26 protein-coding genes and 3 tRNA genes are annotated in these 41,151 nt (G+C 33.4%); 8 read left to right on the top strand and 21 right to left on the bottom strand.

Going from position 1 to position 41,151, the window contains the following annotated elements:
* On the top strand, positions 1 to 1,796 hold a 1,796-nt coding region (locus VGE71_RS14490; protein ID WP_331138972.1), incomplete at its 5' end, for a response regulator.
* Positions 1,797 to 1,963: 167 nt separating this feature from the next.
* On the top strand, positions 1,964 to 2,818 hold the full coding sequence (gene ypfJ, locus VGE71_RS14485) for a KPN_02809 family neutral zinc metallopeptidase (RefSeq protein WP_331138971.1): 855 nt from the start codon (positions 1,964 to 1,966) through the stop codon (positions 2,816 to 2,818).
* A gap of 218 nt (positions 2,819 to 3,036) precedes the next feature.
* Here the strand turns inward: ypfJ and VGE71_RS14480 are convergent.
* The 4 genes from VGE71_RS14480 to VGE71_RS14465 form a co-directional block, all read right to left on the bottom strand.
* A tRNA-His gene (locus VGE71_RS14480) sits at positions 3,037 to 3,110 on the bottom strand.
* 79 nt (positions 3,111 to 3,189) lie between these two features.
* Positions 3,190 to 3,906, bottom strand: a complete 717-nt coding sequence (gene bshB1, locus VGE71_RS14475; RefSeq protein WP_331138970.1) for a bacillithiol biosynthesis deacetylase BshB1 — start codon at positions 3,904 to 3,906, stop codon at positions 3,190 to 3,192.
* A 97-nt stretch (positions 3,907 to 4,003) separates the two neighbouring features.
* The gene (locus VGE71_RS14470) at positions 4,004 to 5,071 is read right to left on the bottom strand and encodes a chorismate-binding protein (protein ID WP_331138969.1); all 1,068 of its coding nucleotides are present in this window, start codon (positions 5,069 to 5,071) and stop codon (positions 4,004 to 4,006) included.
* Between the two features lie 3 nt (positions 5,072 to 5,074).
* Complete coding sequence (locus VGE71_RS14465; RefSeq protein WP_331138968.1) at positions 5,075 to 5,506, bottom strand: PaaI family thioesterase; 432 nt, start codon at positions 5,504 to 5,506, stop codon at positions 5,075 to 5,077.
* A gap of 291 nt (positions 5,507 to 5,797) precedes the next feature.
* Here VGE71_RS14465 and VGE71_RS14460 point away from each other — a divergent pair, with 291 nt between their 5' ends.
* From VGE71_RS14460 to purL, 3 genes are all read left to right on the top strand, one after another.
* Entirely contained in the window at positions 5,798 to 7,309 is a 1,512-nt protein-coding gene (locus VGE71_RS14460; protein ID WP_331138967.1) for a hypothetical protein, read from the top strand.
* A gap of 180 nt (positions 7,310 to 7,489) precedes the next feature.
* Positions 7,490 to 9,337, top strand: a complete 1,848-nt coding sequence (locus tag VGE71_RS14455) for an endonuclease (RefSeq protein ID WP_331138966.1) — start codon at positions 7,490 to 7,492, stop codon at positions 9,335 to 9,337.
* Between the two features lie 384 nt (positions 9,338 to 9,721).
* A complete protein-coding gene (gene purL / locus VGE71_RS14450) occupies positions 9,722 to 13,375 on the top strand; it encodes a phosphoribosylformylglycinamidine synthase (RefSeq protein ID WP_331138965.1) in 3,654 nt (1,217 codons plus the stop codon).
* 137 nt (positions 13,376 to 13,512) lie between these two features.
* On the opposite strand, the gene VGE71_RS14445 is transcribed toward purL, so the two are convergent.
* Positions 13,513 to 13,794, bottom strand: coding sequence for a hypothetical protein (locus VGE71_RS14445; protein ID WP_331138964.1), 282 nt, complete (start codon positions 13,792 to 13,794; stop codon positions 13,513 to 13,515).
* Positions 13,795 to 14,039: 245 nt separating this feature from the next.
* On the opposite strand from VGE71_RS14445, the gene VGE71_RS14440 reads away from it, so the two are divergent.
* From VGE71_RS14440 to VGE71_RS14430, 3 genes are all read left to right on the top strand, one after another.
* Positions 14,040 to 16,451: a TonB-dependent receptor domain-containing protein gene (locus VGE71_RS14440; RefSeq protein ID WP_331138963.1), complete on the top strand. Its 2,412-nt coding sequence runs from the start codon at positions 14,040 to 14,042 to the stop codon at positions 16,449 to 16,451.
* Between the two features lie 146 nt (positions 16,452 to 16,597).
* On the top strand, positions 16,598 to 17,032 hold the full coding sequence (locus VGE71_RS14435; RefSeq protein ID WP_331138962.1) for a hypothetical protein: 435 nt from the start codon (positions 16,598 to 16,600) through the stop codon (positions 17,030 to 17,032).
* Between the two features lie 178 nt (positions 17,033 to 17,210).
* Positions 17,211 to 18,989, top strand: coding sequence for a long-chain fatty acid--CoA ligase (locus tag VGE71_RS14430; RefSeq protein ID WP_331138961.1), 1,779 nt, complete (start codon positions 17,211 to 17,213; stop codon positions 18,987 to 18,989).
* A 57-nt stretch (positions 18,990 to 19,046) separates the two neighbouring features.
* On the opposite strand, the gene VGE71_RS14425 is transcribed toward VGE71_RS14430, so the two are convergent.
* From VGE71_RS14425 to VGE71_RS14350, 16 genes are all read right to left on the bottom strand, one after another.
* Entirely contained in the window at positions 19,047 to 19,592 is a 546-nt protein-coding gene (locus VGE71_RS14425; protein WP_331138960.1) for a 3'-5' exonuclease, read from the bottom strand.
* A gap of 125 nt (positions 19,593 to 19,717) precedes the next feature.
* Positions 19,718 to 20,221: a hypothetical protein gene (locus VGE71_RS14420; RefSeq protein WP_331138959.1), complete on the bottom strand. Its 504-nt coding sequence runs from the start codon at positions 20,219 to 20,221 to the stop codon at positions 19,718 to 19,720.
* 320 nt (positions 20,222 to 20,541) lie between these two features.
* On the bottom strand, positions 20,542 to 21,639 hold the full coding sequence (locus VGE71_RS14415) for a slipin family protein (protein ID WP_331138958.1): 1,098 nt from the start codon (positions 21,637 to 21,639) through the stop codon (positions 20,542 to 20,544).
* Positions 21,640 to 22,401: 762 nt separating this feature from the next.
* Positions 22,402 to 22,971 (bottom strand): DUF5565 family protein, encoded by a 570-nt coding sequence (locus tag VGE71_RS14410; RefSeq protein ID WP_331138957.1) that lies wholly within the window; start codon positions 22,969 to 22,971, stop codon positions 22,402 to 22,404.
* Between the two features lie 148 nt (positions 22,972 to 23,119).
* Positions 23,120 to 23,191 (bottom strand) — tRNA-Ile (locus VGE71_RS14405).
* 8 nt (positions 23,192 to 23,199) lie between these two features.
* A tRNA-Pro gene (locus tag VGE71_RS14400) sits at positions 23,200 to 23,271 on the bottom strand.
* A gap of 958 nt (positions 23,272 to 24,229) precedes the next feature.
* Positions 24,230 to 25,558 carry an SWIM zinc finger family protein gene (locus VGE71_RS14395; RefSeq protein ID WP_331138956.1) on the bottom strand — a complete coding sequence of 443 codons (1,329 nt, stop codon included), beginning with the start codon at positions 25,556 to 25,558 and terminating at the stop codon, positions 24,230 to 24,232.
* A gap of 5 nt (positions 25,559 to 25,563) precedes the next feature.
* Complete coding sequence (locus VGE71_RS14390) at positions 25,564 to 28,668, bottom strand: DUF6493 family protein (protein ID WP_331138955.1); 3,105 nt, start codon at positions 28,666 to 28,668, stop codon at positions 25,564 to 25,566.
* A 454-nt stretch (positions 28,669 to 29,122) separates the two neighbouring features.
* Positions 29,123 to 34,195 carry a DUF4132 domain-containing protein gene (locus VGE71_RS14385; RefSeq protein WP_331138954.1) on the bottom strand — a complete coding sequence of 1,691 codons (5,073 nt, stop codon included), beginning with the start codon at positions 34,193 to 34,195 and terminating at the stop codon, positions 29,123 to 29,125.
* A gap of 123 nt (positions 34,196 to 34,318) precedes the next feature.
* Complete coding sequence (locus tag VGE71_RS14380) at positions 34,319 to 34,753, bottom strand: hypothetical protein (protein WP_331138953.1); 435 nt, start codon at positions 34,751 to 34,753, stop codon at positions 34,319 to 34,321.
* Positions 34,754 to 34,909: 156 nt separating this feature from the next.
* A complete protein-coding gene (locus VGE71_RS14375) occupies positions 34,910 to 35,968 on the bottom strand; it encodes a nucleotidyltransferase domain-containing protein (protein ID WP_331138952.1) in 1,059 nt (352 codons plus the stop codon).
* A gap of 13 nt (positions 35,969 to 35,981) precedes the next feature.
* Positions 35,982 to 38,318 (bottom strand): hypothetical protein, encoded by a 2,337-nt coding sequence (locus tag VGE71_RS14370; RefSeq protein ID WP_331138951.1) that lies wholly within the window; start codon positions 38,316 to 38,318, stop codon positions 35,982 to 35,984.
* Between the two features lies 1 nt (position 38,319).
* Positions 38,320 to 39,072: a nucleotidyltransferase domain-containing protein gene (locus tag VGE71_RS14365; RefSeq protein WP_331138950.1), complete on the bottom strand. Its 753-nt coding sequence runs from the start codon at positions 39,070 to 39,072 to the stop codon at positions 38,320 to 38,322.
* 149 nt (positions 39,073 to 39,221) lie between these two features.
* Positions 39,222 to 39,908, bottom strand: a complete 687-nt coding sequence (locus VGE71_RS14360) for a hypothetical protein (protein WP_331138949.1) — start codon at positions 39,906 to 39,908, stop codon at positions 39,222 to 39,224.
* A gap of 129 nt (positions 39,909 to 40,037) precedes the next feature.
* Entirely contained in the window at positions 40,038 to 40,751 is a 714-nt protein-coding gene (locus tag VGE71_RS14355; protein WP_331138948.1) for a DUF434 domain-containing protein, read from the bottom strand.
* A gap of 84 nt (positions 40,752 to 40,835) precedes the next feature.
* The coding region (locus VGE71_RS14350) for a TatD family hydrolase (RefSeq protein ID WP_331138947.1) at positions 40,836 to 41,151 on the bottom strand (316 nt) is incomplete at its 5' end.

Here is a 41,151-nt window from a genome sequence, read left to right as displayed (position 1 = left end):
TAACCCGCAACTTAGACGAAGGTTTTTTCAAGACACTTTTAATCAATAATGAAATCAAATCTATTTTGATTTTACCACTTTATATCAATGATATTTTTACTGGTTTTATTGGTTTTGATGATTGTACCAAAGAAAAAAATTGGTCTGAAGAAGAAATTTATATTTTTCAGGTATTGGCCAATAACATTTCATCTGCCTTAGAAAGAAATCGAAATGAAACTAAAATTGTTGAAAGTGAAGAAAAATTCAAACTAATTGCCAACAATATTCCAGGAACAGTTTATTTATCAAAATTTGACGCTTTCTCTACCAAAATCTTCCTAAATGATGAAGTCTTAAATTTAACTGGATATTCAAAATCAGAATTTATAGAAAATAATTTATCGTTTCTTTCTCTTATTCACCATGATGATAAAGAAGAAGTGATAAACAACCAAATTGACAATCTACAAAAAGGAATCCCTTTACATAATGTGTACCGTATAAAACGCAAATCGGGCGAATACATTTGGGTGGAAGAATTTGGAGATGTAATAAAAAGAGACGATGAAATTGAATTTGTTGGAGGAATCTACTTTGACATTACCAACAAAAAAGAAATTGAAGACGCCATAAAAGCAAAACAATTAGCAGAAGCAGCAAACAAATCTAAATCTGATTTCTTAGCCAATATGTCTCATGAAATCAGAACTCCTCTTAACGGAATTATCGGATTTACACATTTGTTGATGAAAACAGAGCTGGAGGAAATTCAGGAGAAATACATGACAACCATTAATCAATCGGCGCATTCGCTTCTTGAAATCATTAACGACATACTGGATTTTTCTAAAATTGAAGCTGGAAAACTAGAGCTTTTTATTGATCTTTATGACATTAAAAAGGTCTTAGGACAAGTCTTTGATCTAATTGTTTACGAATCCAATCAAAAGAATCTTGAACTTGAACTCAACATTGATCCTGATGTTCCTAAATACATCTGGACTGATATTGTCAGAATCAAACAAATCCTGATTAATCTTCTTTCAAATGCTGTAAAATTTACAACTGAAGGTTCTATAAAACTAAATGTCTCTGTTTTAGAAAAAAAGAAAAACAACAATTACATCATTCGTTTTTCTGTAGTGGATACAGGAATTGGTATTCTTGAAAAGAATCAAAAGAAAATTTTTAAAGCATTTTCGCAGGAAGATAGCTCTACAACGAGAAAATTTGGAGGAACCGGTTTAGGTCTTACCATTTCAAACCAGCTGCTGGCTTTAATGGAAAGCCGTTTACAACTTGAAAGCAAAATTAACGAAGGAAGCAATTTCTTCTTCGATTTAAATTTGAAAACAAGCAACCAAAGCATCACTGATAAATACAATGCAGAACTCAAAAGCTTAAACATTGAAGTAGATTCTGAAAATACTGAACCTAATGAAAACAATATTACTTTTTTAATTGTGGAAGACAATAAAGTAAACATGTTGCTTCTCAAAACAATTATAAAAAATCTTTACAATAATGCTTACATCCATGAATGCGAAAATGGATATGAAGCCATCCAACAGTTTGAAAAAATAAACCCAACTATTGTTTTTATGGATATTCAGATGCCGATTATGAATGGCTATGAAACCACAAGAGCCATACGAAATACTAAAAAAGGACGCGATATTCCTATTATTGCAGTTACTGCAGGAGCTGAAAAAGACGAAAAAAACAAATGTATTTCTGCTGGAATGGACGACTACATTTCCAAACCAATCATGAAAGGAAGTGTTGAAGAAACCTTAATTAAGTGGCTTGGCTAATTTTTTTTAGTTTACAGTCGAAGTCTCAGTTTTCAACAAAAACCATTAACCGTGACTGAGACTGCAGCTACGGCTGAAAACTAAAATCTATCTAAAGCTAAATTTTATCATAAAAAATCTATAAATTCGTACAACCCTTTTGATAATAAATTAAAATACAATTCAATATGAAATGGCAAGGCAGAAGACAAAGTGATAACGTAGAAGATCGAAGATCAATTTCTGGCGGCGGCAAAGCATTAGTCGGTGGTGGAGTTATTGGGATTATTATTTTACTACTTAATGTTTTTGGTGGCGAAACTGGACAGCAAATAGCTCCAATTTTGGAACAAATGCAAGGCGGGCAATCACAACAAACAGAAGCTGCTGCTCCATTAAGCGAGGAAGATAAAAAAATGGGGGATTTTGTTAGAGTTGTTTTAGCAGATAACGAAGACATTTGGAGCAAGATTTTCGCAGAACATGGTATGACCTACGAAAAACCAAAATTAGTACTTTTTAAAGGAGGAGTTCAAACCGCATGTGGAGGTGCCTCATCAGCATCAGGACCATTTTATTGTCCAGGTGACCGAAAAGTCTATATGGATCTTGGTTTTTTTGAAGAATTGAAAACAAAATTTGGCGCAAAAGGAGGTGATTTTGCGATTGCTTATGTAATTGCACATGAAATTGGTCACCATATACAAACTTTACTTGGAACGTCTGCAAAAATGCGTCAAGAGCAACAAGGAAAAAGCGAAGCTCAGGCCAACAAATTATCTGTAGCCTTAGAATTACAAGCCGATTTTTATGCTGGAGTTTGGGCACATTACAATCAGGAAAATTTAGACACTGGCGATATTGAAGAAGCGTTAAGTGCTGCAAATGCTGTCGGTGACGACGCGATTCAGAGTAAAATGCAGGGACATGTTGTTCCAGATTCTTTTACACACGGAACTTCAGAACAAAGAATGTATTGGTTTAAGAAAGGATACAAAACCGGAGACATTAAACAAGGAACTACATTTGAAGAAATCAGATAATCCAATAAAAACCAAATATTTTAACCACCAGAAAAGCATGACTTAATCGTCGTGCTTTTTTTATTTAAACCATATAAGTAATATAAGTTCATTTTAGATATGATTTAAATTAGGCTTATTACAAAGAAGTAAAACTTAAATTACTTATATGAAATTATATGGTTCAAAAAAATATAAATACAAAAAAAGCCTTGAATTTCTTCAAGGCTTTCTATCTGGGTGGCTGACCGGGTTCGAACCGGCGACCCGCGGCACCACAAACCGCTACTCTAACCAGCTGAGCTACAACCACCATTTTTCTGCTTAGCGAGTGCAAATATAGAACAAAGGTTTAGTTCTACAAAGAAAAAAATGAAAAATTTTCATAAAAATTAAATCAAATTTTCTAAGCTATTGACTGCCAAACATCTTTCAACTGTAAATCCTTCTGCAAAATCCTTCCCAACCAGTCTTCCTAAGTCCTGCGCACGATAATTTAAGCTTTCGAAAAAGTTTTTACTCGTAATTGGTGTTGCAGGTTCATTTGAATTCGGATCGTAAAATTGCGTTTTATAGGCCATAATCGCTTCTACTTTCTTTTCTTCAAATCCTGTAATGTCCACAACGAAATCTGGAGTAATATTTTTCCATTGAATATAATGATACACTACTTTAGGTCTCCATGCTTCTTGTTTTTCTCCATCAACTGTAGTCTCAATTTTCATTAAACCCGAAAGAAAACAAGCATCAGAAACTAATTTACTTCCTTTTCCGTGATCAATATGGCGATCGTCGATTGCATTACACAATACAATCTCAGGTTTGTATTTACGAATCATTTTAATGACTTCTAATTGATGTTTTTCGTCGTTAACGAAAAATCCATCACGCATCGCTAAATTTTCACGTACTAAAACCCCTAAAATCTTTGCAGCATCTTTTGCTTCCTGATCTCTGGTTTCTGCCGTACCGCGCGTTCCTAATTCGCCACGTGTTAAATCTACAATCCCTACTTTTTTCCCAAGGGAAACTTCTTTTAAAATTGTTCCAGCACAACCTAATTCTACATCGTCGGGATGTGCACCAAATGCTAATATATCTAGTTTCATTGTTTATATTTTAGTCACCGTTTTCAGTCGCAGTCAAAGTATCTTATTTAGTCAGCGTAAAAACTGAATACCGTGACTGCGACCGAGAACTTTATTTTCATTTTGTTTTTAATACTCTTTTCATTGTCATCGACTTGTTGACGCTTTCTTCCCATTCTTTCTCAGGAATACTTTCTTTTGTGATACCGCAGCCCATGTACAAAATAGCTTTATCTTCCTGAATCTGCATGCATCGTAAATTTACGAATAAATCAGAACTCGTATTAGTTTCTGTAAAAGTGCTGTTTAATTCACCCAGAAAACCCGTATAGAAAGTCCTGTCGTAATTTTCATTTTCTAAAATAAATACTTTTGATTTCTTTTTTGGAAGTCCGCAAACGGCTGGTGTTGGGTGTAAAGTATCGATAACTTCTTCTAAAGTTGAATTCTCCTTTAAAACTCCAGAAATATCCGTTTTAATATGCCAGATCGATCCCGCTTTTAAACTATAAGGTTCAGAAACTACAACCGAAGCTGTAAATTCTCGAAGTCTTTTTACGATAAAATCAGTTACAAACTGCTGTTCATCTTTTTCTTTCTGTTGCCACACAATTTCAGTTTCCTGATTATCTTTTTGTGTTCCCGCTAAAGCCATGGTTTCAAAAGCATTTCCATTTGCTTTCAACAACTTTTCAGGAGTTGCTCCCATCCAAAGTCCGATTTTTGGATGAAAAAAACAATAACAAAAAGTAGCAGGATACAATTGAACCAAATGCTGAAAAGTTTCAACAAAATCAAATTCAGACAAAGACACTTCTTCGCTTCGCGATAAAACCACTTTTTTGAATTCTTCATTTTTTATGGCTTGAATTCCTTGGGCAACTAAATATTCGTATTGAAATTTAGCTTCAGGATCAAAACTTAAATCATCAATTTCGATTGGTTCGAATGAAGTTGTTTCTTTTTCGGCAGTAATAATTTCCGATTCATTTTCTGGAATCAGAACTAGTTGTTTTTCATCAAAAGAGGCAAAAACAAAACCTTTTTCGCTGTAATCAGAAACAGTATGTAACGTGTTATTTTGTTGTAAAATGCCAACATAGTTTTCTGTGTTGGGCTTTGAATAAAGTACAAAAGGTAAATTTTGCTCTTTATGATTTTTAATTTTCAAGAAAAATGGATTCATAATTTACTCACTTTTCTTTCTATCCAAAACCATATTCGTCAGTTTGCAAAGCGAAACCAGGTTCCCCTCTTCATCGGTAATTTTAATTTCCCAAAGATGAAGACTTCTACCTTTATGAATAATTCTGGCTGTTCCGAAAACATAACCTTCACGAATACTTTTTAGATGATTTGCCGAAATTTCGATACCTCTTACCTCGTGCTCTTTTGGATTTATAAAAAAGAAAGAAGCGGCACTTCCAACGCTTTCTGCCAAAGCAACAGAAGCGCCTCCATGAAGCAATCCCATTGGTTGGTGAACACTTGGATTTACAGGCATTTTTGCAGTTAAAAAATCTTCTCCGGCGTCGATATATTCAATTTTTAGCGTTTCCATTAAGGTGTTTTTAGAAAACTCATTACAGCGCGCCAAAATCTGCTCTTTTGTATGATTCATTAAAATAAACTTTAAAATCGTAAAATTAAAGAAAGATAAGACATAAATCTAAAATCCGATTCTAAAATTTAAAATTCAACTTCAAAGCTGTAGGTTTTTTGTTATTTTTACAAAAACAATCAGAATCAGTCTTTGGCTTTTTTTAGTCACAGATTACACAGATTAGCACAGATTAATTTTTGTTTGTCACAATTTTCACGAATTTACCCTAATTTAATTCGGGGAATTATTGAAATTCGCGGCGAAAAAATCATTTTAATCCTTACAATCAGTGGCAAAAAAAACATATAAATGCGTCAATATTTTACTCTTTTCATTCTTGCAATACTTATAACTTTCAGTTCTTGCCGAACTGACTTTGATACTGTTGCCAGTAATGGAAATTTGAAGTTCTCTAGAGATACTGTTTATTTAGATACCGTTTTTAAAAATATTGGCTCCAGCACTTATCAATTAAAAGTGTATAATCGAAGTAAAAACGACATTTCGATTCCTGTTGTGCAATTCAAAAAAGGCTTAAGTTCAAAATACCGCATGACTGTTGACGGAATGGGCGGAACAGATGGGAAAATCTTTAAAGATGTTACGCTTTTAGCAAAAGACAGTTTATACATCTTTATAGAAACCACGGCAGATATTACAGACGCCAATCCAACTGATTTTTTATATATTGATGAAATCCAATTTGACAGTGGTGCTAATCTTCAAGAAGTTGCTTTAGTTACTTTAATTCAGGATGCCGTTTTCTTATATCCGAATCAAAATCCAGATGGAACAAAGGAAAAAATCAAAATTGACGGCAAAGATGTCGATGGATTTTATTTAAGTGAAAATGATCCAACAAACGGAAATGAACTTCTTTTCACGAAACAAAAACCATACGTTATTTATGGATATGCTGGAGTTCCAGAAAACAAAACGATAACTTTTGAAGCTGGTGCGCGAGTACATTTTCATGCTAATTCTGGTTTATACGTTGGAAAAAATGCTTCACTTCAAATTAACGGAACTGCTTCAACAAGTGAAAAATTAGAAAACGAAGTAATTTTCGAAGGTGACCGTTTAGAATCCCTTTATTCTGATATTCCTGGACAATGGAAATCGGTGATTTTTGAAAAAGGAAGTACCAATCATTCCATTAATCATCTGACTTTAAAAAATGCTGTAACCGGTTTAGATTTCAGAAGTCCTTTGAATACTGTTACAATTAAAAACTCGCAAATTTATAATTGTGTAGAAAACGGAATTCTGGCACAAAACACTCAACTTATCGGAGAAAATCTTGTCATTAATTATGCAGGTCTTTCGAGTTTAGCTGTCATTTATGGTGGAAATTACAAATTTACCCATTGTACTTTTAACAATAATTGGTCTGGTCCATCTCAATTTGCTGTAAGCTTAAGTAATTCGCTGGCAGGAGCAACTCCAGAAACAAATGCCTTAACTCAGGCAACTTTTAACAATTGTATCATTTACGGGTCGGCTACTAATGAATTTAACTTGAGTAAAAATACAGCTGCTCCCTTTGTTTATCAATTAAACAATTGTCTTGTAAAATTCAGCAGTTCTACCACAAATCCTGATTATCAATTTAAAACTGACACGGAACATTACACAAACATTATTTTGAATGAAAATCCGAAATATTATAATGCTTCTCAAAATAAATTCAATATTGATAAAACTTCTTCCGCTTTCGCGAAAGGAAATCAGGCATATATCATTACGACAGATATTTTAGGAATTGCCAGGACTTCTCCTCCTGATTTAGGAGCTTATCAGAGTCAGGACTTTCCGAAATAGATCATTTAAAAGTTGAGATAGACGTTTTTCATAATAGGATTCTTTTGGCGCTGAAAGTCAAAAAATAATCATGGCTTAACATGTTTTTTTCATTAAAACTGTAATCTTGTCTGGAATTAAATTTCTACATAAAAAACATTATTACATTTTAAAGATTCCCCAATCTCAACTTATTTATTTATGAAAAAAAACTACTTTTTTTTACTTTTTTTCGCCCTTACTTCTGCTTTTGCACAAATTCCAACGGGATATTATGATACTGCAACTGGCACTGGCTATACTTTAAAAACACAATTATACAATATCATAAAAGGACATACTGATAATGGGTACGCAGGTTTATACACTACCTATGCGACTTCGGATATTGATAATTTTTACGAAAATGACGGATCTGTTTTAGATATGTATTCTGAAAATCCATCTGGAACCGATCCTTATACTTATAGTATTGCTACTACGCAGAGATGTGGTAATTATGCTGTCGAAGGTGATTGTTACAATAGAGAACATATTATTCCTCAATCTGTTTTTGATGAAAAATCTCCAATGGTTGCCGATGCACATTTCATTACTCCAACTGATGGAAAAGTAAACGGAATGCGCTCTAATTATCCTCACGGAAATGTTGGAACAGCAACTTACACCTCTCTAAACGGGAGCAAATTAGGATCAAGTTCAATTTCTGGATATTCGGGAACTGTTTTTGAACCAATCGATGAATTCAAAGGTGATATTGCCCGAATGTATTTTTACTTTGCAACGCGTTATGAAAACACCATTGCTGGATATTCTTACCCAATGTTTAACGGAACAGCAAACAAAGTTTTTACCCCTGCATTTTTAAGTATGCTAATTGCTTGGCACAAACAAGATCCCGTAAATGCTAGGGAAATTGCCCGAAACAATGCCATTTATGCCCGTCAAAATAATAGAAATCCGTTTATTGATCATCCGGAATATGTAGAGGCAATCTGGACAACAGAAGCAGACGACACTACTCCTCCAACCACTCCTTTAAATTTAACTGTTACAGCAAGCACTTCAAATACGATTAGTTTGAGCTGGTCGGCTGCTACAGATAATGTTGGAATTTCTGGTTATGCTGTTTATGTAAACGGAATTTTCAAACAAAATGAAACTGGAACAACCGCTACTGTCACTGGCTTAACTGCATCAACAACTTATTCTTTTTATGTAGTAGCCAAAGACACTTCAAACAATTTATCGACTGCAAGTACTTCTGTTAATGGAAGTACTTCTGAATCTACTGGAGGCGGAACAATTGCAAATGAAATTTTCTTTTCAGAATATATTGAAGGTTCTGGCAACAACAAATATTTAGAAGTTTCAAACTTTACAGGAAACACTGTTGACCTAACACAATATACAATCAAAAAACAAGTAAATGGAGCTGGTCCGTGGACATCGACAGCAGGATTAGCACTTACTGGAACTTTAGCTCAAGGAGCATCATATGTTATTGCTTACAGTCAGGGAACTGCAACTTGTTTTCCTCCAGCAAATGCAAATTTATCAAGCGGTGCAGCTGAACTTCAATTTAATGGAAACGATCCGATCGGATTATTCAAAAACGATGTTTTAATTGATATTATTGGAACATTAGGAAATACAGCCAATTTTTCTATCGATGAAACTTTAAGAAGAAAACCTACCGTTTCTTCACCAAACACTACTTTCGACAAAGCCGGAGAATGGGATGTGTATGCAAAAGACAAATGCGATGGATTAGGAAGTCACACGTTAGCCAATTTAGGAACAGGAGATTTTGATTCTACTACATTTTCTATTTATCCAAATCCTTCAAATGGGAATTTTACAATTCAATTAAACGATTCAGAAGAAACATCAAATATTGAAATTTTATCCATTTTAGGACAAAAAATATTTACAAAAGAAAACAACGATTCTTCTTCGATCACAGTAAACAATATTCCTAAAGGAATATATATCGTTCGTATCATTCAAGGTTCAAAATCGAGCAATAAAAAAATCATAGTTAACTAAAAACTAGATTATCATTTATACAAAAGCGGCAAAATTGCCGCTTTTTTTGTCTCAATATGGTCATTTTTCAGAAATGTTCTTTTTTAATTTATTCTCAAGTTTCGTAAATTTTGCAAATTAATTTTCAAACAAACATTCGAAAATGAAGTTTAAATTTTAATTTTTTCCTTTCTAAAAGTTTAATATAACAGTGCTTATCAAAAAAGAAATTTTATTAAATCTTTAAATTTTCAAAAAGTCCGAAACTTCTTGATTTTGCGTCTTTTTGGTAGAAAAAATGCAAGAAAAAAGCAATTTCATTTTTTTTGAAAAGAGATGGTTTCCAAATTTGCGCTTACTATTTATTTACATTAAATTTGCAGCTCAATACAACAAACTACACAAATGATCCATTTCTTTGAAAACCAAAGCAAAACTGTTTTTGCGGTACAAACGCAAAACGAAATTTCAGCTCAAGACATTTCAAAATTAAACTGGCTTTTTGCTGACGCGAGTAAAATCGAAAAATCAGCTTTGACTGGTTTCTTCGTTGGTCCACGCGCTACAATGATTACACCTTGGAGTACAAATGCTGTAGAAATTACTCAAAATATGGGTATTTCAGGTATTATCAGAATCGAAGAATTTCATCCTGCAACGGAAGATTTCAATGATTTTGATCCGATGCTTTCTCAAAAATTCAACGAATTAGATCAAGAAATCTTCACTATCAACATTCAGCCAGAACCAATTTTGGAGATTGATGATATTGCAGCTTACAACAAAGTTGAAGGTTTAGCTTTAAGCGAAGAAGAAGTTGAATACTTAAACAATCTTTCGACTAAACTTGGAAGAAAATTAACTGACTCTGAGATTTTTGCTTTTTCTCAAGCGAATTCAGAGCACTGCCGTCACAAAATTTTCAACGGAACTTTTGTTATCGATGGCGAAGAAAAAGAAACTTCTCTTTTCAAATTAATCAAAAAAACATCTCAGGAAAATCCTAACGATATTGTTTCTGCTTACAAAGACAACGTTGCTTTTGTAAAAGGACCAAAAGTGCAGCAATTTGCACCAAAATCGGCTGATAAACCTGATTTTTACGAAATAAAAGAATTTGATTCGGTTTTATCTTTAAAAGCCGAAACACACAATTTTCCAACAACTGTTGAACCTTTCAACGGTGCTGCTACAGGATCGGGAGGAGAAATCCGCGACCGTTTAGCAGGAGGACAAGGTTCACTTCCTTTAGCTGGAACTGCTGTTTACATGACTTCATATTCTCGTTTGAACAACGACAGAAAATGGGAAAATGCAGTTGAAGAAAGAAAATGGTTGTACCAAACACCAATGGATATTTTGATCAAAGCTTCAAACGGAGCTTCAGATTTCGGAAATAAATTTGGACAGCCACTTATTACAGGTTCTGTTTTAACTTTCGAACACGAAGAAGAAAACAGAAAAATTGGTTACGATAAAGTAATCATGCAAGCGGGTGGAATTGGATACGGAAAATTAAATCAAGCGATCAAAAACAAACCACAAGAAGGCGATAAAATTGTTATTCTTGGTGGAGAAAATTATAGAATCGGAATGGGTGGTGCTGCGGTTTCTTCTGCAGATACAGGAGCTTTTGGTTCAGGAATTGAGTTGAATGCGATTCAGCGTTCAAACCCAGAAATGCAAAAACGTGCTGCAAATGCCATCCGTGGTTTAGTAGAAAGCGACAATAATCCAATTGTTTCTATTCACGATCACGGTGCGGGCGGTCACTTAAATTGTCTTTCTGAATTAGTGGAAGAAACTGGAGGTTTAATCGATTTAGACAAATTACCTGTTGGCGACCCAACTCTTTCTGCAAAAGAAATTATTGGTAATGAATCTCAAGAAAGAATGGGATTAGTTATCGGTCAAAAAGATATCGATACTTTACAAAGAATCGCTGACAGAGAGCGTTCTCCAATGTACGAGGTTGGAGATGTAACGGGAGATCACCGTTTTACATTCGAATCAAAATCTAACGGTTCTAAACCAATGGATTATGCTTTGGAAGATTTCTTTGGAAGTTCTCCAAAAACCATCTTGACAGATAAAAAAGTAGATAGAAAATATGCTGACGTTGCTTACAACGCAGGAGATTTTGAAAGCTATTTAAAAGATGTTTTACGTTTAGAGGCTGTTGCTTCAAAAGACTGGTTGACAAACAAAGTTGACCGTTGTGTTGGAGGAAGAGTGGCTAAACAGCAAAATGCAGGTCCGTTACAATTGCCATTGAACAATGTGGGTGTAATGGCTTTGGATTATTTAGGAAAAGAAGGAATCGCAACTTCTATCGGGCACGCTCCTATCGCTGCTTTGATTGATCCTGTTGCGGGTTCTAGAAATGCGATTGCAGAATCGTTATCAAACATTATCTGGGCCCCAATTAAAGATCAGTTAAAAGGGGTTTCATTATCTGCAAACTGGATGTGGGCTTGTAAAAACGAAGGTGAAGACGCTCGTTTGTACGCTGCAGTTGAAGGATGTTCTGAATTTGCAATTGAATTGGGAATCAACATTCCGACTGGAAAAGATTCACTTTCAATGAAACAAAAATATCCAAACGACGAAGTAATTGCGCCAGGAACGGTTATTATTTCTGCAGCTGGAAACTGTACAGATATCAGAAAAGTAGTTGAGCCTGTTTTACAAAAAGACGGAGATTCAATTTATTATATCAATTTGTCTCAAGATGATTTCAAATTAGGAGGTTCATCTTTTGCACAAATCAGAAATACAATCGGAAACGAAACTTCAACTATTAAAGATTCAGCTTTCTTTAAAAATGCTTTTAATACAGTTCAGGAATTAATCGGCGAAAGCCAAATCTTAGCGGGACACGATATCGGAAGCGGTGGTTTGATCACTACTTTATTAGAAATGTGTTTTGCTGATGTAAATCTTGGAGCTAAAATTGATTTCAGCGCTTTCGCGGAAAAAGACTTATTGAAAATCCTTTTCGCAGAAAACATCGGAATTGTATTCCAAGCAAAATCTGATGCAACAGTTGAAGCTAAATTAAACTCTAACAACATCGAATTCTTCAAATTAGGTTCAGTTCAAGAATCTGCAAGTTTGGAATTTGGAACTTATAAATTGGATATTCCAACTTACAGAGATGTTTGGTTTGAAACTTCTTATTTGCTAGATCAAAAACAATCTAAAAACGGAACTGCGAAAGCACGTTTCGAAAACTATAAAAATCAAGTTTTAAACTATACTTTCCCTGCACATTTTACAGGAAAGAAACCAGAAATCGACAATTCTAAACCAAGACCAAAAGCGGCGATTATTCGTGAAAAAGGAAGTAATTCTGAGCGTGAAATGGCAAACGCAATGTACTTGGCTGGATTTGACGTAAAAGACGTTCACATGACAGATTTAATTTCTGGACGTGAAACTTTAGAAGATATTCAGTTCATTGGAGCTGTAGGCGGATTCTCTAACTCTGACGTTTTAGGTTCTGCTAAAGGTTGGGCTGGAGCTTTCTTATACAACGAAAAAGCAAAAACAGCTTTAGATAATTTCTTCAAAAGAGAAGATACTTTATCTGTTGGAATCTGTAATGGATGTCAGTTGTTTATGGAATTAGAAGTTATTAATCCAGAACACGAAGTTCACGGAAAAATGCACCATAATGAAAGTCAAAAACACGAAAGTATTTTTACTTCTGTAACAGTTCAAGAAAATAATTCTGTAATGTTATCGACTTTAGCAGGAAGTACTTTAGGCGTTTGGGTTTCTCACGGAGAAGGTAAATTCAAATTGCCTTACGCAGAAGACCAATACAACATTGTTTCGAAATATGCTTACGAAGGATATCCGGCAAACCCTAACGGTTCTGATTACAACACTGCAATGATGTGTGACAAAACCGGAAGACACTTGGTTATGATGCCTCATATTGAGCGTTCGACTTTCCAATGGAACTGGGCGCATTATGCAAAAGATAGAAACGACGAGGTTACTCCTTGGCACGAAGCTTTTGTCAATGCAAGAAAATGGATTGAGAAAAACTAAATTATATTTTTAATAAGGAAGCGCTCGAATTTATCGAGCGCTTTTTTTTTGCCACGAATCACACAAACTAACTTACGCTCATTCGTGGCAGGGAAATACCTCAACACTATCCCCAAATGGTCGAGATATTTTTATCCTTAATCTTTAAAAGCTGAAGCAATTCCGGTAACTATATTAGCCGTTCCAAAAGCAAATAATCCGGAGGCAATTGCGGCCTGTCCAGAAAAGAACTGACTTTCCCGAATTACCACACTAAAAATAGTTCCACCAGCCAGTCCGGCAATTAAACCTAAACCAATTGTTGAAATAACCCACCATGGTTCTGGTTCAGGAAATGGTGGTTTCTTTAAAAATTTACGCCACCAGCCCGGATATTTTGTCCCACACCAACCCATCGCTAAGAAGAAAGCAGTTTCCATATTATTTTATTCTAGGTAACGCCTACTCTTTTGCTTTTCGGCCTCCGCATTTTGACGAGGATAAAAGTAAGATTCGAATTTTTGAAAACTACCATGAAAATTCCCGTTTTTAAAAGGGGAAAAATCCCTTTTTTTATCATCTTAATTTTATTTAAAGTAAATCATTAAAAAGCCCTAAGTCTAATTTAATAATATCTTAAGGCGCTTTATTCTCTTGTATTTCATTCGATAAATAACTTTGTCATATGAAAAAATGGAATCAATATTTAGTCGTTGCAATTTTATTATTTGCAATAAATCAATCTTCTTTTAGTCAAAAAACAAATACTATAAACGGAACTGTTTCAGATGGAAAAAATCCAGTCGAATTTGTTGATGTGGCGTTAAAACCTGTTACAGATACGACCAAAACTGTTGCATATGCCATTACAGATTCTTCCGGAAAATTTATTCTCGAAAATATTAATCCAGCCGATTACATCTTAAAACTTAAATTAATTGGTTTTAAAACATTCTCTCAAAAAGTAAAATATACTGGAAACTCCATTTCAATTGGAAACATTGTATTACAAGAAGATGCTAAATTGCTGAATACTGTTGTAGTAACTTCCCAGAAAAAACAGATTCAGAAAACAAATGAAGGTTTTGTTTTTAATGCTGTTTCTAATATTTCACAATCTGGAGGAACAGCCATTGATATGCTAAAAAATATTCCGACTGTTGCTGTCGATGCTGATGATGCGATTACTTTAAGAGGAAAAAAACCTCTGATTTTAATTAACGGAAAAAACTCTGCCATCACAAATATGGATCAGATTCCGGCCAGTAGTATTGAAAGTATCGAAATTATTACAAGTCCAACGGCAAAATACGATGCAAATGCAGAAAGTGGTATTATCAATATTAAACTCAAAAAAAACAATTTAAACGGAATCAACGGAGCGGCGGTCCTTGGCGGCGGTTTTGGAGCAAAAGGGCGATTAAGCAGTTCGGTACTTTTAAATCAGAAAACAGATAAATGGAACATCGGACTTGCTTACGATAATCGTTTTGCAGGAAGAACTAAAAGCATAAAAGGCGATCGAACAAATTATTTTATTGAAGACGAACATTACATTCATCAAGATCGAAGCGATGAACGAACAGAAGGCTTACAAAACTTAAAATTTAATGTTGATTTTTCGCCAAATGAAAGAAATACTTTTTCTTTTGAAGCATTGGGTAGTCTTGAAAACAAAGATAACAATGAGACTCTAAAAACTGATATCTTCAATAATTCTGATGCCTTTTTCTCAGGAAATCAACGTCATTCTATGGAAATTCAAAAAGAAAAAGCAGCAGAAATGGCTTTTAATTATGACCGAAAATTTTCTGATGAACGAAAAAGTTTAAATGCAAGTCTTACTACTTCTTTTAATTTTGGAAGAGAAAACACCAATATTGATACCAATAATTATGATCAAAACGAAATGCAGATTGGGGATACTTTCTGGCAGAAAACACATAATTATTCAAAAGAAAATATTTCGAATGCAATCTTAAACTATAGCTTCCCTATTTCTGAAAAATCAATAATTGAAACAGGATATAAAGGAACTTTCAGATTTTTTAATTCCGATTTTCAAAGCGCAGATTTAGTCAATAATGAATATGTAATTAACCCGTTGACCAGTAATATTTTTGATTTTAACGAACAGATCAATGCGTTTTACGGACTTTTAAATTCGTATTCTGGCTCTAAAGACAATCAGAAATGGAAATACAATTTGGGACTTCGTGCAGAACAAGTCAACAATAATGGAAAAACGGAAAATGGGAATAATAATTTTTCAAACAATTATTTAAAACTTTTTCCTTCAGCCTTTGTTCAACTGAATTTACAATCAGATGAATTTATAAAATTTGGTTACAGCAAACGTATCAATCGACCAGATTTAGATGATTTAAATCCGTTTGTTGATATCACAGATGCCTTGAATCCGCATGGAGGAAATCCGTATTTAAAACCTGAAATTATTCATATCGTAGAATTAAATTATAATAAAGACTGGAATACTTATTCTTTATCTGGAAATGCATTTTATAGAAATGCGAATAATACCATTCGTCAATATTCGGTTCTTCAGGAAAATGGAGTGGTTTTATTACAGCCTCAAAATATAGGAAATACAGTTACTTATGGAATTGAAACGATTTTTAGTTTAAAACCTTTTTCTTTTTACGATGCCAACATCAGTTTAACGGCTTTCCAACAGCATATTAATGCCGGAAACTTGGATCAGGCAGAAGACGCAGTAACCAATGCTTTTAGCTGGTATGGAAAATTGATCAATAATTTTACTCCCTGGAAAGGAGGAAAACTTCAAATCATTGGAAACTACAATTCATCGGTGGCAACGGCGCAGGGCAAAAGAATTCCGATTTATAATGTAGATTTAGGATTTCAGCAAAAATTAGGGAAAAGCAATGCACGTCTAGGATTGGTTGTAACCGATATGTTTAATACTTTAGAAAGTGGTTACAAAAACAATACATTATTATTTAGAAACAACAGAACCTCAAAATCTGACACACGTGCTTTGATGGTTACTTTTGCTTATACATTTAAATCTGATTTTAAGGAAAAGCTACTCGAAAATCAATTTTCAACAGAGTAAAAAAGGAATCAAAAAACAACAAATAGTAAAAATTTCATTCTTGTATTTTTAAGCGTCAATTCTATTAAAAAATTGAATTATATTCGCCAGAGAAAAAATGTAGCAATAGATTTTCTCCAGCCCAAAAACACTTAAACCTACATAGAATGAAATTTTTAAAATTACTTTTTATCTGCAGCTTCTTTTTTGTTGCAGCAACTTCACATTCACAAGTTCACGTAGATCAGATTACCCACAATTCCAGAGACCGATTTATAACAACAACTATCGGATATCCGGTTCAAGGAACTTATGCTCCATTAAATCAAAAACAACCTATTACGGTGTTAAATCCAGATGGAACAGGTTCTATTCAGGCTGAAGATTTAAGCAAACAAAAAATCAACTGGGGAATCGAATGTACCGAAGAAGGTGTTCCTGTTTTTAAAGAGGGATTTAATAGTGCATCTTATACTTTTTGGTACAGACCAAATGACAGCGAAGAATGGTATTACTCTCAATTCTCTATACATTTTGCTAAGAAAAAAATGTTCCTGATGGGAGAAAGAGTAAAAGATTATGTTGATTATAATGTTCAATAAGCTGTAAAAAACAGTCATCTCATTAAATATTTATTCAATTTTAGTATCATTTTCTAAAAAAAAGAAAACGTTTTCGTTGAATTTTAAAAGTACCCGTAAATTTTCCGATTAAATTTTATAAATATAAAAATCATACCCAAATTTTATTTAATTTGCAGTAAAATTCAATATATTAAACATGGTTTCAATCACACGCCTTTTTGATTTTCCTTATTATCAACAAGAAACTTACAACCTTGAAGTTGCTTTGGCAACCAAAAAAAATGGAGCCTGGGAAAAAACATCCAGTCAGGAATATATTGCAAAAGCAAATGCTGTTTCGAGAGCATTATTGCGAATGGGCGTTCAGAAAGATGATAAAATTGCCTTAATTACTTCGAACAACAGAACGGAGTGGAATATCATGGATATTGGTATTTTGCAGACAGGTGCGCAGAATGTTCCGATTTATCCAACAATTGCCGAAGAAGACTACGAATATATTTTAAAACACAGTGGCAGTATTTACTGTTTTGTTTCTGATGAAGAAGTATTACAGAAAGTAAACGCCATTAAAGCTAATGTACCAACTTTAAAAGAAGTTTATTCTTTTAATGAAATTCCAGGTTGTAAACATTGGTCAGAATTACTGACTTTGGGTGCAGACGAAAGCAATCAAAATGAGGTTGAAGCCAGAAAAGAAAGTATTCAAACAGATGATTTGGCTACAATCATTTATACTTCAGGAACAACAGGAAAACCAAAAGGAGTTATGCTTTCGCACAAAAATATCGTGTCTAACGTTTTAGATAGTGCACCAAGAATTCCGTTTGATCCAGGAAAAAGTACTGCTTTGAGCTTCTTGCCTATCTGTCATATTTTTGAAAGAATGATTTTATACATTTATCAATATTATGGAGTTTCGGTTTATTTTGGAGAATCAATTGATAAAATTAGTGATAACTTAAAAGAAGTACAACCAACTGTAATTACAGCTGTTCCAAGGCTTTTAGAAAAAGTTTACGATAAAATCTACGCAAAAGGTGCAGAACTTACAGGAATTAAGAAAAAACTGTTTTTCTGGGCTATCGATTTAGGTTTAAGATACGAACCATACGGCGCAAACGGTGCTTGGTATGAATTCCAGTTAAAAATTGCCCGCAAACTGATTTTCAGTAAATGGAAAGAAGGTTTAGGAGGAAAATTAGATCTAATGGTTTCTGGAAGTGCTGCTTTACAGCCACGTTTATCAAGAGTTTTTGCTGCTGCAGAAATTCCAGTTATGGAAGGTTACGGATTAACAGAAACCTCTCCTGTAATTGCGGTAAACGATCAGAGAAACAGAGGTTTTAAAATTGGAACTGTCGGAAAACCAATCCGTAATCTTGAGGTTAAAATTGCCGAAGATGGGGAAATCCTTTTAAAAGGACCAAACGTTATGATGGGCTACTATAAAGATCCTGAAAAAACAGCCGAAGCCGTTATAGACGGTTATTTTCATACTGGTGATATTGGTGAAATTGACAGTGAAGGTTTCTTAAAAATTACTGATCGTAAAAAAGAAATGTTTAAAACTTCTGGTGGTAAATATATCGCTCCTCAAATGATTGAAAATGCGATGAAACAATCTCGTTTTATTGAACAAATTATGGTTATTGGAGAAGGTGAAAAAATGCCTGCCGCTTTCATTCAGCCGAACTTCGAGTTTGTTAAAGAATGGGCAAAAATCCATAAAATCAGTTTAGGAAGTACTGATGCTGAAATCAGTTCGAATAAAGATGTAATTAAACGTATTGACGAAGAAGTGGAAAGCATCAACAAGAAATTTGGACATTGGGAACAAATTAAACGATTCGAGTTAACTCCAGATGTTTGGTCTATTGATGGCGGACAACTTACTCCTACTTTAAAATTAAAACGAAAAATTATTAAAGAGATTTATAAAGATCTTTATGCTAAAATATACGGCAACAATTAATAAATCAAAATAATATAACCAAAAGAAAACGGCTGTCCTTTTATAAGACAGCCGTTTTTAGTTCTTCAAACACCAATTCAAAATCTTGGCGATATTTTTGGCATCGTCAATACCTCTGTGATGCGTTCCTTCCAGCGGAATATTGAGCATATGCAAAGCACCGTTCATTCCTGTTGGCTTAACCAAACCAAATTTTTCGGCGAAATATTCCTTTACATTAATGTGTTCATCGCCCATTGGGTATGAAATACCAAATGATTTACATTGTTTGGTAAGCATATTCAAATCGTACTGACCGTAACTTGCCCAAGTATACAAATCGGGATTATATTCATCAACCAGCTGATTGATGGCATCTTCAAAACTAACCCCATTTTGATCCAGTAAATCCTGTGTAATCGTTGTAAGTTCGGTACAAAATAAACTCACACTGGAGCGTTGTGGTTTAACTAATATTCCTTTGTTTTTTGAAATTTCACCGGTTTCAGTATCCAATACTGCCAAGCCGATTTCTATAATTTCATTTTGCTGCCCCTTTGGGACTGCACCTTGCCAACACGTGGCTTCTAAATCGATAATAATAATTTTATCTGTAGTTTTCATTTTTTCTAATTTTTAAAATAGTTGAGTTAAATTTTTAAAAGTCAAAGTCGCTAAAACTTTTAAAAGATTAATTTTAAACAGATTTTTTGTAATCCTTCTAATCCTTTAATCTGTGGCAAAAAGACTTAGAAAAACATGCTTTTTAAATCTCGAAAGAAACTTCTCTTCTTAGATTTTTTTTCAGTTTTTTCTTTTTTCTCAGCACTTTTCTTTTCAAAAACCGTTTTGATTTTCTCTATCTTTTTGATTGTTATTATCTCTTCGGTTTTAGAAGTTTCATAAAACTTTTTGAAAGGACGTGGTTGAAAATCAACCAAAATCGCAGCCATATTTATCGCATCGATATTTGATGGATCTGTTTCTCCTTTAAAAAACGTTTCGATAGGTCTGAACTTATCTTTCTTTTCCTTAAACTTGTTCTTTTTGGTATGATCGAAATCTAAACCCAATAGGTTTTTAAAGACATTCAAATCATCCTGAGTAGGGTTATTTTCGAAAATAAGCCAGCACAAATCACGCAGCTTACCACGAGAAGGCTTATACAAGTAATCAAAATACTTCCCTTCTCTTTCTATCTCATATTTAGCTCTAATTGCTTTTTTATATTGTTTTAGTGTATTGTTGTTCATGGTATTTTCTTTTTGCAATTCTTGGGAACCTCAGGAAAAAGTAAGTATTCTTGAGTATCCCATATCTGCAAAGCTTCAAACACCATTACTTTGCTGGAGCAAAATTTCTCCTCAATGATATGCAATATCCCGTAATCTTACTTTTTCATTCCATCCGTTAAGGAGTTTCAAATGCTTCACTTTAGAAGCAAATGAAAACTCACTAAACTCACCTATATTTGTTTGACCACAATCGTGGCTCGACGCAAATACTATTTCTTGATTCATCCTTAAATTTTTATTATTAAACAAAACAATCAACATTTCTGTTAACGGTTCTTTTACTTTACGAAGATTTCTTTCAATTGACCAATTACGTTTCCGCCGCCAGAAATGGTGATTTCACCAATCTTATCTGCGATTTTTTCAACGTATTCCATCTCTTTCAATTTCCACAACATTTCGTTTTCTTCCATCAGCTTTGCTGTGTTTAGCAAACTTCTTGTTGCAGCAGTTTCTTCTCTTCTCATAATGCTGTTTGCTTGAGCTTTTTTCTCAGCAACCAAAACCTGATTCATGATTTCTTTCATATCTCCTGGAAGAATTACATCTCTTATTCCAGCATCAGAAATTTTCAAACCTAAATCTTCGATTTTAGTTTTTGCTTCTTCTAAAATAGCTTCGGCAATTGCATCTTTTTTAGTTAACAATTCATCTAAAGTTAAACCTCCAACAAAAGCTCTTAAAGCCAATTGCATTGCGACATACAACTGTTTTTCAAAATCTTTGTTTTCAGTCAAAGCCTTCATAATATCAACAACTTGGTATCTCACAAAAAAGTTGATTCTCAATCCTGCTTTATCTTTAGTCAACAATTCTTGGCCGGAAATCTCCAATTGTTGCTGTCTTGTATCAACGGTTTTAACTTCGATAGTAATCGCGTTATTCCAGAAATAATGTGTTCCAGATTTCAATTCTTTCACGAAAGTGCCATTCACAAATAGCAAAGCTTTTTCATTACTTGCCACGATGAATTTTCTCGTGAAGTATCTCATCTTAACATTTTCCAATAAATTTACTGGGATATTTTCTGTGATTTCAATCTTAGACAAATCTGCTTTAATGAATTCATTTTTTACAACCCCTTTCCAAAAAGCATACTTTCCTGGCACCAAGATTTCTTTGAAGTTTCCTTTTACGAATTGCAATACAATTTCGTTATCGGCAACCTCAACAACTTCCAAAAGAGAAGCTAATACTTCATTTTGCAATAAAATATCCAACTCAAAAGGAGCCTGAAAAGATCCGTTTAGATCATAAATCATTACATTTTTATCTCCAAAAATCCAGTGTAATCCTTCTTCGATTACTTTAATTAATTTTCTATTTTCGAACACCAAGCCTACTTGGAAATTTTCGATTTTAATTCTTTTTATCATAATTATATTTTGTTTCAGGTTTAATATTTCAAATTTTGAAATTTGTAAACCTCTATTATCTTTCTTCTATTTTCTATTTTCTTTCTTCTTAATAAATAAAAAAAACTCTTTGTCTTTCTCCTCTAAGAAATACGGGCGAATAGTTTTTTTTTTTGTCTGCCTGAATTGTTTCCGATTCTATTTTGTTGAAAAAATCCCCAAATTCTCTCAACCATCAAATCGGAAAGAAAACAAGCTTCTCAAAATGCATTGCTGTTCGCACAGGCTTTATCAGAGTGTGAAACTTTGGATTCGAAAATCCTGATTTCACTGACAAAGACAAATCAGTTTTTTTTTCTAATAATCATCTTTTTAAGAGTGATGGTCTCTCGAGTTTACAGATTTTCAGTCTGTTGACTTAACCACTTGTCTAACCGAAGCATATTCGGTGCAGGATTCGAACCTGCGTAAACATTCTATTACTCTAACCAACTGAGTTACCACATTACTGTGAATGGGATTCGAACCCATGACCTTTAGATTTTACAGTTTTTTTGGAAAAACTATTTAAAAACCTCCAAACCAAGCTGCATAGAAAAACATGATACGCTTTCGCGAAAAGTCCTCTACAATAGTGCTATACAGAAACACCCAACAAGGCTTGTTTGATATCGTAAATCAAAGTTTCCTTTGATGTCTTTTCATTTTATTAAAGAACGTTTTTGTTTCTTGAACAAAGATTCAAATAGTCCTGCGCAATTATTCTGCGCAGGAAATTTAATTCTATATAAATTCTAATTTGACACGTTTAATTCCAAAATCTGTTTTTCTTAGTTTGCACATTCTTCCATCAGAAATATGGTGAAAAACAATACCTTCAATATCATTTTCTGTTAAGAATTCTTCCAAACTCTCAAATTCGAGACTTACAAAATCAAGCACTTCACTTCCGTGTTTTACCAAAGTATGTTTCTCAAAATTCTCAGGATTTCCTTGCACTTTTGGTCCACATAATTCGTAGGTTCCGTCGATTTTGTTTTCTAATGAATCAAAACCTTCAAAGAAATGTTTGTCTTCCGATTTGGAACGGTCGCATTTCAACCAATGTGGGTGATGTCCTGAAATGGAATCTGCTTCCTGACACGGAATCGCTCCTACCGGAATTGTTCTTCCTTTTTTTGCATCGAATCTTTTAAAGACTTCTCCGTTGATAATCGACGCAGACGTACCGTCAAATTTTCTTGTTGCTATGGCTTCTCCATCAAAAACCCATTTATTTTCAATATTAATTTTATCTATAACTCTACCTAAATCGTTAGGATTTTTGGCGAATAGTGTACTTATCTTTTTCATTTTCTTTTCGTTTTTTTGAAGCCTTTTTTGCTACGAAGGCGCTAAGGCTCTAAGTTTTTTTTATCTCTCGCAAAGGCGCAGAGTCGCTAAGTTTTATTCTTTTAATTTCTTTGCGTCTTTGCGAGAAAAAATTTCTAAATCTTTTATTAATGAGAAGCAGGAATCGAACCTACAACCTCCCGCATATAAGGCGGACGAACAACCATCATTCTCTTCTCATTTCATTTGTCTGGGAAGCAGGATTCGAACCTGCGACCTCCCGCGTCCAAGGCGGGTAAACAACCTCCGTTATCTTCCCAGTTTATTTGCTATCTCTTTTTTGCCACTAAGACGCTAAGACTCTAATTTTTTTTTATTTTTATCTCTCGCAAAGGTGCAGAGTCGCTAAGTTTTTTTCCTTTAATTTCTTTGCGCCTTTGCGTCTTTGCGAGAATTTTGATTTTCCTTTAAATTTCTTTGTACCTTCGTCCCTTCGTGGCAAAAAACTCAAAAAAAGGCATAAAAAAAGCACCCGATTAAAGGTGCTTGTAGAATTTATAAGATATACCTATCCTATTGTCCATGTTCATGCACCTGCATTGTTATACCTCCAAGATAATAGCTCGGATGTAGTGATTCTATTTTATATGTTGAATTGAAATTCATTTTATATGCTGTATTATATTTTAAAATCGTTTTTATCGTAAAACCTTGTTCTGATTTTCTTCGGCAAAGATAAAGTCGAAAAAATCAATTATCCAAATTATTTTTTGAATTATTTTTCTGACTATCAATTAGTTAAACTTAATTCTAGGACAAAGAAATTCTTGTCCGCATACTAATGCAGATTTCTCTTTTTATCAAATGGCTGTCGCTCATCGGGTTACTCTCCAAGATTATATTTCGCTATTTTGATTAATCATTAAACATTTGGTCAATTATTTTTTTATTTTTTTTTAGTTATGGTTTTATTTTCTATCATTTTTGTATTCTACAATGCTAATTTAAATTGCTTTAAAAACGAAAAAGCGTCCTTCAATGAGGACGCTTTTCTATTTTATGATGAGTTGGACTCTAAATTTTACATTTTAATTTCATAAAAATACATATTGCATCCTGATACTTTAGCCGGAAGTTCTCCTGCTAAGTGCTCAAAATATTTTGCTATTGAAAGTTTCATATGTATTTCTTTTGTTTTATTTCGAGACAAATGTAGTCTTTTATTTCTTAATTTAACAAATATTTACAAAAATTAAAAAAAATATAACTTTTCAAGAAATTACGAAATGGTCATCTTAACTGCCAAAATATGCTTGCATATTCCTCGTTTTCCTTGGTAAGCCGTAAACCAATCACTAGTACATTTTTGAGAATTGTTGTCAATTATCACTTTATGTACCACGCCAGAACCTTTTACTTTTGCTTCTATGTAATAAGCTCTTCGTTCTGTGATTTCTACTTCTTCATTATCGATTAGTTTTTTGGCATTTTTAAGTCTCGGATTTAAAGACAAAATTCTTTCTGTTTTAAACGGAAGACGTCTATAAAAATGGGCTTTTTCGCTTAAATCATAACCTAATAATCCCATTGAAGATAAATTAGAAGTTAGATTGTCCATAGTTCCAAAATCAATATCGTTTTCTATAGAAAGCATGGTCGGATCAAACATTTCATTTGATTTTAATAGACTGTTTAATCCGTAAACCCATTCTATTGGCAAATTTTCAGTCATGGTTTCCAATACGTTTCCTTCTCCTGAAAATCCGCGGTAAGAATCTGGGGAAAAAGCCATTAACAACTGCATCTTTCCAAATTCGCATACAATCGAACAGGTTTGTTTGTCTGATGATTCGTAAACAAAGATTTTATCGACTATAGAAAGAATTCCTTCCAACAACCTCAATCTTTGCACACCTCCTATTCGTACGCTGTCGGCTGTTGCCAAAGTCGAAAACATGAATTTTCCAGCTCTTTTCGTAATGAAAAAATCTCCTTTCACACTTCCTTTTGGCAAACTTTGAAATAACTGAATCGTTTGAATTTTATTCAGTTCGAATTTCAAATCCATATCTGCCAAATACAACTGAACGCTTGTCAAACCTTTTATCCAACGCATTGGCAACGTTACTTTTTTCTCTACTACTTTTGCTTTGCTGGTAATAACCTGAACGTCTTGCTGGCCGACTGCTAAAGTTACTTTTTCATTTTTCTGAATGGCATTCAACGCATTCAACATCGGATCGTTGAAATCGACATTGGTTGTTCCGTTCGCAATAAATTCTCCGTCGATTGCTTCTGGTTTCATGTCCAATCTTACGTAAACACCGTTGCAAGAAGAAAATCCTTCAAAACGCAATCTTTCCGAACCCGCAGAAACAATAGGATCACGAAGACTTGGAGGAATCGGTCCAAAACTCGAACGAACTACTTTTGCGATTGTACTCCAGCATTTTGCAGTAACATAAGGATCCGTCAAGCTTCCCCAGAAAAAACACGGAATATTATTTACTTCTTCAATTTCAGTTTGATGTGCCAAAACAAGATTATTGACACCTTTGGTTTTGCTGTAAGTCGAAACTCCTTTATAGTTATATTCTAAATCTGTCATTTTCTTTATTTTAAAATTTGCTTAATCAACGATTTAAGCGAAGCATTGTCTTTCCATTGTTCAAAAAAGGCAACAGCTTTTTCTGATGGTTTCTGATTGGTTTTGATCAAAACATCGACATAGTTTTCTACCATTTTCTTGAAATTAGTCGGCAGTTTTTCTTTCACATCCAAATTAGCAAAGAAAGTATTAAAGAACAGAAACAATGCACTGTTATGCAAAGGCGAAATATCTTTTAAAGCAATTATTCCATCTGTTAATCTAGAAAAAGCACCGTATTTTTCAGAAGCTAAAAACGCTGTTTTCAGAGCAAATTTCTCAAGGTCTAAAATTTGTTTTTCTATTAAATTAATTAACGTTTCAGATGCCAATAATCTTAAATCTTTTTTCTCCTGAAAAAAACATGTAGCAAATAACATTAATGCGTTTTCAGAAAATCGAAACTCTGGTTTGTTCATTATATCGATAAATCCTCGTAATTCTGGTTTCGAACCATCTGTAGTTCTACAATTATTTAACAATGTCAATGCCAGTGCATCTGAGTTTTGAGGAGTTAAACTGTGCCAATAATAGGTATTACCAGCATAATTTAAATTATAATCCCAACTGTTCGATCTGGTATAAATATCTTGACTGTAAATTAAATAATTTGGAATTTTTGTATGGTTTGGCATATCAAAACGAAGTTCGTACCACGATGGCGATCTTTCTCTTGCTCCCGTTTGATAGTTTTTCCATTCATTCCATTGTTCTTTAAATTTAATTTCTGGAGTGTAAGGCGAAACTACAAACGGAACGTCTTTTAAATACGTATTTTCAAATTCCTCAAAAATATCATCTGGATAGAATGTTCTTGAAGCAACGGCCCATAGAGATAAATTTCCGGTTTCTTTGGTAGTTTTGCCTAATGTTGCCAACACTTTTGAAACTAATGAAGTAGAATTAATCGTCAACTTATCTTCTGCTCCTAAAGCAAATGACAACAGCGATTTAAATTCTCCCTCAATCTGATCTAACAATTGAATTGCCTCTTCGGTATTTTCTCTTGGCATTCTCGCAATTGCAATAGCTAAATCTAGAGAATCAATTTCTTCATTTTCTTTTTGGTACGCGATTACTCTTTCTACCAAAACTTTTGGCGCCACCCAATATGGTTTATGACTTGGAAAAGAAAGCATTGGCAATTTCGAATTAGATTCGATTTTCTGCTGTACTTTCTCCAATAAAGGTTTGATTAAAAGATTGGTATTTATTTTTGAATAATGTTTGAAACGACTGTCAAATCCTCCATTAATATTTACAATTTTTTGAGATAAAAATGACTTCATCACATTTTTGTGATTGGATTCAAAATAATGTTTTTGAAGCTGTTTTTCGTAAGGTTGCAACTGTGCGCTGTAATCTGCAGGAAATAAATCTCTTTGCTGAATGTAAGTGTTCATTAAAATTTCGGTATCCAAAGCGTCTTCTGAAGCAATGAAATTTCCAAACTGAAACAAAATTTCATTCCAATCCTTCGGTAACTCTACTTCTTCTGTCAATAACAATTCTTTTTTGCTTTCAAATTGATATTCTTCAAAACCAGCATCATCAGCAACCAAGGCTTCTTCATCCATAAACTGACTTAAACCTGATTTGATATTTCCTTGCATTAATGACGCATACGAAGTAAGTTTTTCTTTCAACGTTTTATCTTTCGTAGATCCTAATTTTAAAAGAATTTTGCTTGCACGCTCTTGCAAAGTCAAATCGGCAATTACAAAAATATCTGCTATGATAGAAGCGATTTGATTATTTAATTTCGGATTGGCTTTGCTTATTTTTTCTAAAACTGGCAATACGCTTTTGATTCCCGCTTTGCAGTCGCTTCGCATCATCATCGGCTCCAACCATTCTAAAAATGATTTAGTTTTAAATTTAGGATGCACGTATATTTTCTTTACCAATTCGATTCCGTAACTCGTAATTGGCGGATAGGCATTGTGTAAAAGGGAAAATATATTTTCTTGATAAACAATCAGCTCGTCTTCTGTGACATTGAACTCTTCGATTCTTTTTCTGAAAAACGATTTAATATTATTGTTCCATTCTTTGGTCTGAATCTGAATCGCATTTTCAAAAAAGAAAGCACGATCCATTTTTTTCTGATCTAATAATTCTTTGTAAATAATCGCCCAAGTACTGAACTCATCATGGCTTTGTTTGTCATTATCTCTAAAAGAAATATTCTGAAGCCCAGTTTCATAATTGAACATTTCTGGAATATCTCTTTCATATGTTGTTTTATCTTCTAAAACGTTGGCAATAAAAACTCTCGATTTTATTTTAGCTCGCCATTCGTTGGTATTGGCCAAACATAAAGCATACAATTCAGGATTGAATTGTATCAAGCCTAACTCTTCAAACTGGCGTAAAATACGGTAATTAAAGCTTTGCCAGTCATCTCTTCGCACTTTTTCAAGTATAAAAGTCTCGAGCCAGTTTGGTTTTGCCCACTGAAGTGTTTCTAGAACATATGGTTTGTTATCAGCTTCTTCTAATAACTGAAGTGCTTCATCCCACGAATTGATATCGGTTTTATCAAATAAGGCTATCGCACTTAATGTGATGATTTCTTTCTGCTGAAAATCTCCTCTTGTTCCCCATGAAGATCCCCAATTATTACCCGTTTTATTCTTTTTAAGAAATTCAGGTTCTTTCGATAAGTCGATGTACTGTGTCCAATACCTTTTATTTTTCTTAATCTGTTTTTTTAAAGCCTCAATGTTTCCTTTTGAGTTTTCTTTCAAAAAAGGCAACAACAATTTGATGTCTTTTGCTTTTATAATATCGTCGTATTCCTGCAAAACTGCCACAGCACTTATTCCTTTAGCCGTTTTAGGTTTTGAAGTTATCGTAACCTCTCCACTTTCAGAATATCCTTTTTTCAGTTTTTCAGCTACTAGTTTTTCGGCTATTTTAAGGCATTCTTCATCGGTGGCGAAACTTTTTGTTTGCGAAGTTCCTGCAGTTCCGTTTTTGCCGTAAGTCACCGTAAACTCGAATCCAGTCACATTTATTTCCCAGAATTTATCTGAAGTACCGTCGATATATTTTAAACTTTTTTTCATTCTTTTTATTTTTTATGGGGCAGGTTTTGAAATGCGTAAAATTGGACGCGGATTTTACGGATTCGCTTTCGCGAAAACGCTGATTTAAACGGAATTTATTTTCCTGACCTATTTTTTTAAAACATTGCCCACGGTTTCAACCGTGGGAAACGTAATGTTTGGATTGCGTCCCAATGGTTAAAACCATTGGCAATGTTTTATAAAAATTTCATTATTTTTACCAAACCATCATTCCGTAGGAATGTTTCGTTAGTAGATTTAATTCGATTTCTAGAATTAGACGTTCCATAGGAACGTTTGAAATACAGCCATCAATTAATTGTGCTTTATTTCGTAAAACAGGTGTCCCTACAGGACACAATGCAAAACCTCATATTATTTTGCTACCAACGAAATATTCCTACGGAATATTAAACAATTCAATCAGATTCCTTGTTTTTCAATATAATTACATCTAAACATACGTTTTATCAATCTGACTCAAAATCGTTGGGTCCTGAATTTCATTGTCTTTGGCAAACAACAAAACTTTAGACATTACCTCTGCCGATTTCGGATCATCATCTGCAAATGGAAGGAACAAACGTCCTCTGTGCTGCGAGTGAATCGGAAGAATCGATAAATACTTGCCTGGCAATTGATGCACAACTGCACTTCCTAAATGTACGCTGTATTCTGCCAATTGTCCTTTGATGATAGCATGGTTTTCTTTGATTTCAACATTATTAATTTTGAACAAACGCAATGTTTCTCTTAATAATACCGCTCTCATTTCAATAGAAGAATGACTCGCTTCTGGATCAACTCCACCAACATGCGCAACACTTACCACCAAATCAATATCACGCATTACTTCTGAAAAGATTCTTGGATTGATGTCTTCAAAAGCAATGTTTTTATAATCTTTAAGCGAATGAAATTCGATCGTTTCTAAAGTCGGGCTTTCAACATCTGCAGGCGAAAACCAATCTGCCATCGCATACATTTTTACCTGATAACCTTCTTTATGGAAGACTTTCTGTAATCCTTCTTCATAATCAACTTTCCAGCCTCTTGTTTTCAATAAAGCTAAAGTTTGGTTTGGCTGAACTTGATGTCCTGCATAACGTCTTGAAATTGATTTCTCTTTCAATTCGTCTGGCGTTGGAACATATAATTCTCTGAAAATCTGTTTAAATGGCTGTTGCAATTTATTATCAAAACAATATTTCTGAAAATCTGTCCAGACATTATTTTTATGCAAATCATAACAATGTGCAATTCTAAAAGTCTGTTTTTCGTTTAACGAAATCATTTCTCCTAAAGCTGTCACCAAATTTCCATCTACATAAAAACCAATTTTATCATCGTTTGAAATAAAAATCAGTTTCTCTAAATGTTTCGAAATAATTGGATGTTCAAAAAGATTTTGCATTTCTGCGAATAAAAATTCGTCGCCACGAATCATACTTTCTTCCAAACCTTTTCTCGAACGCGTCCACTGCTCGCGCATCGTTTTTCTGTAATTCGTCAATTCCAGAATGCCCTTGTCTTTTTTGTATTTCGGCGGAATCGATTTTAATTCTTTTCCAGCTTTATAAGTTACTAAATCAGCTTTTCCTTCTTTGTTGATAACCAAACTTATCGTTACATCGTCTAAAACCACTTCGGTTTCTTTTGATAAAATATTCTGAACTTGTTTGGTTTCCATTGCCCAAGTCAAACGAACCGGATCTGGATAACCCGCATTTCTCGCTAGGTTTTCTAAAGCCACACGAATTGCTAAAGCTTCGCTAGCTTGTTTCATCGAACCAAACTCTTTACTTTCTTTTTTAAACTGCTGTAAATATTCGTAACGAGCCAAAATATCTTTTTCTGGACTTGTTTTGCTTAACGGAACCAATCCGTAAACTCTTAAATAATCCTGGTCGCGTTTGTCTTTTACTTTTACCGTAACTTCTCTAATTTTCAAATCGCCCGTAATCGTGTCTGCGTATAATCGTGCACGTCGATGTCCGTTTCCGTCAGTTACATATTTAGCCGATTCATACAACATTTCCCATTTGGCTTTTCCTAATTTTTTATAGGCTGATACAAACCAATCTTTATCTACCGCTCCATCTTTAAAATCTTGCAAATCGATAGACGAAAACTTCGCAACTTCACTTTCCAGTTCTGAGTTTACAGCGCTGTAACTTGCCGTTTTGGTATGTGCATGAAACCACCAGATTCCTTCATCTAAACCTTTCCAGTCTAAATAATTACTGATTAATTTTTGCCATTGTGGTGCATAAATAGCGGTTTGAATTAATCTTTCTTCAGATATTTTGGCTTTTTTAACCGCTTCATTAAAGATTTCCTGTGTATCTGATTTTAATGGATAACATCTTTTCAGCAAATAACTAAACAGTTTCTGTTTCGTTAATTCGGTATAACTCCATGAATAAATATAACCTTTGTACAAACTTGCTTTTCCAAGCGCCGTCAGCATTTCGACCAAACGATTAACTCCGAATATTTTCTGGAAACTCTGAACCAAAGGCGTAACCGAAGTATTCGAATCGCCTCTTTTGACTTCAACATCCAAAAATGCTTCTCTTATTTTATCAATCATCGAAACCAAGAAAGGGAATGTTTTTAGCAATTCTTCGCTTCCGTAATGTCTATAATGTTTGCTCTCGCTGGTTAAAACCGAAATTCTTTCCGGTTCCAGAATTCCTTCATACAATTCTCCCTCAGTAATTAATTGATTTTGAAAAGCAGTACAGTATAAGTGAATTGGCGGTTTGTTGTATGAAATATTTCTTTGCAATCCGTTTAATTGTCTCCATCTGTACAGATTCCAGATTTTATTTTCTTGTTCTGGCGTTAGATTTCCTAAACCAATTTTATTCAAATAAATATCAAAAAAGCCCTGATTCTGCCAGCCATTTCCGTTATCTGTATTGTAATAATATTCATCTTTTGACGGTTTGTATTCAAATTCGATGATAGATTGCGGAAGGTCGGCATACAAAGTAGTACAGGCATCAATCAAGAAATCTGTTTCTTCTGTAAAGGTATATTTCAGCTGTAATGCATTCAAAATATTCAAAATCGCATTGTCCCAATCGTAACCTCTTTTGTTTTGATGTGGTAACAATTCTTTATAATAAAAAACATGTTTTTCAAGAAAATCTCTCCAGATTTTTCGGTCGCAATTGCTTACTAATGTCAACAAAAACAAATCTCTTTCGATTAATCCTGAATTTTTAAACCAGTTTTCCCAAACCTCGTATAACGGATAATTCGTTGCCGTTACTTCAACATCTTTTTCGTCTTTTAGATTTTTTAATTGTCTGAAAGTATTGCCCAATAAGACAGTCGATTTACTGTTATCGTAATTTTCGATTTCGTATTCGTAATTTCGATTTTCTTCATACAATTTGTACAATTTCGAAATCTCCGTTTTAATATGCGACATCGATTTGGAGAAACCATATTGCTCCGCTTTTACCGCTTTTGAGTACAAAGAATCAGAAGCAGGTTTTGGCAATGCATAAGGCGAAATTTCATTTGGCGTAAAAAATCCGTATCCGTTTTCGGCGCTTAGGAGATTTTTCTTTTGTGAAGGTTCTAATTGCTCAATAAACTTGGTTTCTTTTTCGGTGATTTTTGGTCGTGCCGAATATTCTTTTACCCAATCATTTACTTTATCTGTCAGCTTGTTATTTTTCTGCAATTGGAGCATAATATCCAAAGCCGACATACGCTGTTCCAAATCACCTTTTTCTAAAATTGTATCTACAAAAGAAGTGATTTGCGGTTCTTCTTGTTTCAGTAAAATTGCGGTTAAGTTTTTCTTTAAATTGGAGTTTTTACGTTTGTACAATTCATGAAAAATCACCAATTCATCAGCCGTCAAACTCAAATCGTATAAGGTATAAATTGCCGAAGCTACCAAAGATTCTCCTCTGTCTTTTAGGATTCGTAAGGCAAAACTTCTTTGGAAATCGGTTGGTGCTTTTTTCTCTTTTCCGCTGTTGTTTTTAAAACTGTAAAAAGAATAACAGTAGAAATCGCCCAAAATTTGGCGTGTTACTTTTTCTCTTAGATTGATTGAGAAACTTTCAAACTGACTTAAAATAATTTCTAATCTATCGTTTTGGTCGCCAATTAAATTAATCGCTGCCGAATACAAAGTCTCTTTTTCGAATTTGGCATTTAACCACGAAAATACTTTTCCTTCAAAGCTTTTTTCTTTTACGGTTATTGATTCGGCAAGATTGTAAACTTTTTTGAAGAAATCCGGATAATCGGCATTTTCAATATAATATTTCGATTTGGTATTTGCCTCCAATAATGCGTTCATTCTAGGAACAGCAAATGCCAAAACCTGAAGATTTTCATCGTCTAAAGCCTTAAAATAAAGAGGCATTTCGATATAAGGGTCTTGCGTTTCTCCTGCAAATTTCAGTGCCAAAGATTTCTTTTCTGCTGAACCTTTTTCTAATAATTCATGCAGAAACGGAACCGTTTTTTCGACATCTAAAACACCCTGAACCCAAAGTGCCATATAAGCTTCGTTGTTATTTTTACTGTGAATGCCTGCCGGAATGGTTTCTGGATTTGAAAAATAACCTGAAGCCAAATTGATAATATTTCGAACCGTAGTTTCTTTTTCTGAATCCCAGCCCAAACCTGTCCACGTATCAATGGCGCGTACAACCGAAGAAAAACGCGTTAGTTTATTATCAATAATTACTTTAATCATGTATTCTAAAGCGCCGATGCTCGTTTCGTCTAACGCTTCTAAAACCGTCTGACGCAATCCTTCCTGACGCTGTGCCGCGAGTAGTAATTTTTCTACCAGTTCCCAGTTTTCTTTTTTCTCACTGTTTAAAAGCGCTTTGATGATGTTTCTGGAAACTTTTCCGTGAGCATCTTTATTGAAAATAATATCTTCAAACAATTGAAAAAGGTTCTCTTTACCACAATCCAGCGCGGCAGACCAAAGCATGAATTTATTAGTAGAATTCGAAATCTCGGTATCGTAACGAACCTCATCTTCGATACTCAAATCGTAATAAAAAGTATTGCTATCCTGATAGTTATATTTATACGGTCCGTTTAGCAAGGAACGCAGAAAATTAATCTGATTGACCAGTAAATATTTCTTATGATTTGGCGCTCTAAAAGATCGTCTGGCATAACCCGTTTGATACATTTTTTGAGGCAGTCTGTTCCAGGCTTCTTTTACGTAAACGGCTTTTTCTTCTCCAAAAAAGAAAACCAAAAGATCGTAATAGCTTTTGTCTTCCCACAAATCTTCTTTTACCAATTCTGTAAATTTCTCTGCTTCTTTTGAGCCTAACGAAATATAATTGCTGTAATAATTGTCCTGAAGTTTAAGCAGTTCTAATCCAAACTCGGCTACTTCTTTTTTTAGTTTTGTTCCAGAAAATAATTTCGTAACCAGATTGCTGTTTAGAATTTCTTCCAGTTCTTTTTTGAATCTCTTAATCGGATTCTCGATTACTTTGCTTTTTAAAAGATCTTCAATTGTCATGTTTGATTATTTTAGATTGTTGATTTTAGATTTCAAATTACCTCACTTTGTCCTCCTGAACGAAGCCGAAAGATTTCACCCAAAGTTTTGGAATTTGGAATTTTAAAAAATTGAGATTTACAACTACCAGTAACTTCCCGCCAAGAAAGTCAGCCTGATAAAAGTGATGGGGTTGTTTTTGGATAAATCGATTTCTTGGGAGAGTGTTTCCAGTTGGTCTTCGCCAAAGAAAACTGCGTATAAGCCGTCTTCAAAAGCAACGATGGCATTTTCCTGCGCTTTGGCCAAATCTACTTTGTTGTGATTGTACAATGCGCCAAAACCTACTTTTCCGGTGTCGGTTAAAATGGGAAGGTAGTTTTCTTTTGGAAGATGGATTTTGTCTTCGTCTTCAAACTCAAATGAGGAAGCATGGAAAAGTTCGACCTGATTTTTTACAATTAATTCTAAAAAAGTACGAACAGTAACGATTGAAGTGGTATTATCTAAACTGATTATTTTTTCCTGAAGAATGGGATGTTTCCTCCCTAACTGTTTTACTGAGATGGTTATATTCATCTTTATCGGCTTTTATTTTGAGGCGGTAATGTAAGAATTTTAAAACAATATTTTCTTAAAATAATATTTTTTAAATGTTAAAAAATCTAGGAATTAAAAGTACGATTTGATGGCAATAAAATACCCCGCCAATTGGTATTTGCGGGGTTTGGGTTTTTATTGGTACAATTCTTCTCTTATTGCAATTAAAGTCTGAATCGCTTTTTCTTCATCTGGTTTTTCGGGCAGGTTTGAAGTTATATAATGATTTTCGATTGAAGCGATTAGATTATCTGCCATTTCGAGTAAAGCATCGTATTCTTTGTTTCCTGCTTTTATATCGAGTAATTCTTCGCGGTTAGAAACTCTAATGTTTAACTTTCCAGTTGAAAGAATTTGTTCTGCCGTTTGCAAAAGTCTGATGGTGTGCATCATGTTTTTGCTATCGTAATTTTTTCCGTGTTTTTGGTTGGTTTCGTAACGGTCTTCATTGCGTTTTTCGATCCAGTTCCAATATTCGGTGTATTCTTTGCAATATTTTGAATAACCGTCTTGATTGCAGGATAAATAGCCGATTAGTTTCTCATTTTTTGGAATGGATGAAAGCGAAACTTCATTAGAAGTCTCTTTCTGAATAATTCCTTTATAGCCCAACGTTTTGTTTTCATCATAAAACATCGCAAACATTCCTTTTGAATTCGGAAGATCGACCAAACCAATTTGTTCTTGTTTTAAATTCTTTTCAGGCAGAAATTCTAAAACCGAAACCGTTTTATAGCCCTTTAAAACATAACAGAAATCCAAAAGGCTTTTCTTTTCCTTTGGCAACGGATTTACGATTTTCTTGTTTAAACCTCTCGCCTTTTTAATCTGCGTTACGGCATAACCTGCAAAAGAATCTTTGCAGAGTTTCGACAAGAAATCTTCTATTTTTAAGCGCTCCATTAACGGATGTTTGTACAAAACACAATCTTCCGGCGAAGCCAAAATCTCCAAAATATTTGGATTGTTTTTAAGCAATAATTCTATAAAACGACCAATCTCGTAATACACCTCATCATTGGTTTCATTACTCACTTGCGGAATATAATCCAGCCCAAAGAATTTTTCTTTCGGAAGATAATAAACGCCTTTTATATCGGTATCAGATGTTGGTGTATTTAACCCAAAAGACTTGCTCCCCGAAATAACTTCGAAAAGGATTAGGTTTTGGGATTTTAAGTCGTTGATGGTCATTTTGATTTTTTATTTACAAAGCTTCTGTTAAAAACATAACTAATTTTTCTTTACTAATTTCTGTATCCCAAATTCGCTCTTCATTCAAATAAAAAGAAAATAATTCTTCTTGATAATGTTCAAAATAAATCTTTCTAAAAGAGAAAATTGGATTATCAGATTCGAAACTAAAATCAAAAGAAGTTGTGTTCAATATTAAACTTACATTAAACTCTTTATAACTGTCTTTTTCAAATTGGAATTTGTATAAGATATCACATGATATCATTTCATTTAATAGTTTTATATTGTAAAATGAGGTATTATAATTATAATATAACAACTCTGGTAATTTTAAATCAACTTCAGATCTATCTTTTAAAAAACTCCATCTTTTATAACCGTCAAATATGTATTTCAATTTATTATCAGAACTGTACAGACATTTTATTTCCTCGGGATCAAAAGAATTTTCTTGTCTTTTGAGTTTCGATTTAAAAATAAAAGGTTCATAAATTTTTGCTTCCATTTCAGGAACAAATGGAAAAATTGATTTAAAAAACGAATCATTAGTTTTATTCAAACTGCTAAAAAGCTCTTTTTCAAAACTTTCTTCTGTATACATTTTTTCATTAGAGTAGTAATTTAAAATTTTATTAGAATCTTCAAAATTTACAATTATAGTATTATGATCATACCCTAATTCTTCTTTAAAATTATCGTAACAAATCTTTCTTGCGTACTTTAAATCCATTTCATCATTCTTAAAAACAACTCGTGTAATTTCTCTTCCAAAAAAATCCTGGACCAAAACGCCTTTATAATGTTCAATCTCTGATGTAAGGACACTTTCAAAAATTTCATAAACAAAAAATTCATTTTGATGCTTTTTATTGTGATAAACAATATAATCACTAGTATAATGAAATTCAAAATCTTCCAATTTTTCTTGATCCGAGCAATAATATTCTACAAAACAACAGGAATTATTTTTATATGTTTTAATTTCTTTTGTAAGCTGATTTATTTTTACTTCCTTCTGATATTCATAAACTTTGTTAATCTCCGTTTCTTCTATTACTTTACCGAAATGATTTCTGTAAATAATTTCAATTTCTTCTTTTGAGCTTTCTGGAACTTCTGGAAAGAAAGTTTTAAAAAAGGAATTTTCTTTTCTTTTAATATAAATTTCAAATTTTAAATTTGGCATTTCCCAAACTGTATCGTCCCACATAGAATCAGAATCAAAACCACAATCATCGATATAAGATATTGCATAAGAATTATCATATTTAAAAATGCTGAGTATCTGAGATTCATAATTGTTTTTGTAACAATACTTGACTAGAGAATGAGTTCTAAATTCATTACTGATGAGATAATTAACACTAATCAATTGCCCTTGAAAATTGTATACTTCATTTCTTTTTTCGATTACAATACCATTTTCATCATATTGCATTACTTCCCAACATGTACAATTGTTTTTAATTACTGGTTTATGATAAAAACAATACTTTATTCCTTTTTGCATTACTTCCAAAAAGTCTTCCAGATTTTCGTCAATGTTTAGATAATGTGTCTTTGATACTATTTTTCCATATGCAAATTCTTCTTCCAGTCGTTTCTTTTTATCTAAATACAATGTTTTATAAAAGAATCGTTCATTGAAAATTTCTTTAAAAGAAATTCTCTTTTTATCTTTATCCGAATACTCAATAAAGATTTTGGGAATCGTAAAATCTGAATTTGGAATTATTGGAGAAAATGATTTGAAAAAATCTTTATCAATTTTTAAATCGTATCTTTCTGAAAAATCATTGATAAATAAAAACTCTTGAAGATTCATTTCTAAATTTTCATTCGAAAAGTAGGCTGATTCAAAATCTCCATTTTCAAAATAATTAATTCTAACAGTTGACTCTTCTTCAACTTTTCTTCGTAAAACCGAATATTTAGCTTCAGTTTTTATTGTTTTGGAATAACGAAAATTTTCATGACCTGTAAAATCATTAATTGATTTTATAACCAAATTTTCATCTTTATCTTTAATTATAATAGATTGCTGTTCAAGATTTCTAAAATCATAGCTCTGAAAAAGATAAACTCCAAAACCTGATTTTTCGAATAATTTGTAATAGAATTTTCTATCTAAAAATTGATTATTTTCAAGTAATATTTCTTCTATAGATTCATTGTTGTTCAAATAGTAAATTATAAAATTACTATTATTGCCAGATGAAATATATTCGGTTCTTATAAGTTCATCGTCTATGTAAAAATTTTTGAAAAAGGATTTTACTGTTTTAAGTTCGTCTTCAGAAAGAACTTTTTCATTTCTATCACCTCTATATATAATTTTCTCCTTCATTTTAAAAAGATCTTATATTTTCTCTAAAAAACAAATCCAACTCCTCAGCCATTTTATTCCCACTTCCTAACTTACTGGCATTTTCCTGATTAAATTTTACCGTTTCGAGTAAAAAATCAGTTATCAAGTTTTCTTTTGGATGCAGATATTTTTCGTCTTGAGTCGCTTTTATTTGTTGTAATTCCAGTATTTTTTCTTGAATGTTTTTCGGGGCAATTGGCAACAGATCGGCAAAAGCTACGGGCGGAAAAGTATTGTTTTCTATAATCCATTTTCCGGCTAAAGCGGTACGTAAGGCGTAGAAATAACTTTTTAGTTTTACTTCTTCCATTTCGCAGACTTCCATGAAATTTTTTGTCGTTCCTAAATAATGGTGCAAAACCGCTATTGGCGAAAAACATGCTGTGGCTATCTCACGCATTTGTTTTACAAAAACTTCATTTTCATAATACACAACAGGCGAAAACAACCATTCCATCAAAGATGCGCTGGATTTTGCTAACAACCTTACGGATTTCCGTAAATCCCAACCCGAACCGTCAAGATCGTCTTCGGTCATGAATTCGATTACGTCTGGTTTTTCCCAAAGTGACAAATAATACTCGGGTTTGTGTTTGTACACAAAACGAATATCATAGTCGCTGTCTGGAGAAGCAAATCCCCATGCGCGACTTCCAGATTCTGCAGCAAAGAGTATTTCTATATCTTTTTGTTTTTCTATTTCTTTTAATTTTTCAAGTATTTTTTCTTTCATGATGGTTTTGTTTTTTGCCACGAAGGCACTAAGTTTTTTTTAATCTCACAAAGGCATAGAGTCACTAAGAACTTATTTTATTAAAATTTTAAAACTAAGAAAGGGTGATTTTTAATTATTCTCTTTTTTTATTCCCTCTAAAAAATAAATTATTCTTCTAAAAAATCTTCTAAAAATCCTATGAACTGTTTTCCGTCGGCGGTCCAGCGCATTCCTTGTCCGTTTTCTATTCGTATTTCGTATACTAGATTGTGTTTGTAATGGTAGAAAATATTCCACCAAGTTTTATTGGTTATCATATGACGAACCAGTTTTTCGACCTTTTCTCTTTTTTGAATTGTGTTTCCTTTTATTTCTCCAAAAATGCTGTTTTTATTTCTCCCAACGTGTTTTTCCCAAGCTCTGGCTACAATTGAAATTTCGCTGTTAAAAGGTTCAAAACAACTTTCTAAAAGAATTTCATTTGCAGGCGGAATTCCGTTTTCATCGCGTTGGCTCGCAGAAGTTAAACGCTGTCCTAAAATAAGTAAAATAATTTCAAACGGCGTTTTTTCTAATGCCTGAATCAGATTTGTTTGTAATTGATCTGAATCGTTTTGAAAATCTTCTACTACTTTTTTGAAATGAAAAACAGCATCTTGTAACGAAACTATAATTTCGTCTTTGAAATAAGGCAATCTCGAAACTTCTTCTTTCTGATTGTAAAATGTAATCAGATTTTCTGAAAAAAGAAGCAGATTTTCATGTGTCAAAAACAAAGCGTATTGCTGTTTCCAATCTTTATCTAAAGCTGGAATTATTGTTTTTATTTCGTTAAAAAGAAGATTCGGATTCATTTTTTGTATTAATCAAATGTCCCGATGGGACATGCCTTGTCGTTCATTGTTTTTTACCAACGAAATGTTCCGATGGAACATCCATTCTTTATCTTTTTTCTACCAATTAGATTCCCGATGGGACATACTCTAACAATCTATTACCGTTTCTTTTGCATCCATTTGCGACAGTAAATATTTCATTAAATTGAAATTTGCAGAAGTATTATCTAAAATCCAAGCATCGGAAGTTACGGCAATGTAATTACTTTCAGCCATTACTTTATCGGGATTGTTTACTAATTGTACTTCCCAATTCAAATTATGGTTTAAAGCGAATTCTTCAATCATTTGCTTTAATCTTCCACTGTTTGAAACGGGTTTATCAAATAACCAAAGTGCCTTTTTAATTTTTTCTTTTCTAAAAAAATCGCCAATCAATTCAATAGCTTCAGAAGTTTGTTTTACTTTTTTATAAGTTCCATAAACACTTGACAAATCTCGGATAAAACCATCTTGTCCTTTAAAAACATAGGCATTTGATAAAATACTTTCAAGTAAAATCAGAACATTAAATCCGTCAAAACAAACCTCTTTTCCTTCCAGATCCTGACTTTGAATTTCTTTTGCTTTTCGATCTTCAATCTGACTTTGAGAAGCGCTCATTCCGCGAACTGCTTGTTGCTGACGTGCATTTAAGCGATAACGGTTTCCAACTAAAGCCAATGTTGATTTTTCGCCATAACCTCGGCTTAAAAAATAATGCATATCGGTTACGGCTTCTTTTAGTTTGAACTGCATTCTCTCAGTTCCAAACAAAGCGTCGTCGCTGGCTTCTTTTCCTCGGTTTTTGAGATTTGTCATGCTGTAAAAATATGTCGCTCCGCTGGAGCTGAATTATCTTTAATCTGTATTTTCTATAAATATATCATCCCTCTGGGATTTTCTTTAAATATTGAAGAAGTTTTTTGCGTTTTTAGTCGTTTCCTCCGCAATTTTATCCAAAGCAATTCCTTTAAACTGGGCTATTGTTCCTGCAACATATGGCAGAAAAGACGGTTCGCATCGACGTTCGTGGTATTTCTTCAAAAGGCTGTTCGGGACATTCTTAGGAAGCATAAACGGCGCATCGGTTTCAATCATCATTCGGTCGAGCGGTACGTACTGAATGACTTCTTTTAAATGAGCGAAACGTTTGGCATCTGAAATCGCTCCCGTAAAACCCAGATAAAATCCGTTATCAAGATAGGTTTTGACTTCTTGC

The sequence above is a fragment of the Flavobacterium sp. genome, assembly GCF_036405015.1.
Classification (GTDB): domain Bacteria; phylum Bacteroidota; class Bacteroidia; order Flavobacteriales; family Flavobacteriaceae; genus Flavobacterium.
This window is presented reverse-complemented; position numbering and strand designations above follow the sequence as displayed.

What these genes read in the sequence shown, in the direction of transcription:
- ypfJ (WP_331138971.1), top strand. Translation starts at nt 1,964, where the DNA reads ATGAAATGGCAAGGCAGAAGACAAAGTGATAACGTAGAAGATCGAAGA.
- bshB1 (WP_331138970.1), bottom strand. Translation starts at nt 3,906, where the DNA reads ATGAAACTAGATATATTAGCATTTGGTGCACATCCCGACGATGTAGAA.
- VGE71_RS14470 (WP_331138969.1), bottom strand. Translation starts at nt 5,071, where the DNA reads ATGAATCCATTTTTCTTGAAAATTAAAAATCATAAAGAGCAAAATTTA.
- VGE71_RS14465 (WP_331138968.1), bottom strand. Translation starts at nt 5,506, where the DNA reads ATGAATCATACAAAAGAGCAGATTTTGGCGCGCTGTAATGAGTTTTCT.
- VGE71_RS14460 (WP_331138967.1), top strand. Translation starts at nt 5,798, where the DNA reads ATGCGTCAATATTTTACTCTTTTCATTCTTGCAATACTTATAACTTTC.
- VGE71_RS14455 (WP_331138966.1), top strand. Translation starts at nt 7,490, where the DNA reads ATGAAAAAAAACTACTTTTTTTTACTTTTTTTCGCCCTTACTTCTGCT.
- purL (WP_331138965.1), top strand. Translation starts at nt 9,722, where the DNA reads ATGATCCATTTCTTTGAAAACCAAAGCAAAACTGTTTTTGCGGTACAA.
- VGE71_RS14445 (WP_331138964.1), bottom strand. Translation starts at nt 13,794, where the DNA reads ATGGAAACTGCTTTCTTCTTAGCGATGGGTTGGTGTGGGACAAAATAT.
- VGE71_RS14440 (WP_331138963.1), top strand. Translation starts at nt 14,040, where the DNA reads ATGAAAAAATGGAATCAATATTTAGTCGTTGCAATTTTATTATTTGCA.
- VGE71_RS14435 (WP_331138962.1), top strand. Translation starts at nt 16,598, where the DNA reads ATGAAATTTTTAAAATTACTTTTTATCTGCAGCTTCTTTTTTGTTGCA.
- VGE71_RS14430 (WP_331138961.1), top strand. Translation starts at nt 17,211, where the DNA reads ATGGTTTCAATCACACGCCTTTTTGATTTTCCTTATTATCAACAAGAA.
- VGE71_RS14425 (WP_331138960.1), bottom strand. Translation starts at nt 19,592, where the DNA reads ATGAAAACTACAGATAAAATTATTATTATCGATTTAGAAGCCACGTGT.
- VGE71_RS14420 (WP_331138959.1), bottom strand. Translation starts at nt 20,221, where the DNA reads ATGAACAACAATACACTAAAACAATATAAAAAAGCAATTAGAGCTAAA.
- VGE71_RS14415 (WP_331138958.1), bottom strand. Translation starts at nt 21,639, where the DNA reads ATGATAAAAAGAATTAAAATCGAAAATTTCCAAGTAGGCTTGGTGTTC.
- VGE71_RS14410 (WP_331138957.1), bottom strand. Translation starts at nt 22,971, where the DNA reads ATGAAAAAGATAAGTACACTATTCGCCAAAAATCCTAACGATTTAGGT.
- VGE71_RS14395 (WP_331138956.1), bottom strand. Translation starts at nt 25,558, where the DNA reads ATGACAGATTTAGAATATAACTATAAAGGAGTTTCGACTTACAGCAAA.
- VGE71_RS14390 (WP_331138955.1), bottom strand. Translation starts at nt 28,668, where the DNA reads ATGAAAAAAAGTTTAAAATATATCGACGGTACTTCAGATAAATTCTGG.
- VGE71_RS14385 (WP_331138954.1), bottom strand. Translation starts at nt 34,195, where the DNA reads ATGACAATTGAAGATCTTTTAAAAAGCAAAGTAATCGAGAATCCGATT.
- VGE71_RS14380 (WP_331138953.1), bottom strand. Translation starts at nt 34,753, where the DNA reads ATGAATATAACCATCTCAGTAAAACAGTTAGGGAGGAAACATCCCATT.
- VGE71_RS14375 (WP_331138952.1), bottom strand. Translation starts at nt 35,968, where the DNA reads ATGACCATCAACGACTTAAAATCCCAAAACCTAATCCTTTTCGAAGTT.
- VGE71_RS14370 (WP_331138951.1), bottom strand. Translation starts at nt 38,318, where the DNA reads ATGAAGGAGAAAATTATATATAGAGGTGATAGAAATGAAAAAGTTCTT.
- VGE71_RS14365 (WP_331138950.1), bottom strand. Translation starts at nt 39,072, where the DNA reads ATGAAAGAAAAAATACTTGAAAAATTAAAAGAAATAGAAAAACAAAAA.
- VGE71_RS14360 (WP_331138949.1), bottom strand. Translation starts at nt 39,908, where the DNA reads ATGAATCCGAATCTTCTTTTTAACGAAATAAAAACAATAATTCCAGCT.
- VGE71_RS14355 (WP_331138948.1), bottom strand. Translation starts at nt 40,751, where the DNA reads ATGACAAATCTCAAAAACCGAGGAAAAGAAGCCAGCGACGACGCTTTG.